This is a genomic window from Actinomadura keratinilytica, from assembly GCF_039539665.1.
In the GTDB taxonomy this organism is placed as follows: Bacteria; Actinomycetota; Actinomycetes; order Streptosporangiales; family Streptosporangiaceae; genus Spirillospora; species Spirillospora keratinilytica.
The window spans coordinates 1-43,162 of record NZ_BAABDO010000052.1 but is presented as its reverse complement, the minus strand read 5'-3'; the positions used below and the strand labels follow the sequence as shown (position 1 = coordinate 43,162).

Here is a 43,162-nt window from a genome sequence, read left to right as displayed (position 1 = left end):
TCCTAAGACCGCTTGGCCTCCGACTTCGACGCACCGGCCCGGCCGCGCGTCGCGCTGCTCCGCCACGTTCTGGTTCTGCGGGGGCCGCCCGCGCCCGTCGCGGCGCGCTGAGCGCCCGTCTCCGCACGCCCCGCGAGCGCGGGGCGTGCGAGCCGTCCCGCCGACCGCGCCGGGACGGCTCCCTCCGATCATCCGCGACCGGCACGGACGGCCGCGCCCTGAGCGCGGGCCGCCGGTGCCGCCGCGCGCCCAGAACCAGAAGGGTTTCGCCGTGCACGGCTTCCGTCATACGTTCCGTCACACGTTCCGTTCCGCGTTCCGTCCCACGACCGCCGCCGCGCCCCTGGCCGCGGCCTGCCTCGCGCTCGCCGGCTGCGGCGGCGGCGACTCCGCCGCCGACGCTCCGAGCAGCCCCGCCGCATCCTCCGCGTCCCCCGCGTCCTCCGGCCGCGCCGCCGCCCTGACGGTCCAGGACGCCTGGGTGAAGGCCGCCGACAAGGGCATGACCGCCGCGTTCGGCGTCCTGGTCAACACCACCGGCTCCGCCATCACCGTCGCCTCCGCCGTCACTCCCGCCTCGCCGAAGGTGGAACTGCACGAGGTCGCCGACTCCGGCGGCGAGGCGAAGATGCGGCCGGTCCAGGGGGGCTTCACCGTCCCCGCCGGCGGCCGGCTGGAGCTCAAGCCCGGCGGCTACCACATCATGCTGATGGACCTGGCGAAGCCGATCAGGCCCGGCGACCAGGTCGCCTTCACCCTCGCCCTCGCGGGCGGCGGCACGGTCGAGTTCACCGCGGTGGGCAAGTCCTTCCAGGGCGGCAACGAGAACTACGAGCCCGGGGCGGGCCACTGATGGACCGCCATCCCACCCGGCGGGCCCTGTTCGTCGGCGGGGCGGTGGCGGCGGTGGCCGCCACCGCGGCCTGCCGCGCCGACCGGCCCGCCGCCGCGCCGACGCCCGCGGCGACCCCGGCCGCCGAGCCGTTCTACGGGCCGCACCAGGCCGGCATCGCCACCCACCCGCAGATCCACGCGGTGTTCGTCGCGTTCGACCTGCGCCCCGGCACCGACCGGGCCGCGCTGGGCCGGCTCATGCGCCTGCTCACCGACGACGCCCGCCGTCTCACCGCCGGCCGCGCGGGGCTGGCCGACGCCCAGCCCGAGCTCGCCGACCTGCCCGCGCGGCTCACCGTCACCTTCGGGTTCGGGCCGGGCCTGTTCGCCCGGGCCGGGCTGCGCGACCGGCAGCCCCGCCTCGACCTCCCGCGCTTCGCCACCGACCGGCTGCAGGACCGGTGGAGCGGCGGCGACCTGCTCGTCCAGCTCTGCGCCGACGACGCCGTCACCGTCGCCCACGCGCTGCGCCTGATCGTCAAGGACGCCCGCGACTTCGCCACCGTGCGCTGGACCCAGCGCGGGTTCCGCCGCAACCAGCCGGCGGGGCAGACCCAGCGCAACCTCATGGGCCAGCTCGACGGCACCGTCCAGCCCACCGACCTGGACAGGGCCGTGTGGATCGGCGACGGGCCGGACTGGCTGCGCGGCGGCACCGTCATGGTGCTGCGGCGCATCAGCATGGACCTGGAGAAGTGGGACGCCGCCGACGAGGCGGCCAAGGCGTTCGCCGTGGGCCGCGACATCAAGACCGGAGCCCCGCTCACCGGCAAGGCCGAACACGACGAACCCGACTTCACCGCCAAGGACGAGCACGGCTTCCCGGTCATCTCCGACAACGCCCACATCCGCCTCGCCCGCGTCGGCGACCCGGCGCTGCGCATGCTGCGCCGCAGCTACAACTACGACGAGGGGATCAGCTCCGACGGGGTGGGCGACTCGGGGCTGCTGTTCGTCTCCTACCAGGCCGACCTGGACCGCCAGTTCGTCCCGGTCCAGCGGAGGCTGGCCGACTCCGACCTGCTCAACCTGTGGATCACTCCGGTGGGGTCGGCCGTGTTCGCGGTGCCGCCGGGCTGCGGCCCCGGCGGCTGGATCGGCGAGACCCTCCTGGCCTGACCGGGCGCGGCGTCCGGGCACCGCGTCGAGGCGGCCCGCCCGGGCGCCGCGCCCGGACGCCGGGTTCAGGGCCGGCCGTAGAACAGCCGGCGCCGGGTGACCGACCGCCGCACGAAGATCACCACGAGGCTCACCACGCCGGCGCCGGCCAGGGCCATGGCCGCCAGGGCGGCCAGGCCCAGCAGGCCGTGCACCGCGTCGTCCGGCGCGATCATGAGGCGGGAGGCGCCGCCCGCGCAGGTGAGCCGGGTCGGCCCGGACGCCGGGGCGCGGAACGAGCCGACGAAGCGGTAGCCGCGCCGGCGGGTGGCGCTGCGCGGGTCCGACCTGGTCAGCGCGAGCGGCACCGACCAGGCGCCGACGGTGGCCGCGCACGAGGCGGGCGCGGGCGCGCCGCTCGGGACGTACAGCAGGTAGCGGCGTCCGGCGGCCAGGTCGGGCCGCAGCGTGCCCTGCCCGTCGACGACGACCGGATCGGCCTGGGCGGCCTCGGAGGCGTCCCAGGTGGCGGCGATCACGGCCGTCAGCCCGGTGACCGCGGCCAGCAGCAGCGCCACGGGCAGGGCGTACCAGCCGGCGGCCGGGCGCACCGGCGGCGGGCCCGCGCTCCGCAGCGCACCGCGCGCACGCGGCCCCGTCGGCGAGTAGTGCCCGGCCCACATCGTCGGCCCTCCCCGTCCCCGTGATCGCCCCAAGCCGGCCGTCAGGCCCCTGCCCTCGTGGTGACCTGCCCGAAATCGCGGTCGCGTCACGTGAGTACATGATGGCGGAGCGTCCCGAGGCAGGGTCGGGCGGGGGCCTGACCTGCGGCGGCGGCCGTGGCGATACGCCGAATCAGCGGATACCGTGGTTACCAGGTAGTAGCCACGAGATGCGGAGTTCCCATGGCCCTCAGGGACCGCCTGGACCGACTGCCGCCGGCGCCGATCCGCCTGACCCGCTCCCTCCCCCGCTACACCGTCGAGCGCGACATCCCGGTCACCATGCCGGACGGGGTGACGCTGCTGGCCGACCGGTACGTCCCGCGCGGCGCGCGGTCCGCGCCCACCATCCTGGTGCGGACGCCGTACGGGCGGCGCGGCCCCGCCGCCGTGCTGAACGGCCTGCCGTTCGTGCCGTTCGGGTTCCAGCTGCTGGTGCAGAGCGTGCGCGGCACGTTCGGGTCGGGGGGCGAGTTCGACCCGCTCGGCAACGAGCGGGAGGACGGGCTGGCCACGGTCGCCTGGCTGCGCGAGCAGCCGTGGTTCGACGGGTCGTTCGCCGCCTACGGGGCCAGCTACCTGGGCTACTCGGCGTGGGCGCTGGCGGCCGAGGCCGGGCCCGGGCTGAAGGCGATGGCCCTGCAGATCACCGCGTCGTCGTTCCGGGAGGCCGCGTACGTGGGCGGCTCCTTCGCCCTGGAGTCCACGCTCGGCTGGACGGAGCTGACCCGCCGGCAGACCTCGACGCTCGGCCTGCTCACCGCGCCCCTGGTGTCCCGGCGCCGGGCCCTGCGCGCGGCCCGCTCGCTGCGCCCGCTGTCGGAGCTGGACGTGCTGGCGGGCGGCGAGCCGATGCGGTTCTACCGCGACCTGCTGGCCAACCACGAGTCCGGTGCCGAGTACTGGCGGCGCCGCGACTTCAGCGGCACGGTCGGGCAGGTGGCGGCGCCGGTCACGCTGCTGGGCGGCTGGTACGACGTGTTCCTGCCCTGGCAGGTCAAGGACTACCTGGCGCTGCGGGCCGCGGGGCACCGCCCCTACCTGACCATCGGGCCGTGGTGGCACGCCGACGCCCGGCACAGCCTGGTGGCGTTCCGCGAGGCGCTGGCCTGGTTCAAGGCGCACCTGCGCGGCGACCTTACGGCCGTGCGCGCCAGCCCCGTCCGCCTGTACGTGACGGGTGCGCGCGAGTGGCGCGACTACCGCGACTGGCCTCCGCCCGGGATGCGGCGGGAGCGCTGGCACCTGCACGGGGGCGGCGGGCTCGGCGAGGACGGGCCCCAGGACACCCGGCCCAGCACCTACCGGTTCGACCCGTCCGACCCCACACCCGCCCTGGGCGGCCCCTCGCTGCTGGGGTCGTCCAAGCCGGTCGACAACCGGCCCCTGGAGAAGCGGCGGGACGTGTTGGTGTTCACCTCGGCCGTGCTGAAGAAGGACCTGGACCTCATCGGGCCCGTCGTCGCGGACCTGTTCGTGCGGTCCAGCCGCGAGCACACCGACTTTCTGGTGCGGCTGTGCGACGTGGCGCCGGACGGCACGTCCCGCAACGTCTGCGAGGGCGGGCTGCGCCTGGATCCGCGGCACCCGGCCGCCGGCGGGCCGGTGGGGACGGACGGCGTGCGGCGGGTGGCGATCGACCTGTGGCCGGTCGGGCACCGCTTCTGCCGCGGCCACCGCATCCGGGTGCACGTCACCAGCGGCGCCTACCCGAAGGTGGCGGTCAACCCGGGCACGGGCGAGCCGCTGGCCACCGCGGCGTCCCCGGGTGTCCCCGCCGACCAGGAGGTCTTCCACGACCCCGACCACCCGTCGGCGTTCCTGCTGCCGGTCGTGGAGCGCTCGCCCGAGGCCGCCGTCTGCGACCCCGAAGCCGAGGACCCGCCCGTTTTCGGGGCGTGCTGACCCCTTTCCGGCCCCTCGCCTCCCGCCGCGTCAGCGGACGGGGTGGCCGGCGGCGCGCAGGGCGTCCTTGACGTCGGAGATTTTCAGGTCGCCGAAGTGGAAGACGCTGGCGGCCAGCACGGCGTCGGCGCCCGCCTCGACCGCCGGGGCGAAGTGCTCCAGCGCCCCCGCGCCGCCGCTGGCGATCACCGGCACCGAGACCGCCTCGCGGACCCGGCGCAGCATCTCCAGGTCGAACCCGGCCTTGGTGCCGTCGGCGTCCATGGAGTTGAGCAGGATCTCCCCCACGCCCAGCTCCTCGCCGCGCCGCGCCCACTCCAGCGCGTCGATGCCGGTGCCGCGGCGGCCGCCGTGCGTGGTCACCTCGAACCCCGACGGGGTGCCCGCGGCGCGGCGGGCGTCCACCGACAGCACCACGCACTGCGACCCGAAGCGGTGCGCGGCCTCGCGCAGGAACTCCGGGCGGGCGATCGCGGCGGTGTTCACCGACACCTTGTCGGCGCCGGCGCGCAGCAGCCGGTCCACGTCCTCGACGGTGCGCACGCCGCCGCCGACGGTCAGCGGGATGAACACCTGCTCGGCGGTGCGCCGCACCACGTCGTAGGTGGTGGACCGGTCGGCGCTGGACGCGGTGATGTCCAGGAAGGTCAGCTCGTCGGCGCCCTCGGCGTCGTAGCGGCGGGCCAGCTCGACCGGGTCGCCCGCGTCGCGCAGGTTCTGGAAGTTGACGCCCTTCACCACGCGCCCGGCGTCCACGTCCAGGCACGGGATGACGCGCACCGCGACCCCGCTGCTCGCCGCCGGGCTCATCGCACCGCCTCCAGGGCCTCCTCCAGCGTGAACGCCCCCGCGTACAGCGCCTTGCCCACGATCGCCCCCTCGACGCCCTCGGGGACCAGGGCGGCGATGTCGCGCAGGTCGTCCAGGGACGAGACGCCGCCGGAGGCGATGACGGGCTTGTCGGTGCGGGCGCACACGCGGCGCAGCAGGTCGACGTTGGGGCCGCGCAGGGTGCCGTCCTTGGTGACGTCGGTGACGACGTAGCGCGGGCAGCCGTCGTCCTCCAGCCGGTCGAGCACCTCCCACAGGTCGCCGCCCTCGCGGGTCCAGCCGCGCGCGGCCAGCACGTCGCCGCGCACGTCCAGCCCCACCGCGATCCTCTCGCCGTGCGAGGCGATGATCTTGCGGCACCATTCGGGGTTCTCCAGCGCGGCGGTGCCGATGTTGACGCGGGCGCAGCCGGTCGCCAGGGCGGCCTGCAGGGACGCGTCGTCGCGGATGCCGCCGGACAGCTCCACCTTCACGTCCAGCCGCCCGACCACCTCGGCCAGCAGCTCGCGGTTGGAGCCGCGGCCGAACGCGGCGTCCAGGTCGACCAGATGGATCCACTCCGCTCCCGCCTTCTGCCAGGCCAGGGCGGCCTCCAGCGGGGCGCCGTAGGAGGTCTCGGTGCCCGCCTCGCCCTGGACCAGGCGGACGGCCTGGCCGCCGGCGACGTCGACTGCGGGAAGGAGCGTGAGAGTCATGAACGAAACCCTATCGGTGCAGGTGGGGGGCGGTGTCGGAGGGGAAGGGGGGCGGGCCCGGCGCGTCAGCGCACCGTGGACAGCCAGTTGCGCAGCAGCTCGGCGCCCGCGTCGCCGGACTTCTCCGGGTGGAACTGGGTGGCGCACAGCGGCCCGTTCTCGACGGCGGCCACGAACCGGTCGCCGTGCTCGGACCAGGTCACCAGCGGCGGCGCGAGCCGTCCCGTCGGGTCGGGCGCCAGCTCCCAGCGGCGCACCGCGTAGGAGTGCACGAAGTAGAACCGGGTGCCGGGGTCCATGCCGCGGAACAGCACGGTGCCGGCGGGCGCCTCGACGGTGTTCCAGCCCATGTGCGGCACGACGGGGGCGTCCAGCCGCTCCACGGTGCCGGGCCACTCGCCGCACCCCTCGGTGGTGACGCCGTGCTCGATGCCCTTGGCGAACAGGATCTGCATGCCGACGCAGATGCCCAGCACGGGGCGGCCGCCGGCCAGCCGCCGCCCGATGATCTGCTCGCCGCGCACCGACCGCAGCCCGGCCATGCACGCGGCGAACGCGCCGACCCCGGGCACGATCAGCCCGTCGGCGGCCAGGGCGGCGTCCCAGTCGGCGGTGACCTCGACGTCCACGCCGTGCCGGGCCACCGCGCGCTCGGCCGAGCGCAGGTTGCCCGAGCCGTAGTCCAAGATGACGATCTTCGTGGTCACAGGTACAGCACCCCCGCGGTGGCGGCGAGCGCCATCAGCACGAACACCACCGCGGCGGCGGCCTTGAGGCCCTGCCGGAGGAAGCTGATGACGCCCATGAGCAGGAAAAGGGCCAGTCCGAAGAGCGCGACGTTGCCGTAGGTGAAGTTCAGGCCGCCGACCTCCACGGCTACAGGGCCCCCTTGGTGGACGGGATGCCGTGCACCTTCGGGTCGAACGCGACCGCGTCGCGCAGCGCCCGCGCCAGGGCCTTGAACTGGGCCTCGACGATGTGGTGGGCGTTGCGGCCGTACGGGACGTGCACGTGCAGGCAGATCTGGGCGTTGGCGACGAACGACTCCAGGATGTGCCGGGTCATCGTGGTGTCGTACTCCGGGCCGATCATCGGCGCCATGCCGTCCGGTTCGGTGTGCACCAGGTAGGGGCGGCCCGCGATGTCCACGGTGACCTGGGCGAGCGCCTCGTCCAGCGGGACGGAGGCGTCGGCGAAGCGGCGGATGCCGGACTTGTCGCCGAGCGCCTGCCGGAACGCCCGGCCCAGCGCGATCGCGGTGTCCTCGATCGTGTGGTGGCTGTCGATGTGCAGGTCGCCGCTGGTCTTGACGGTCAGGTCGAACGACCCGTGCTTGCCGAGCTGGGCCAGCATGTGGTCGAAGAACCCGACGCCGGTGGCCACCTCGACCCGGCCCGTGCCGTCCAGGTCGATCTCGACCAGGACCTCGGTCTCCTTGGTCGCGCGTTCGACACGTCCGATACGGGCAGTCACAGGATCTCCTTCAGTGCGGTGCGGAAGGCGGCCATCTCGTCGGGGGTGCCGACGGTGACCCGCAGCCATTCGGGCGGGCCGACCTCGCGGATCAGCACGCCCCGGTCGAGCAGGCCCTGCCAGATCCGCCGCCGGTCGGGGAAGGTGCCGAACAGCACGAAGTTGGCGTCGGAGTCGGCCGCGGCGAGGCCTTCGCGGCGCAGCCAGGCCACCAGGTCGTCGCGTTCGCGGCGCAGCAGGTCCACGGTGGCCAGCAGCTCGTCGCCGTGCGCGACGGCGGCGCGCGCCACCGCCTGCGTCACCGCCGACAGGTGGTACGGCAGCCGCACCAGCAGCAGGGCGTCGATCACGGCGGGGTCGGCGGCCAGGTAGCCCAGGCGGGTGCCGGCCATCGCGAACGCCTTGGACATGGTGCGGGTGACGATCAGCCGCGGGTTGCCGGGCAGCAGCGTCAGCGCCGACGGGGTGCCCTCGCGGCGGAACTCGGCGTACGCCTCGTCCACCACCACCATGCCCGGCGCCGCCGCCAGCACCGCCTCGATCACCTGCGGCGGCAGGGCGGTGCCGGTCGGGTTGTTGGGCGAGGTGAGGAACACCACGTCCGGCCGGTGCCGCTCGACCGCCGCGACGGCGGCCTCGGGGTCGATCCCGAAGTCGGCGTCGCGGTGCGCGTTCACCCAGGTGGTGGCGGTGACGCGGGTGATGATCGGGTGCATGGAGTACGACGGCTCGAAGCCCAGCGCGGTGCGGCCCGGCCCGCCGAACGCCTGCAGGATCTGCTGGATGATCTCGTTGGAGCCGTTGGCGGCCCACACGTTCGCCGCGGTCAGCCCGGCGCCGGGGGTGTCGGTGTCGAGGAAGGCCGCCAGGTCCTCGCGCAGCGCCGTCGCGTCGCGGTCGGGGTAGCGGTTCAGGCCGGCGGCGACCTCGGCGGCGGCCTCGCCGATCGCCTTCACCAGCCGCTCGGACGGCCCGTAGGGGTTCTCGTTGGTGTTGAGCGCGACGGGCACGTCGAGCTGCGGGGCGCCGTAGGGCTCGGTGCCGCGCAGGTCGTCGCGGATGGGCAGGTCGGACAGCGAGGTCACCGGCCCTCCCCCGGGATCGTCCAGCCGAAGCGGGCCTTGAGCGCGGCGCCGTGCGCGGGCAGGTCCTCGGCCTCGGCCAGCGCGACGACGCGGGCGGTGGCCTCGGCGAGGGCGTCGCGGTCGTATTCGACGACGTGGATGCCGCGCAGGAACGACTGCACCGACAGCCCCGAGGAGTGGCAGGCGCAGCCGCCGGTGGGCAGCACGTGGTTGGACCCGGCCAGGTAGTCGCCCAGCGACACCGGCGCGTGCGTCCCGATGAAGATCGCGCCGGCGTTGCGGACGCGCGCGGCGACCTGCCGGGCGTCCGCGGTGTGGATCTCCAGGTGCTCGGCGGCGTAGGCGTCGACCACGGCGAGGCCGGCGTCGATGTCGTCGACCAGGACGATGCCGGACTGCCGCCCGGCCAGCGCCTCGGTGATCCGCTGGACGTGGCGGGTGCGGGCGACCTGCGCCTTCAGCTCGCGCTCCACCGCGTCGGCCAGCTCGGGCGCGGTGGTGACCAGCACGGCGGCGGCGAGCGTGTCGTGCTCGGCCTGGCTGATCAGGTCGGCGGCCACGTGCACCGGGTCGGCGGTGTGGTCGGCGAGGATCGCGATCTCGGTCGGGCCCGCCTCGGAGTCGATGCCGATCACGCCCTTGAGCAGCCGCTTGGCCGCAGCGACGTACACGTTGCCGGGCCCGGTGACCAGGTCGGCGCGGGGGCACTCGTCGGTGCCGTAGGCGAACATCGCGATGGCCTGGGCGCCGCCGACCGCGTAGACCTCGTCCACGCCGAGCAGCGCGCAGGCCGCCAGGATCGCCGGGTGCGGGAGCCGGCCGTCGCCGTGGTCGGCCTGGGGCGGGGAGGTCACCGCCAGGGAGGGCACGCCGGCCTCCTGGGCGGGCACCACGTTCATCACCACGCTGGACGGGTAGACGGCCCGCCCGCCCGGCACGTACAGCCCGACGCGGCCCACCGGCACCCACCGCTCGGTGACGGTGCCGCCGGGCACGACCTGCGTGGTGACGTCGGTGCGGCGCTGGTCGCGGTGCACCAGGCGGGCGCGGCGGATCGACTCCTCCAGCGCGTCCCGCACGGCCGGGTCGAGCGCCTCCAGCGCCGCGCCGATCGCCTCGGCCGGGACGCGGGCGGACTCCAGATCGACCCCGTCGAAGGTCTTGGTGTACTCCCGTACCGCGGCCGAGCCCCTATGCCGCACGTCCTCGCAGATCGGCCGCACCTTCTCCAGGGCGGCCTCGACGTCGAGATCGGCACGGGGCAGCACGTCGCGCAGGTCTCCGGGCAGCGAGCCGCGCAGGTCGATACGGGATATCACCCGTCCAGTCTACGGAGTGCCGCGCGGCCGCCGCGCACCGTCTCGGCCAGCGAGACGCGCAGGTGGGAGGCTTCGCGGGGGTCGGGAGGGGGGTGCGGTGTCACGCCCGGAAGGCGCCGTCGAGGACGGTCACGGCGCGGCCGAGCAGCGTCACCCGGTCGCCGCGCAGGACGGTCCGCACGTCGCCGCCGCGCCGGGACGCCTGGTGGCCGAGCAGGGTGTCGCGGCCCAGTTCGGCGCTCCAGTAGGGGGCGAGCGCGCAGTGGGCCGAGCCGGTGACCGGGTCCTCGTCGACGCCGACGGCCGGGCCGAACACGCGGGACGCGAAGTCGTACGGGGCGCCCGGGTCCGCGGGGGCCGTGACGATGACGACCCGCGCGTCGAGGCGGGCGAGCGCGGGGATGTCGGGGGTGAGCTTGCGCACGGCGGTCTCGTCGGCCACCCGCACGAGCAGGTCGGGCTGGCAGGTGCGGCCGACCCAGGAGAACGGCGTGCCGAGCGCCTCGGCGAGCCCTTCGGGCGGGTCCACCGGTTCCGGCGGCGCGGCGGGGAAGTCCATGCCGAGTTCGCCGTCGCCGGTGCGGGTGACGGTGAGCACGCCGCTGTGCAGGGTGCGGAACCGGATGGGCCGGTCTTCGGGGACCGTGCCCGTCTCGTACAGGGCGTGCCCGCCGGCCAGGGTGGCGTGGCCGCACAGCGCCACCTCCACCTGCGGGGTGAACCACCGCAGTTCGAACTCCTCGCCGACGGGGCGGACGAACGCCGTCTCCGAGTGCCTCATCTCCGCCGCCACCCGCTGCATCCAGGCGGGGTCGGCCGCCTCGTCCAGCAGGCAGACCCCGGCGGGGTTGCCGGTGAACGGGCGATCGGTGAACGCGTCGACGACCAGCATCCTCATGCCGCGACGCTAACCGCCGCGCCCGGGGCGGCGGCAGGGCCAATCACGACCAGTGGCCCGGTTCGCGGGTTCGCGGACGGTGCGGCGCCGGGCTTCAGACTGTGACAATCCCGGCCTTTTTGATCACCGGTGCCGGACGTACCCTGGCCCCGTGGGCGCCGCGCGGCGGCAGGGGCGCGGACCGCGACGGCTCCAGGGGGCCGCAGGCGACCGGGAGGAACGGTGACCGAACGCCTTCCGCTGTTCCCGCTGGGCACGGTGCTGTTCCCCGGCCTGGTGCTGCCGCTGCACCTGTTCGAGGAGCGCTACCGCCGGCTCGTCCGCGACCTGCTGGAGCGCCCCGAGCCGCGCCGGTTCGGCGTGGTCGGCATCGAACTCGGCCACGAGGTGGGGGCCGAGTCGGCGCGCCGGCTGGCGGGCGTCGGCTGCGTCGCCGAGGTGCACGCCGTCACCCCGCACCCCGACGGGCGCTACGACATCGTCACCGTCGGCGGCCGCCGCTTCCGGCTCAAGCGGATCGACCGGTCGCTGCCCTACCTGTGCGGCGACGTGGAGTTCCTGCCCGAGGAGGCGGGCACGGGCGCCGAGCCGCTGGCGCACCGGGTGCGGCTGCTGTACCAGCTGTACCGGCACCGGCTGGCCGCCGCGGGCGCGGAGATCGCCGAGCCGGTGGACCTGCCCGAGGACCCGGTGCGGCTGTCGTACCTGATCGCCGCCGCCGTGGTGCTGGACGGCCCGGACAAGCAGCGGCTGCTGGAGGCCGAGGACGCGGCGCGGCGGCTGCGCGCCGAACGCGACCTGCTGGTGCGCGAGACGCGGCTGCTGGACATGCTGCCGACCGTGCCCGCCGGGCAGTTCCTGGACGGCGCGGTCAACCCGAACTGAACCCCCGGGCCGGGCCCGCGGGAACGCGCAGGGATTCGGTGTGCGCCGGGTGCCGTGCGGTCGGCAGACTGTCCGCATGAGCCCTGCCAAGTCCCCGTCCAGGAAGAAGGCCAAGTCCGGCGGCACGCCCGCGACCGTGGCGGCGGCGCAGGCCGGCATCGATTTCACCCTGCACTCCTATGAGGCCGACCCCGCGGCCGACGGCTACGGGCGGGCCGCGGCCGACGCGCTGGGCGTGCCGCACGAGCGGCTGTTCAAGACCCTGGTGGCGGAGGTGGACGGGCGGCCGACCGTGGCCGTGGTGCCGGTGTCGGCCACGCTCGACCTCAAGGCGCTGGCCGCCGCGGTCGGCGGCAAGAAGGCCCGCATGGCCGACCCCGCCGACGCCGAACGCGCCACCGGGTACGTCGTGGGCGGCATCAGCCCGCTGGGCCAGCGCCGCCGGCTGCCGACCGTGGTGGACGCCTCGGCGTCACAGTTCGCGACCGTCTACGTCTCGGCCGGCCGGCGCGGCCTGCAGATCGAGCTGTCCCCCGCCGACCTGCTCCGGCTCACCGGCGCCGAGGTCGCCTCCGTCGCGCGCGCCGGGTAGCCGGCGCACGACCAGCTCGGCCACGGCGTAGGCGGCCACGGCCAGCAGCGGCCAGAACACCAGCACGCCGGTGGCGCGCAGGTCGGCCACGCCGGTGACGGTGCGCCCGTCCCGGGCGGTGCGGACCGCGCGCTCGTACTCGGCCAGGCCCACCTGGTGGCCGACCCGCCAGGCCAGCAGCGAGGCGGCCAGTCCGCCCGCGGTCAGGCCGAGCAGCAGCGGGATGTCGTTGCCGCGCCCCCCGGCCAGGTAGGCCAGCGCCCCGCAGACCAGTCCGGCCACCACCGCGATGATCGCGAACGTCCCGTCGGCGGCGATGGGCCCCTGGCCTTCGGGGTCGAGCGGCAGCGCCCGGCCGCGGATGACGACGTAGGCCACATCGGGGGCGAGCCAGGCCCACAGCAGCCCGGCGGGTACGCCGAGCACCGCCACGAGGAGGGTGATGACCGCACAGGTCCGCAAGGCACTCCCCGTCGGTCGCCGCACCTCGTACGCTCCCTGGTATGGCCGTGCGTCCCCTTGCGAGACGTGATGTCTCCTGACAGCGAAAGCCTAGCCTGCCCAGGTCAGCCGATCGACTGCCGTGTGGTGTCCGATTCCCGCCCCAGAGCGGCCGTTTCCTTGGGATAATGTGCCCGACATGTCCGGATTCAGCCCTGCGTTCCAGCGCCTCGGCGCCGCCCTCGCCGCGGTCGTCCTCCAGCAGCAGGAGACGCTCGCCGAGTTCCTCCCCCGGGAGGACTGGAGCGCCGACCTGACCGCCCGCACCTACACCAGCGGCGGCGTCACGGTCCGGGTCTCGCTGCTCGGCAGCTACGCCGCCCGCGAACGCACCTGGCTGTGGGGCTGGGCCAACCCGCAGTTCGGCGACGACCACCCGTCGGTCGAGCCGACCCTGGTCATCCGCGGCCTGGGCGAGCGGCTCGGCATCCCCGAGTTCACCACGCCCGAGATCGACCTGTCCTGGTACACCGGCCCGGCCGGGCACGGCGGCGAGCTGATCGCCATGGCCGCCGGGGGCGTGCTCGGCGGAGGCGGCTACATCGGCGCGGGCTACGACGGCGGTTCGGCCTACCTGCACGTCGACGACCCGCAGGCGCCGCCCGCCGCCTGGGACCCGGTGCCGGTGCCGCGGCTGCTGACCAACGCGGTCAGCCTGTTCCCGCACCACCCGCAGCTCACCCTCGCGCGGCTGCTCAGCCACCACCGCGTGCCGTTCCGCGAGACGGCCGGCCTGACCGAGGCCCGGCTGCCCGGCGGCGGCGTGGCCCGCGCCCGCTTCGACGACCTGGGCCGCTTCATGGACTGGCACGCCGAGCACCCGGCCCCCGCCGCGCCCAGGACACCGGTCACCCCGTAAGGCCGCCCTCGGGCGGCGCACGCGGAAAGGCCGCCGTCCGCGGGCTCGGGGCCCGGCGGACGGCGGCCTTTCCGCCGCGTATGCGCCGTCAGCCCAGGCAGGACGGGCCGAGCAGCTGCTTGAGGTCGCCCATCAGCGCCGGGGACGGGGCGACGCGCAGCCGGTCGTCCAGGCGGACCACCGTGGTGCGCGGGCCGTTCTGCACGTGCAGGTGCACCTCGGACGTGCCCGGGTGGTCGGTGAGGACCTCCTTCAGGCGCGCCACCACCGGCGGCGTGCACCGGGTGATCGGCATGGTGACGGCCAGCGGGCCCGCCCCCTCGGTGACGGTCAGGTCCGGCTGGGTCACCTCCATGGCGATGAGCTTGGCGACGTCCTCGCGCTTGTCCACGCGGCCCTTGACCACCAGGATGGCGTCCTCGGTCAGCAGCGTGGAGCACAGCTGGTAGGTGGACGGGAAGCACATCACCTCGATGGACCCGCCCAGGTCCTCCAGCTGGAACATGGCCCACGAGTTGCCCTGCTTGGTGACCTTGCGCTGCAGGCCCGACAGCAGGCCCGCCACGATCACCACCTGGCCGTCGGGCCGCTCGCCCTCGCTCAGCGCGGCGATCGTGCAGTCGGCCTCGCGCTCCAGGATGTGCTCGACGCCCAGCAGCGGGTGGTCGGAGACGTACAGGCCGAGCATCTCCCGCTCGAACGACAGCAGCGTGGTCTTGTCCCACTCGTCGACGTCGGGGATGGCCACGGCGAACGCGCCGCCGCCGGCGTCCTCCTCCAGGGCGCCGAACAGCGAGTCCTGGCCGATGGCCTCCTTGCGCTTGATGTCGATGACCGAGTCGATGGCCTGCTCGTGCACCATCAGCAGCGCCCGGCGCCGGTGCCCCAGCTCGTCGAACGCGCCCGCCTTGATCAGCGACTCGACCACCCGCTTGTTGCACACGTGCGGCGGGACCTTGTTGAGGAAGTCGTTGAAGTCGGTGTAGGCGCCCTTCTCCCGGCGCGCCGCGATGATGCCCTCGACGACGTTGGCGCCGACGTTGCGGACCGCCGACAGGCCGAAGCGGATCTCCTTGTCGCCCATCGGGGTGAAGTCGGCGTCGGAGGTGTTGACGTCGGGCGGCAGCACGGTCAGGCCCATGCGGCGGCACTCGTTGAGGTACAGGGCGCTCTTGTCCTTGTCATCGCCGACGGAGGTCAGCAGCGCCGCCATGTACTCGGCCGGGTAGTTGGCCTTCAGGTACGCCGTCCAGTACGACACCAGGCCGTAGGCGGCGCTGTGCGCCTTGTTGAAGGCGTAGTCGGAGAACGGGACCAGGATGTCCCACAGCGTCTTGATCGCCTCGTCGGAGTAGCCGCGCTGGCGCATGCCCTCGGAGAACGGCTTGAACTCCTTGTCCAGGACCTCCTTCTTCTTCTTGCCCATGGCCCGGCGCAGCAGGTCCGCCTGTCCCAGCGTGTACCCGGCGACCTTCTGGGCGATGGACATGACCTGCTCCTGATAGACGATCAGGCCGTAGGTCGTGCCGAGGATGTCCTTGAGCGGCTCCTCCAGCTCGGGGTGGATCGGGGTGATCTCCTGCTGGCCGTTCTTGCGCAGCGCGTAGTTGATGTGCGAGTTGGCGCCCATCGGGCCCGGCCGGTACAGCGCGCCCACCGCGGAGATGTCCTCGAAGTTGTCGGGCTTCATCAGCCGCAGCAGCGCCCGCATCGGCCCGCCGTCGAACTGGAACACCCCGAGGGTGTCGCCGCGGCCGAGCAGCTCGTAGGTCTTGGGGTCGTCCAGCGGCAGCTCGAGCAGGTTGACGTCGATGCCCTTGTTGACCTTGATCCCCTTGAGCGCGTCGTCGATGATCGTCAGGTTGCGCAGGCCCAGGAAGTCCATCTTCAGCAGGCCCAGCGTCTCGCAGGTCGGGTAGTCGAACTGCGTGATGATCGCGCCGTCGGAGTCGCGCCGCATGATCGGGATGTGGTCGGTGATCGTCTCACCGCTCATGATGATCCCGGCGGCGTGCACGCCGGTCTGGCGGATCAGGCCCTCCAGGCCCTGCGCCAGGTCCATGATCTGCTTGACGTCGGGCTCCTCCTCGTAGAGCTTGCGCAGCTCGCCCGCCTCGTTGTAGCGGGGGTGCTTCTCGTCGAAGATGCCCGACAGCGGGATGTCCTTGCCCATGACGGCGGGCGGGAACGCCTTGGAGATGCGGTCGCCCAGCGCGTACGGGAAGCCCAGGACGCGCCCGGCGTCCTTGATGGCGGCCTTCGCCTTGATGGTGCCGAACGTGGCGATGAAGGCGACCTTGTCCTCGCCCCACTTCTCGGTGGTGTACCGGATGACCTCGGCGCGCCGGTCTTCAGGGAAGTCGATGTCGATGTCGGGCATCGACGCGCGCTCGGGGTTGAGGAACCGCTCGAAGATCAGCCCGTGCGGCAGGGGGTCCAGGTCGGTGATGCCCATCGCGTAGGCCACCAGCGAGCCCGCCGCGCTGCCCCGGCCCGGCCCCACCAGGATGCCGTTGTTCTTCGCCCACATGATGAAGTCGGCGACGACCAGGAAGTACGACGGGTACCCCTTGGCGAGGATGACGTCCATCTCGTACTCGGCCTGCTTGCGGTACCGCTCGGGGACGCCGTCGGGGAAGCGCCGCTCCAGGCCCTTCCAGACCTCCTTGCGGAACCAGCTCTCCTCGGTCTCGCCCTCGGGCACCGGGAAGCGCGGCATCAGGTCGTGGTGCTCGAACATCCCCGTCGTGTCGACCCGCTCGGCGATGAGCAGCGTGTTGCGGCAGCCCTCGGCCCAGATGTCGGAGCCGTCCAGGGCGCGCATCTCCTCCGGCGACTTGATGTAGTAGCCGGTGCCGTCGAACCGGAACCGGTCGGGGTCGGCCAGCTGCTTGCCGACCTGCACGCACAGCAGCGCGTCGTGCGCGGTCGCCTCGCTCTCGTGGGTGTAGTGCGAGTCGTTGGTGACCACCGGCGGGATGTTCAGCTTCCTGCCGATCTCGATCAGGCCGTCGCGGACCCGGCGCTCGATCTCCAGGCCGTGGTCCATCAGCTCCAGGAAGTAGTTCTCCTTGCCGAAGATGTCCTGGAAGGTGGCGGCCGCCTTGAGCGCCTCGTCGAACTGCCCCAGCCGCAGCCGCGTCTGGATCTTGCCCGACGGGCAGCCGGTGGTCGCCATCAGCCCGTCGGCGTGCTCGGCCAGCAGCTCCTCGTCCATGCGGGCGTACTTGAAGACGAAGCCCTCGGTGTAGGAGCGGCTGGACAGCTTGAACAGGTTGTGCAGGCCGGTGTTGTTGCGGGCCCAGATGGTCTTGTGGTTGATCAGACCGCCGCCGGACACGTCGTCGCGCTTCTGGCTGGGCTCGCCCCACTGCACCTTCTTCTTGTGGAAGCGCGACTCGGGCGCCATGTACGCCTCGATGCCGATCACGGGGGTCACGCCGGCGTCCTTGGCGTGCTTCCAGAAGTCGTAGGCGCCGTGCATGTTGCCGTGGTCGGTCATCGCGATCGCGGGCATCTTCTGCCGCTGGACCTCGTCGAACAACTGCTTCAACCGGGCGGCCCCGTCCAGCATGGAGTACTCGGTATGAACATGAAGATGGACGAACGAGTCCGCCATGCCCGCTGCGCCTCCTGAATGCACGCGACCGCGCACGCACCGCCGGTGCGTGGCTGGGTTTATCCGTTCCGGGGGAAGATCGCCGCCCGGGTGGACGCCCCGGACGACGCGGCTCTGAGAGCCTAACCCGCCCCTCGGACACCTCGCGCCCCGACACTCCGGGATGCCCGCTCACCCCACGTTCGCCCCGCCACGTCCCCAACCTGCCCTTTTGCCGCCGATCAACCGGATGTCGGCCCCGTGTCCCGCACGGGGCGGTCAGGAGGGGACGACGCCCCGGGCGTGCTGGTAGGCGCCGGGCGGCACGCCGACGACGCGCTTGAAATGGCGGGTGAGATGGGCCTGGTCGGCGAAGCCCGTACGGGCGGCCACCTCCGCCGGGCGCAGCCCCCCGTCGAGCAGCCGCCGCGCGCGCTGCACGCGCACCTGGTTCAGGTAGGCGTGCGGCGGCAGGCCCGTCGCGGCCCGGAACGCCCGGATGAGGCGGAACGGGCGCGTCCCCACGGCCTCGGCCAGCTCCTCCAGCGTGGGCGGGTCCACCAGGCGGTCGTGCAGGATGTCGCGGGCGGCGCGCACGGACGGGGACCATGCCGCCCCGTGCTCGGCGGGCATGTCGCGGGCGTGGTGGCGCAGCAGCGCCCCCAGGGCGGTGCGCAGCAGCGAGGAGGCCGCCAGGGCGTCGCCGCCCTCGCCGGCGCGGTGGGCGGCGCGGACCAGGGCGGCCACGGGCGTCCGTTCGATGACGGTCTCGGGGAAGTAGGGCGTGCCCGCCCGGGCCCCCAGCTCGGCGGCGACATCGGCGACGACGCCCACCGCCGGGTACAGGACCCGGTAGGCCCACCCGCCCGGCGCCCCCGCGTACCCGGTGTGCACCACCTCGGGGTTGAGCACGGCGAGGGAGCCCTTGGGGGCGCGCTCGGTGCTGCCCGCGTGCTCGAACGCCTCCACCCCGGCCTCGATGAGCGCGATGACGTACCCGTCATGGGTGTGCCGGCCGAAGCGGTGGGTGACGTAGCGGGCCTGCAGCAGGTCCACATCGGGCAGAACCGGATGCCGCCAGTAATGAGCGACCTCCTGTGACACGACTGAAATCATATGAGGATGCAGATATCGCTGGTCACCGGCCCGCAGGAGCGGGCCGCCGCCGAGGAGATCCGGCTGCGGGTCTTCGTCGACGAGCAGGGCGTGCCGCCGGAGCTGGAACTGGACGAACACGACGCGGTCGCCGACCACTTCCTGGCCCGCGTGGACGGCCGCCCCGTCGGCACGGCGCGGATGCTGCGCCGCGACGGATGCGGCGTGCTGGGGCGGCTGGCGGTGCTGCCGGAGACCCGGGGCACCGGCCTGGGCGCCGCGCTGGTGCGCGCGGTCGAGCAGCGCGCCAGGGAGCAGGGGGCTGCGGTCGGTGGAGCTGCACGCGCAGACGGCGGTGCGCGCGTTCTACGAGCGGCTCGGATACGAGGCGTACGGCGAGGAGGACATCGAGGCGGGCATCCCGCACATCTGGATGCGCAAGGCCCTCTGAGCCGCCCGGGCCGCCCCGGGCCGTCCCGACCGGCGCCCCGTCTCAACAGGCGAGATGTTCGTCCCGTGGGATGGCGTGTCGGGGACGGCGGAGCCTACGATGACGAGCGTGAACCGTCGCTATCCCGTGTTTATGCAGCCGGCTCCGGGTGAGCCGGTCAGCACGGGCTGACCTGGCGACGACCCCGGAGCCGGCGAAGGCAGAGCCCCACAGGGCTCTGCCTTTTCTCGTTCAGAGCGCGGCCCGGGCACGGACGGCATCCCCTTCCCTGACGCGGGCCGCCACCGCAGAAGGGAACCGGACATGCCAGACCAGACGCTCCAGACCGCGGCGCGCCGCGACGAGGCGCCGGGGGACCGGACGCCCCGGAACGAGGAGTTGCGCGTCGCGATCCCGCGCCTCGAAACGCTCTCCACGGTGGAGGAGGCGCGCGCGGCCATCGACGGGATCGACGCGGCGCTGGCCGCGCTGCTCGAACGGCGCGCCGCCGTCGCCGGCGTCGTGCAGCGCCTCAAACCGGTCGGGGGCTTCGCGGGCCGCTGCCCCGACCGCGAGCGGCAGATCGTCGCGGCGATGGCCGAGCACGCGCCGACGCTGGGGCCCGAGCGGCTGGCCCGCATCATGAACGCCGTCATCGAGGCGGGCCTGGAGGTCTCCGAACTCGACCGCAAGAACGTTCAAGACGGGCCGCGGGCCCGCTGACTAGCGTCCGCGGCCATGACGGTGACGAATTCGGATGCCGGAGCGGATACCGGGACCGCTCGGCGGCGTTCCGCGGCCCTGCGGGACGGGCTGGGCGTGGGCCTGGGAGTGGGGGTGTCCGGGCTGGCCTTCGGGGCGGCCGCGGTCACGGCGGGACTGTCGGTGGCGCAGGCGTGCGCGCTGAGCCTGATGGCCTTCACCGGGGCGTCGCAGTTCGCCCTCGTGGGCGTGGTCGGCAGCGGCGGCGCGCTGGCGACCGGGACGCTGGGCGCGGTGCTGCTGGGCGGCCGCAACGCGCTGTACGGGCTGCGCCTGGCCGACCTGCTGCGGGTGCGGGGCTGGCGCCGCCTGGCCGCCGCCCAGGTCGTCATCGACGAGACCACGGCCGTGGCGACCGCCCAGCCGGACCGGGCCTCGGCCCGTACCGGCTTCTGCGTGACCGCGGTCAGCCTCTACCTGGCCTGGAACCTGACGACGCTGCTGGGGGCGCTCGGCGCCGCCCGGGTGGGCGACCCCACCGCGTTCGGCCTGGACACGCTGGGGCCCGCGGTGTTCCTGGCGCTGCTGTGGCCCCGGCTGACCGCGGGCGGCACGGAACGCCGGGTGGCGGCGGCCGCCGCCGTCATCGCGGTCGGGGCGACGCCGCTGCTGCCGTCCGGCGTGCCCGTGATGCTGGCCGCCGCCGCGGCCCTGCCCGCGCTGCTGCGGCCCGGGCGCGGCGCCCGTACGGACGCGGAGGAGCGGCCGTGAACGTGTGGATCGCCGTGATCGCCACCGGTGTCGGCTGCTACGCGCTCAAGCTGGGCGGGCTGGTCACGCCCCAGCGGGTGCTGGCGGACCCCCGGGTGCGCCGGTTCGCCGACCTGGTCCCGGTCGCGCTGCTCACCGCGCTGATCGCGGTGCAGGCCCTGGCCCAGAACGGGTCGCTGGAGCTGGACGGGCCGCGCCTGGCCGGGCTCGGCGCCGCCGTGGCCGCGCTGCTGCTGCGCGCCCCGTTCCTGGTGGTGCTGGTCGTGGCCGCCGGGGTGACCGCCGTCCTGCGCCTGCTGCTGTAGGGCGCCCGTCGCAGGCGGTCACGCCGGCGGCGCGGCCGGTTGGTCAGGACTCGTCGCTGACGATCTGAAGGGCGCGCTCGAGGTCGTCGGGGTACGGGCTTTCGAACTCCACCCAGTCCCCCCGGGTGGGGTGCTCGAACCCCAGGCGCACCGCGTGCAGCCACTGCCGGTTGACGCCGAGCCGGGCGGCGAGCGTCGGGTCGGCGCCGTAGGCCAGGTCGCCGACGCACGGGTGCCGGATCGCCGACATGTGCACGCGGATCTGGTGGGTGCGGCCCGTCTCCAGGTTGATGTCGAGCAGGGTGGCCGCGCGGAACGCCTCCACCGTGTCGTAGTGGGTGACCGACGGCTTGCCCCCGGCGACCACCGCGAAGCGGCCGTCGCCGGACGGGTGCCGGTCGATGGGCGCGTCGACGGTGCCGCGGAACGGGTCCGGGTGGCCCTGCACCAGGGCGTGGTAGCGCTTGTCGACGCGGCGCTCCTTGAAGGCGCGCTTCAGGCGCGAGTAGGCGACCTCGCTCTTGGCCACGACCATCGCCCCGGTGGTGTTGGCGTCCAGCCGGTGCACGATGCCCTGCCGTTCGGCGGCGCCGCTGGTGGCCACGGTGTGCCCGGCGCCCAGCAGCCCGCCGAGGACGGTCGGGCCGGTCCACCCCGTGGTGGGGTGGGCGGCGACCCCGACGGGCTTGTCGACGACGACGATGTCGGCGTCCTCGTACAGGATGCCCATCCCGGGCACGGGTTCGGCGACCGGGGCGGGGGCCGTGGGCGGGGGCGGCAGGGTCACCTCCAGCCAGGCGCCGGCGCGCAGCCGCTCGGACTTGGCGACCTCGCGGCCGTCCAGCAGCACGTCGCCGGCGGCGATGATGTCGGCGGCCCGGCCGCGCGACAGCCCGAACAGCCGCGCCAGGGCGGCGTCCACGCGCTCGCCCTCCAGGCCGTCGGGAACGGGGAGACTGCGTACGTCGGCCATCAGGACTTCTCCTCCGGAGCCGCGGACCCGCGGGCGCCCGGCCCGGCGGGCGTCCCGTCCTCTTCGGCCTGCCCGCCCTCGGCCGCCGCGGCGGGCGCGTCGCCGCGACCGCCAGAGCCGCCGTCGGGGGCGCTCGCGGCCCCCTCGGACGCGGGAGCCGCGTCGGCGGGCCCGCGGCCCGCAGGCGCCTCCTCACGCGCTCCGGCGGCCCCTTCTCCCTCGTCCGGCTCCTCGTCGCCGAGGCGGGTGCCGTCGAGCTGGAGACCGCGCGCGGCCAGCACGACCGCGAGCACGCCGCCGCACACGATCGCCGAGTCGGCCAGGTTGAACACCGGCCAGTACGGCAGCTCGATCCAGTCGACCACGTGCCCCTTCAGCGGCGCGGGCGCGCGCAGCATCCGGTCGGCCAGGTTGCCCACCGCGCCGCCCAGCAGCAGGCCCAGGCACACCGCCCAGGGCAGGCTGCGCAGGTTGCGGGCGGTGCGCAGGATCGCCACGACCACCCCGCAGGCGATCAGCGTGAAGACGATCGTGTAGCCGGTGCCGATGGAGAACGCGGCCCCGCTGTTGCGCGTCTCGCGCAGCGTCAGCAGCCCGCCCAGCAGCCGGATCGGCTCGCGGTCGGACAGGGTGGCCACCACGATGATCTTGGTGCCCGCGTCCAGGGCCAGCGCGGCCAGCGCGACCGCGACCAGGGTGCCCACACGGCGTGGCCGAGGCGATCCGGACGATGCCTCGGCCCCGCTCGTCGACGACTTGTTCGTATCGCTCAGCGACGTTCCTCGCGTTGTTTGCATCTCACACATAGGGTCGCACGCGGGAACGCCTGGAGGCGCGCCTTGCCGATCGGCCTGCCGCACGACTCGCAGATGCCGTAGGTGCCCGCGTCCATCCGCTGGACGGCCCGCTCGTTCTGGGCGAGCAGGTCACGCGCATTGTAGGTCAGCGCCAGCTCGTGTTCGCGCGCGTACGTCTTGGCCCCCGCGTCGGCCTGGTCGTCGCCCGCCGAGGCGGTGGAGTCGCCGTCGGCGATGTGCGTGGCGGTGGCCGCGATCTCCGCCTCCAGCGCGCTGCACTCCTCGCGCAGCCGCGAGCGGACCTCGGCCAGCTCCTCCTCCGTCCAGCGCTCCTCGTCCTCGCGGACCGGCAGCTCGGCCGCCTTGGCCGCGGCGCCCCGGCCCGGCGCCGCACCGGCCGGGGGCTTGGCGGCGTTCTTGGACTTCGGCACCGCCCCGCGCTCGGCCGCGGCCCTCGGCTGGGCCTTGGTGGCCGTACCCGTCGCGCCGCCCGGGTCCGCGGCGCCCGCCGACGCCTGGGACGGGGCGTCCGCCCGGCGGGCGGCGTCGGCCGTTCGGTCCTTGGGGCTTCTGGCGCCCGCGGGCTTCCTCCCAGGGGCGCGCGCGTCCGTCCCGGAGGAGGACGAGGCCGCGCCGGTGGCGTTCCCCGAGGCCGCGTGTCCGCCGCGGGCGCGCCCACCCGGAGGCTTGTCCCCCTTCGCCGCGCCGGCCATTTCGGCCCCCCTCGCGCTGATGTCCTCCACACGCAGTGCGGGCAGCATAGGTCCCCTTTCGCGGGACGGCAAACAACGTGCGCCGACGCCCCGGAGACGCCAGCGGAGATTACTGACCGCATATGCCCCGTCACGGCCGCGCGGGAACCTCCGGCCGCCCAGATCACAAGAGTGACCTACGCCACATTCTCGTAACGGCAGGTGCGGCCGGTGGCGCGGAGGGAAGAGATTCGGGCCGGGGTGCGTTACGGTCACAGCAAGCGGCCTCATCGGCACGGCCTTGATGGGGACACCTGCCGCCGAATGCAGCCATGAGCGACCCGGGGACGGTGCGAGCCCGGGGGCGTGCCCGGCGGCCAGATCACCCCGGAGCCGCCGGAAGAACCGCCCGCCCGCGCCCTTCGGGACGCACGCGTCCCGCACGGCGACCGGACGGGCCCAGTAGACCCGGCAGCCGAGAGGTGAACGAAGCGGGTCGCGCCCGGGGGGCGCGGCCAAGGAGGGTGGTACCGCGGGGCCCTTGCGGCGCCTCGTCCCTCCGGTCCACGTGCCGTCACATGTGAGCATCCGGAGGTCCGCCCGTGAGTCGTCGGTTCCGCCCGCTGCCCGCGCAGGTCGACCTGCCCGCCCTGGAGCGGGAGATGCTGCGCCGCTGGCGGGAGAACAGGGTCTTCCAACGGTCCCTGGAGCGCACCGCGTCCGGGCCGCGCTGGACGTTCTACGAGGGCCCGCCCACCGCCAACGGCATGCCGGGCGTGCACCACGTGGAGGCCCGCGTCTTCAAGGACGTCTTCCCCCGGTACAAGACGATGAAGGGCTTCCACGTCCCCCGCAGGGCCGGATGGGACTGCCACGGCCTGCCCGTCGAGGTGGCGGTGGAGCGGGAGCTCGGCCTGTCCGGCAAGAAGGACATCGAGGCCTACGGCGTCGCGGAGTTCAACCGGCGGTGCCGCGAGTCCGTGCTGCGCCATGTGGACGCCTTCGAGGAGATGTCCGACCGGCTGGGCTTCTGGGTGGACAACGCCCGGGCCTACCGCACCATGGACCCCGAGTACGTGGAGTCGGTGTGGTGGTCGCTGAAGGTGGTGTTCGACAAGGGGCTGCTGTTCCGCGACTTCCGCATCACCCCCTACTGTCCCCGCTGCGGCACCGGCCTGTCCGACCACGAGCTCGGGCAGCCCGGCGGGTACGAGACCGTCACCAGCCCGTCGGTGTACGTGCGCATGCCCGTCACGTCCGGCCCCCTGGCCGACATGGGCGCGTCCCTGCTCATCTGGACCACCACCCCGTGGACGCTGGTGTCCAACACCGCGGTCGCCGTGCACCCGGACGTCGTCTACGTCGCCGCCCGCCCCGCCGGCTCCAACGAGGTGCTCGTCGTCGCCGAGCCGCTCCTGGAGCAGGTGCTGGGCGAGGGGCCGGACCGGGTCGCCACCTTCCGGGGCGCCGACCTGGAGCACACCTCCTACCGGCGCCCGTTCGACCTGGTCGACATCCCCGACGCCCACTACGTGGTGCTGGGCGACTACGTCACCGTGGAGGACGGCACCGGCCTCGTCCACCAGGCCCCCGCGTTCGGCGCCGACGACATGGCCGTCTGCCGCGCCTACGGCATGCCCGTGGTCAACCCGATCGGCCCGGACGGGCGCTTCCAGCGCGAGGTCCCCCTGGTGGGCGGCAGGTTCTTCAAGAGCGCCGACGAGTTCCTCACCGCCGACCTGGAGGAGCGCGGCCTGCTCTACCGCAGCGGGCAGCTGGAGCACAGCTACCCGCACTGCTGGCGCTGCCACACCCCGCTGCTCTACTACGCGCTGCCCGCGTGGTACATCCGCACCACCAGCATCAAGCAGCGGCTGCTGGAGGAGAACGAGCGGACCAACTGGTTCCCCGAGACCGTCAAGCACGGCCGCTACGGCGAATGGCTGCGCAACAACGTCGACTGGGCGCTGTCCCGCAGCCGCTACTGGGGCACGCCCCTGCCGCTGTGGGTGTGCGAAGCCGACGACGACCACGTCACCTGCGTGGGGTCCCTGGCCGAGCTGGGCGACCTGGCCGGCCGCGACCTGTCCGGTCTGGACCCGCACCGCCCCTACGTGGACGAGGTCACCTTCCCCTGCCCGCGGTGCGGTGCGCCGGCGCGCCGCGTGCCCGACGTCATCGACGCCTGGTACGACTCCGGCTCCATGCCGTTCGCGCAGTGGGGCGCCCCCCACCGCAACAAAGAGCTCTTCGAGTCCTCCTACCCCGCCCAGTACATCTGCGAGGCGCAGGACCAGACGCGCGGCTGGTTCTACTCCCTGATGGCCGTCGGCACGCTGGTGTTCGACCGCTCGTCCTACGAGAACGTGCTGTGCCTGGGGCTCATCCTGGCCGAGGACGGCCGCAAGATGAGCAAGCACCTGGGCAACATGCTGGAGCCCATCCCGCTGATGGAGCGGCACGGCGCCGACGCGCTGCGCTGGTTCATGCTCGCCAGCGGCATGCCGTGGGCCTCGCGCCGGGTCGGCCACAGCGCGCTGGAGGAGATCGTCCGCAAGGTGCTCCTCACCTACTGGAACACCGCGTCGTTCCTGGTGCTGTACGCGGGCGCCGCCGCCTCCCAGGGCGGCCGCCCGTGGACGCCGGAGCGGCTGGCCGAGGCCCCCGCCCCCGCCGACCGGCCCCTGCTGGACCGCTGGGCCCTGGCCGAGCTGCACCGCACCGTCGGCGAGGTGGACACCGCCCTGGAGCGGTTCGACTCGGCCGCGGCGGGACGCCGTCTCGCCGAGTTCGTCGACGACCTGTCCAACTGGTACGTGCGGCGCTCCCGGCGGCGCTTCTGGGAGGGCCCGGACACCCCCGCCGGGGCCGCCGCGTTCGCCACCCTGTACGAGTGCGTGGAGACCCTCACCCGGCTCATGGCGCCGATGGTGCCGTTCGTCACCGACTACGTCTGGGACGTGATCCGCCCCGAAGGCGCCCCCGACTCGGTGCACCTGGCCGACTGGCCCGCCGTCCGCGCGGAGCTGCTCGACCCGGAGCTGACCGCGCGGATGGGCCTGGTCCGGCGGCTGGTGGAGCTGGGCCGGTCCGCGCGAGCCGCCAGCGGCGTGCGCACCCGCCAGCCCCTCGGCCGCGCCCTGGTCGGCGCGCCCGGCTGGCCGGACCTGCCCGAGGAGCTGCGCACCCAGATCGCCGAGGAGCTGAACGTCGCGGCGCTGCAGGACCTGTCGTCGATCGGCGGCGACCTCGTCCACTACCAGGTCAAGCCCAACTTCCGCGAGCTGGGCCGCCGGTTCGCCAAGGACACCCCCAAGGTCGCCGGGGCGGTCGCCGCCGCCGACCCCGCCGCGCTGGTCGCCGCGCTGCGCGCCGACGGCGCCGCCACCGTCGAGGTGCCCGGCATCGGCGCCGTGGCCCTGTCGCCCGCCGAGGTCGTCGTCACCGAGCGGCCGCGCACCGGCTGGGCCGTGGAGAGCGCCGGCGGCGAGACCGTCGCGCTCGACCTGACCGTCACGCCCGAGCTGCGGCGCGCCGGGCAGGTCCGCGAGGTCGTCCGGCTGCTGCAGGACGCCCGCAAGGCCGCGGGCCTGGAGGTCACCGACCGGGTCGCGCTGTGGTGGCGGGCCGCCGGGGACGACCTCGCCGAGGCGCTGCGCGAGCACGGCCCGCAGATCGCCGCCGAGGTGCTGGCCGTCGAGTTCCGCGAGGGGCGCCCGGAGGGGGACCTGCCCGCCCGCCGCGACGACGAGCTGGGCCTGACGTTCTGGCTGCGCCGTGCCGCCGGCTGACGGGTCCGGTCCGCGAAAGGGGTTCTTCGCGACACATCGCGTTTGCGATGATGGCGGGGTGAAGTTGCCCGAACCTCCCTCTTCCTCCGATCCGGCCCCGTCCGGGCCCGCTCCGTCCGCCCCGGCCCCCGCCGACCCAGTGGAGGCCGGCCCCGCGGAGACCGGCCCCGCGGCGGAGCCGGCGCTCATGCGGGCCTCGGACGCCGACCGGGACCGGATCGCCGACCTCCTGCGCGAGGCCCTCGCCGAGGGCCGCATCACCGCCGAGGAGCACGCCGAGCGGATCGACGCGGCGTACCGGGCCAAGACCTACGCCGAACTGGCGCCCCTGGTGGCGGACATCCCCGGGGCCGCCGACAAGGCCCCCGTCCCGCCGGACGCCGCGCGGCCCCGCGTCAGCCTGCGCAAGGAGACCGCCGCGCCGCAGCTGCCGCCGCCCGAGCGGCACTCCTCGGCCATCGTGGCGATCTTCGCCGGGGCGGAGCGGCGGGGCCGCTGGCTGGTCGAGCCCGCCACCCACGTCCACTGCGTGTTCGGCGGGGCCCAGCTGGACTTCCGGCAGGCCGTGCTGGCGCAGGCCGAGGTGACCGTCAACGTGAGCTGCATCTTCGGCGGCGTGGAGATCACGGTGCCGCCGGGCGTGCGAGTGGTCAACTCCACCGCGGCGGTCTTCGGCGGGGTGGAGTTGCCGGATGACGAACCGCTGGAGCCGGATGCGCCCGTCATCCGCCTCACCGGGTTCACGCTGTTCGGCGGCGTCAGCGTCAAGCGCCGGGAGCTGCACGGACGGCGAGGCAAGCTCGGCGGGCGGCGGGCCCGCCCGGACGGTCCCCGCCACCTGGAGCCCTGACCTCGGGCGCCGCGGGCGTCCCGAGGCGGCGGCACGGCGGCGGGCGGCTACCGGGCGGTCACGCGGAAAACTCGATCACGAGGGGGCCTGGTCGCGGTCGGGCTGGCAGACCAGGCAGGGCGTGCAGCCCCGCGCCGCGGCCTCCGCCCGGGGCAGGGTCTCCAGGTCCTCGGCCTCGTCGCCGATGTCCTCGATCAGCGCGCAGTCGACGCGGTGGTAGCGCTTGGTGCCGCTGAGGATGCGCACCTGCGGGCCGTCGCCGTCGCCCGCCGCGTGCGCGTCCGCACTCCGCTCGCCGCTGGACGGGGCGCCGGTGCGCGCCTCGTCGCGCGCGGGCCGCTCCCCCCGGGATGCCGCGGGGGCGTCGGCCGCGCCGGCCTCGGCGGTGGGCGCCGGAACGTCCGCGGCGGCCCCGCTCTTCGCCGGCGCGCTCTGGGCGGCGTCCTGCGCGGAGGCCGGCCCCGGAACGGGCCACGCCGACGGCGGCGCACCCGCACCGGCCGCGGGCCCGCCGGTCGCGGGCTTGTGCAGGGTCGGCTTGACGGGTGGGGCGGTCTCGGCGGAGGCGGGCGCCGACTGAGCCGGTGAAGACGCGGCCGGTGAAGACGCGGCCGACGACGACGGGGAAGGCGCTGCCGAAGACGACGGGGACGCCGGGGTGGAGCGGCCGGATCCGGCCACGCCCCCGGTCGGCGCGGTCGGCGAGGCCGACGACGAGGAGCGGCCCTGCGCACCGGACCGTGCGGGCACCGACACCGCGGCGCGCGCCGCCAGAGCGGTGTCGGGCATGCAGGCCGTGCAGGGGCTGAACCCCTCCTCCGTGGCCTCGATGTAGGTCAGCTCGTCCTTGTCGCGTCCCGCGAGCTGGCGGCAGGTGTCCAGGTGGTAGCGGCGACGGCCGCGCACCACGTACACCAGGGCGTCGTCGGGGACCTTCACCGGCTGGACGGGAACGTCCAGGGGCTCGCCGGCGGGCGGAGCGCCGGCCTCCTTGCCGGGGGCCGCCGTGCCGGCGGAGGCGGCGGGCGCCGGATCGGTCGCGGACCGGCCGGACGTGGCGCCCTTCTTCTTCTCCTTCTTGTCCTTGCTGTCCTTGCGGCCGGACCTGGCGGACCTGGCCTTGCGCGACGGGGCCGCGGCGGGGGCGGGGACCGCGCCGAACAGCTCCTTGCGCCGCAGGAAGACCCCGATGGCCAGGCACAGGAACGACACCAGGCTGACGGCGATCGACGTGTAGATCACCACCAGCGCGTCCACGCCGAGCACCTGTGCGCTGTCTCCGCTGCCCGCGACGATGCCCGCGACCAGCAGGGCGATCGCCACCACCACGAGGACGCCACTGAGGATGATCAAGGGTCTCTCCCCTTCCAGGGCCGGGCGCTCTCCGGAGCAGGTCGCTCCGGACGGCCTTCACCGACGTACCGGAACACCGCCGGAGCGGCGTGGCCCGCGCGGTATCCGCGGCGGACCGGCCGCGCGACGCGGCGGTCGGGAAGACACTATCGCCAAAGGGCCGGGGCTCAGCGCCTCTCGTGCGGCGGGTTGTCAGCCGCGTGGAAGGCGCCGGTCGCCGAGTGCTGGACCTGCTGGGCGTGCTGGGCCGGCTCGGCGGGCGGCGGGAAGGGGGTGGGTCCGGTGGGGGAGCCGCCGGGGGCGCCGGTGCGGCCGTCGTGGGCGAGGGTGCTCTGCGGGCCGGTGGCGGTCGGGGCGGTCTGCGCGGGGGCGCCGGGCTGGAACGCGCCGGTCTCGGTGCTGCCGGCCTCCAGGTCGCGCAGCTGCCCCTCCAGGTAGACCTTCAGGCGGCTGCGGTACTCGCGTTCGAAGGCGCGCAGGTTGTCGACCTCGCGTTCGAGCTCCTCGCGCTGCTGCACCAGCGAACCCATGACCTGGCGGTGCCGCTCCTGGGCGTCCCGGTCGAGGGCCTCGGCGCGGGAGCGGGCCTCGCTGACGATCTGGTCGGCCTGGCGGCGGGCCTTGCCGAGGATCTCCTCGGCCTCGCGGCGGGCCCGGCCGAGCGTCTCGTCGGCCTCCCGGCGGGCGTCGGCGATCGCCTGGTCGGCGGTCTGCTGCGCCAGCGCCAGCACGCGCGCCGCAGTGTCCATGTTGTCCTCGCCGGAGGGGGCGGGGGGCATGCCGCCGAGACCGCCGCCGAGCGGGGCGGGCTCCGGCTCGGGCTGGGGCTGCGGCTCGGGCCGGGGCGGCTCGGGGATCTGCGGCACGTCCGGCTTGGGCTCGACGATCGGCGCCGCCATGGCCGGGACCTTGCCGCGCAGGCACTCGGCCAGCTTCGCCCGCAGCTCCTCGTTCTCCTGGATGAGGCGGTCCAGCTCGGCCTCGACCTCGTCGAGGAAGGCGTCCACCTCCTCCTCGTCGTATCCCGGCCTCAGCCTGGTGGTACTGAACTGCTTGTTCCGCACGTCGGCGGGTGTCAGTGGCATGTCGTCTCCTTGGCGCGCTTGGAGTCTGTCCGCTAGGACGGTATCCGATCAGAGCCTCTGCACGAAGATGATCATGACCCAGACCACAAGGATGAGGACCGTGAAGCTGAGGTCCAGGGCCACGTTACCCAGCCGTATCGGCGGAATGAACCGCCTCAGCAGTTTCAGTGGCGGATCGGTGACGGTGTAGGTGGTCTCGGCGATCACCAGCACCAGTCCCGTGGGGCGCCATGACCGGGCGAACGACTGCAGCACCTCCAGGATGAGTCTCCCGATGAGGAACAGCAGGAAGATGTACAGCACCGCGCTGAGCACGGATCCTACGATGGTCACGAAGTATCAGTCTCTCGCATGGTCGCCGTTCAGCTCTGGTTGAAGAACCCTCGTTCTGCCATCCGGGCCTTGTCCTCGGCCGTCACCTCCACGTTGGCGGGCGACAGCAGGAACACCTTGTTCGTAACACGCTCGATGCTCCCGTGCAGGCCGAATACCAGACCCGCCGCGAAGTCGACGAGGCGCTTTGCGTCACTGTCGACCATCTCGGTCAGATTCATGATCACTGGTGTGCCCTCACGGAAGTGCTCCCCGATGGTCCTCGCCTCGTTGTAGGTCCTGGGATGCAGCGTAGTGATGCGCGCAAGGTCGGTGGAACCGCTCTCGTACAGCGCCACGGAGCGTCGGTCGCTCGGTGACGCAGCGTGATGATCGCGTTCCCGCTCCGCGGCGTCGTCGGCCCGTGTAAGCTGGCCGCCGGACTCCTCGTCGCGTCCGGAACGGCGGCCGGCGAGGGTGTCGGCGTCGTCGTCGTAGACCTCGTAGTCGTCGTACTCGTCATACTTGCCGTACTTGTCGTCGTAGCGGTCGTCCTCCACAAGGCCGAGGTAGACCGCCATCTTGCGCATCGCGCTGGCCATATGCCCCTCCGTCGTCCTGTGGCCGCGGCATCGGCGCCTCGACGCCGCCTCGGACCGCCCGTCCGTACGCCCCGCCGTTTCGGCAGGTACCCCTGGGGGGACATTACCTGACGATTGCCCGCCTGCCGCCGAGCAACGCCGTACCGACACGCACATGTGTCGCGCCGCACGCGACGGCCTGCTCCAGATCTCCGCTCATCCCGGCCGAGATCACCGCGGCCCCGGGACGCTCCCGCCGCAGGTCGGCGGCTATTTGGGCCAACCGGGCGAATGCGACGGAAGGGTCGCCGCCCAGCGGAGCGACCGCCATCACGCCGTCCAGCTCCAGTCCGTCCGCCGTGTCGATCGCGTCGGCCAGCGCGGGCACCTCGGCGGGGTCGGCGCCGCCGCGGGCCCCGGTGGCGGCGGGGCCGCGCCCGGGGTCCGGCTCGTCCAGCGACACCTGGATCAGGCAGCGCAGCGTCCGCCCCGCGCGGGCGGCGGCGTCCGACAGCGCCCGCACCAGCCGCAGCCGGTCGACCGACTGCACCACGTCGGCGTAGGAGGCCACCGAGCGGGCCTTGTTGGTCTGCAGCTGCCCGACGAAGTGCCAGCGCAGCGGCAGCCCGGCGCACTCCTGCGCCTTGCGGCGGGCCTCCTGGTCGCGGTTCTCCGCGACGTCGGTCACGCCCAGCTCGGCCAGCAGCCGGACGTCGGAGGCGGGGAAGGTCTTGGTCACCGCGACCAGCGTCACCTCTCCGGGGTCGCGGCCGGCCGCCGCGCAGGCGGCCGCGATGCGCTTGCGGACCTCGGCGAGGTTGGCGGCCAGCTCCTCCCGGCGCGCCTCGCCCCCGGCCACCGCGTCACCCATGGGCGGCCTCCGCCGCGTCGTCGGTGAGCCAGACGAATCCGGCGAAGCGGCCGGTGCGCCCCTCGCGGCGGTAGGAGAACAGCTCGGGCGTCTCGATCGTGCAGCGCGGATCGACGCGGATGTCGGCGACGCCGACGGCCTTGAGCTGCCCGGCGATCCCGGCGCGGATGTCCAGGCCCGGCGTGCCCGCCCGGGTCGTCGCGTACGCCTCGGGCACCCGCGCGGCGACCTCCTCGCGCATCTCGGCGGGCACCTCGTAGCAGCCGCCGCACGCCGCCGGGCCGATCGCCGCGGCGATCCGCGCCGGGTCGGCGCCGTGCTCGCGCATCCGCGCCACCAGCGCGGGGACGACGCCCAGGGCCGTTCCGGGGCGGCCGGAGTGCGCGGCGCCCACCACGCGGGCGACCGGGTCGGCCAGCAGGACGGGCGCGCAGTCGGCGACCAGCACCGCCAGCGCCAGCCCGGGTTCGGTCGTCACGACCGCGTCCACGCCCGGCGCCGCCTCGCCGGTGAACGGGCGGGTGACGAACGCCACGTCGGCGCCGTGCACCTGGCGCATCCAGACGGTGCGGTCGGGGTCGACGCCCAGCGCCGCGGCGACGCGGCGGCGGTTGTCGCGGACGGCGGCGGGGTCGTCGCCGACGGCGCCGCCGAGGTTGAGGGTGTCGAACGGGGCGGCGCTGCGGCCGCCGGCGCGGTCGGTGAACGCGGCGCCCACGCCCGCGCCCAGGGGGACGGTCGTGACCACTGCCGCGATCACTTCAGGAAGTCGGGCACGTCGAGGTCGTCGTCCTCGTCGAACACCACGGGGCGGCGGCGCTGCCCCGCCGGACCGGAGGGCTCGCCGTCGCCGCCCGGCCCGCGGCCGGAGGACGAGTCGGGGGCGGGACGCGGCGCGGGCGGGCGGATCGGGGACTCCTCGTCCCGCCCGCCGTCGCGGTCGGCCGAGCCGCCGGCCTGGCCCGACGGGCCGTCGTCGGCGTGTTCGCCGCCGGACGCGGAACGGCCGCCGGACCGTTCTCCCTCGTCGGAGGACGGGCCGCCGGCCTGCGGGCGCTCCTGCTCGGACCGCGGTGGCGCCGCGGGCGGCCCGGCGGGCTGCGCGGACGGCGCCGCGGCGGCCTGCGCCACGGTGGTGTGCGACGGGTCGGAGCGGCCGACCCGGCTGGGGATCGGGTTGCCGCCCGCGGCGCCGGGCGGCGGCGGGACCGGACGCGGCGGCGGAGGCAGCCGGCGGGTGTCCGGCTCGGGCGCGGGCTTGCTCGGCCGGCCCTCGTCGAACCCGGCCGCGATCACCGTGACCCGCACCTCGTCGCCGAGGGCGTCGTCGATGACCGCGCCGAAGATGATGTTGGCGTCGGGCGCGGCGGCGTTGGACACCAGCTGGGCCGCCTCGTTGATCTCGAACAGGCCCAGGTCGGAGCCGCCGGAGATGGACAGCAGCACCCCGTGCGCGCCGTCGATGCTGGCCTCCAGCAGCGGGCTGGAGATCGCCATCTCGGCCGCGGCCACCGAGCGGTCGTCGCCGCGCGCCGAGCCGATGCCCATCAGCGCCGACCCGGCGCCGGACATGACCGACTTGACGTCGGCGAAGTCCAGGTTGATCAGACCCGGCGTGGTGATCAGGTCGGTGATGCCCTGCACACCGGACAGCAGCACCTGGTCGGCGGCCTTGAACGCGTCCAGCACGCTGACCTGCCGGTCGGAGATGGACAGCAGCCGGTCGTTGGGGATGACGATGAGGGTGTCGACCTCGTCGCGCAGCGTCTCGATGCCCGCCTCGGCCTGCATGGCGCGCCGCTTGCCCTCGAAGCTGAACGGCCGGGTGACCACGCCGATGGTCAGCGCGCCCAGGGAGCGGGCGATGTTGGCCACCACGGGGGCGCCGCCGGTGCCGGTGCCGCCGCCCTCGCCGGCCGTGACGAAGACCATGTCGGCGCCCTTGAGCACCTCCTCGATCTCCTCGCGGTGGTCCTCGGCGGCCTTGCGGCCCACGTCGGGGTTGGCGCCCGCGCCGAGCCCCCGGGTGAGCTCGCGGCCCACGTCCAGTTTGACGTCGGCGTCACTCATCAGCAGCGCCTGGGCGTCGGTGTTGATCGCGATGAACTCGACGCCCTTGAGTCCCTCTTCGATCATCCGGTTGACGGCGTTGACACCGCCGCCGCCGATGCCGACGACCTTGATGACCGCGAGGTAGTTCTGCGGTGCTGCCACGACGAGGGGCCTTTCCGCTCGCTCTATCGGACCGGACGACCCGGTTCGGCGAACCGGGCCGCTGCGGTGCTCTGGACCTTGTGATGTCTGTTGTGGTGTCTGTGCGGTTGCCGCCTGCCGCCCTAAGTCGCGGGTGCGGCCTGCGCCGCGGGCCGCGGACGGCGGCGGTGCCGTCCGAGCAAACCCTCACCCTAAACTTGAGGCTTACAGTTATGTCAACCTGCTGACTGATACGGACAGTAGGGCGGCCCAACCGCCAGGGTCAACTAACCCCCGGCCAACCGATCCGGCGTGTCGCGGTGAGTCCCGCTTGCCCCGGTTGGCGAAGCACGCCGGGCCGTCCATGCTCCCAGCGTGCCCCATCGGGCGCCCGGTTTCGCCGCGACACACGCACCGCCGCGGTTTCACCGGGTGGTGACGACCTCGGGCGAACTGACGTCGATGATCCGCGCCGATCGCCCGGCGGCCGTGCGCCGCAGCGCGTCCAGCAGACGCGCCTTCTCCTCGGTGCGCTCGGCCGACCCCCACACGACCAGGGGGCCGCCCGAGAGCCGCAGCGTGACCGACTCGGCGCTCGTCGCCCGCACCTCGGCGACCCGCGGGGCGAGGCGGCCGGGCAGCTCCCCGAGCACGCGCAGCGCCGCCAGCGTAGCCGGATCCGACGGCCCCGGCGAACCGGTGACCAGCTCGGGCAGCCCGGACGGCCGGGTCGCGCCGTCGGCGACGGTCACCCCGTGCCGGTCGAGCCGGTAGAACCGGCCGCCGCGCTCCACCACCGCGACCGGGACGCGTTCGCGCACCACGATCCGCACGGTGGTGGGCCAGCGCCGCTCCACCGTGGCCGACTCGACCTCGCGCAGCCGCTCCAGCCGCGCCCGCGCCTCCTCGGTGCCCAGCCGCACCATCGGCACGCCGAGGCGCACCCCGGCGGCGGCCACGATCCGGTCGCGCGGGGCGAGCTCGGTGCCGGTGACCTCGACGGTGCGCACCACCAGCAGCCGCGAGCCGAGCAGCACCCAGCCCACCGCGCCGAGCACCCCGAACACCAGCAGCGTGACGAACGCCACCTTCCAGCGGCCCGGGTGGCCGCGCCGCGCTCCCGTCTGCCCGCCCACGTTGGTCATGCGGTAAGGATGGCGGCGCCGGTCGGCGATTGCGGGGAGCCCACGCCCGGCGACGACGAAACTCCCCAAAGATCACATTTTGCGGCGTCCGTCCCCGGCACCGCGGGCGGCCCCGGTCAGGACGCGCGGGCGGCGAGCCCCTCCAGGATGCGCGGGCCCAGCTCGGTGACGTTGCCCGCGCCCAGGGTGATCACCACGTCGCCGGGCCGCGCCAGGTCGGTCACGAGGGCGGGGACCTCGTCGAACACCGGCGCGTACACCGTGCGCGTCGCCTCGGGCACGGCGTCGGCCACCAGGGCGCCGGTGACGCCGGGCTCGGGGTCCTCCCGGGCGCCGTACACGTCCAGCACCACCGCCACCTCGGCCAGGCCCAGCGCGGCGCCGAACTCGGCGGCGAAGAAGCGGGTGCGGCTGTACAGGTGCGGCTGGAACACCGCGACGATCCGGCCGCCGCCCTTCTGCTCCACGTAGTCGCGGGTGGCGCTCAGGTCGGCGGTCAGCTCGGTCGGATGGTGGGCGTAGCTGTCGAACACCTCGACGCCGGCCGCCTCGCCCTTGGGCTCCAGGCGGCGCATCGCCCCGCCGAACGAGGCCAGCCCGTCCAGCACCCCGGCCAGGTCGGCGCCCAGCGCCTGCGCCACGGCGACCACGGCGGCGGCGTTGAGCGCGTTGTGCCGGCCGGGCACGTTCAGCGCCACGTCCAGCGCGGCATCGCCGACGCCCTCGACGCGGAACCGGGAGCCCAGGCCGCGCGGGGCGAACCCGGTGACGCGCAGGTCGGCGCCGGGCGCCTCGCCGTAGGTGCGCACCGCCAGGCCGCGTTCGCGGGCCCGCTCGGCCAGCTCCGCCGCCACCGGGTCGTCGGCCCCGGCCACCAGCGTCCCGCCGGGCTCGATCCGGTCGACGAACCGGGCGAAGTTCTCCTTGACCTTCTCGAACCCGCCGTAGTTGTCCAGGTGGTCGGCCTCGACGTTGGTGACCACCGCCACCCGCGGGCTGTAGGCCAGGAACGAGCCGTCGCTCTCGTCGGCCTCGGCGACGAACACGTCCCCCGAGCCCTCGTCGGCGCCCAGCCCCGTGGTGACCAGCTGCCCGCCGATGCAGTAGGACGGGTCGGCGCCGACCCGCTGCAGCGCGACCGTGAGCATCGAGGTGGTGGTGGTCTTGCCGTGGGTGCCCGCCACCGCCACCGCGCGCCGCCCCGCCATCAGCGACGCCAGCGCCGCCGACCGGTGCAGCACCCGCAGCCCGCGCCGGCGGGCCGCCACCAGCTCGGGGTTGGTGTCGCGGATCGCCGTGGACACCACCACGGTGTCGGCGTCGCCCAGGTGCGCGGCGTCGTGGCCGACGAACACCTTGGCCCCCAGCTCGCCGAGCTGCGCCAGCAGCTCGGAGTCCCGGGCGTCGCTGCCGGAGACGGGTATGCCGCGCCGCAACATGATCCGCGCGACGCCGGACATGCCGGCGCCGCCGATCGCGATGAAGTGGACCTTGCCCAGCTCCCCCGCCGGCACGACCTCACCAGGACTGATCAGACTCATCGGGCGGTGCCCGTCCCCTCGTTGCCCGTCACGCCACCTGTCACGCCGCACACCCCGCTGCACACGACGCCGCCCGCCGCCGCGGCGGCCGCCAGCCCGGCGGCGGCCGGTGCGCCCGCGGCCCGCCCCGTCACCGGCGGCCCGCCGAGCGGACGACCTCGTACACCATCTGCGCCAGCGCCTGGTCGGCGTCGCGGCGGCCCAGCCGCCCGGCGGCCTCGGACATGGCCGCGACCCGGCCCGGGTCGGCCAGCACGGGCAGCAGGTTGTGCACGATCCACTCGGGGGACAGCTCGGCGTCGTCGACCAGCAGGCCGCCGCCGCCCGCCACCACCGGCTCGGCGTTCAGCCGCTGCTCGCCGTTGCCGTGCGGCAGCGGCACGTACACCGCGGGCAGCCCCACGGCGGTCAGCTCGGCGCAGGTCATCGCGCCGGCCCGGCACATGGCCATGTCGGCGGCGGCGTAGGCCAGGTCCATCCGGTCGCAGTAGGGGATGGTGACGTACTGCGGGCCGCCGGAGGCGGGTTCGGGCTCCTCGGTGTTCTTGGGCCCGACGATGTGCAGCACCTGGATGCCCGCCTGCCGGAAGGCCGGGGCGGCGGCCACCGCGGCGCGGTTGAGCGAGCGGGCCCCCTGCGACCCGCCGAAGATCAGCAGGGTGGGCAGGTCGGGCAGCAGCCCGAAGTAGGAGCGGGCCTTGTCCCCCATGGCCAGCCGGTCCAGGTTGGCGATGTCGCGGCGCAGCGGGATGCCGACGAACTTGGCGTTCGGCAGCGGCGAGTCGGCGTGCGAGACGGCCACGTGCTCGGTGAACCGGGCGCCCAGCTTGTTGGCCAGGCCCGGCTTGGGGTTGGCCTCGTGCACGATGATCGGGATCTTGCGCTTGCGGGCGGCCAGGTAGCCGGGGGTGGCCACGTACCCGCCGAACCCGACCAGCACGTCGGCCTGCGCCTGGTCCAGGACGCTCGCGGCCGCGTTGATGGCGCCGCGCAGCCGGCCCGGGACGGTCAGCAGCTGCGGCGTCAGGGTGCGGGGCAGCGGCACCGGCGGGATCAGCGCGAGCTGGTAGCCCCGCTGCGGGACCAGCCGGGTCTCCAGGCCCCGCTCGGTACCGAGGCAGGTGATCCCGGTGTTGGGATCGATGCGCCGCAGCGCGTCGGCGAGGGCCAGCGCGGGCTCGATGTGTCCGGCGGTGCCGCCGCCGGCCAGGACAACCCTCATGCTCGCTTACATCTCCTCAGCGTGTTCGTGACGGGGGGACTCACTGACGCCGTGCCAGGCCAAGCCAGCTTAGGGCGCGGGCGACCGGGCCGGGGCCCCGGGCGGCCAGCGCCTGGCGGGCGCCGGGTTCGCGTTTGGCGAAGGCCAGCAGCATGCCGAGCGCGATCAGGGTCGGGATCAGCGCCGACCCCCCGTAGGAGACCAGCGGCAACGGGATCCCGGTGATGGGAAGCACACCGATCACGGCTCCGATGTTGACGATCGCCTGCACCACCACCCAGGCCGTGGCCCCGGCCGCGGCCAGGCGGGTGAAGGGATCGCGGACCCGGCGGGCGATGCGCAGCCCGGCGTAGGCCAGCAGCCCGAACAGGCTCAGCACCACGAGGGTACCCACCAGCCCGAGCTCCTCTCCGATGATCGCGAAGATGAAGTCGGTCTCGGCGTGCGGCAGGAAGTCCCATTTGGCGCGGCCCTCGCCCAGGCCGGTGCCCAGCCAGCCGCCGGAGGCGATCGCCAGCTGCCCCTGGGTGCCCTGGTAGTTGGTGGTGTACTGGTTCTGGGACGGGTCCAGGTAGCCGGTGAGCCGCTGCAGCCGGTACGGCTCGACGATGATCAGGATCGCCACCAGCAGGCACACCAGCCCGGCCATGCCGACGAACAGCCGGCCCGGCGCCCCGACCACCCACAGCAGCGCCAGGAAGATCGTCAGCAGCACGAGGGTGGTGCCGAGGTCGCTGCCGAGCATGACCATCAGCACCAGCAGTCCGGCGCCGGGCAGCAGCGGCACCAGCAGCGGCCGCCACTCGTTGAGCTGGCCGAGCCGCTCCTTGCGGGCCAGCAGGTCGGCGCCCCACAGCACCAGCGCCAGCTTGGCGGGTTCGGACGGCTGCACCAGCACCGGCCCGAGGCCGATCCAGCGGGTCGCGCCGCCCGCCGAGTGGCCGAGGCCGGGCACCAGCACCAGGCCCAGCGCCACGATCGACAGCAGCAGCAGCGGGTAGGCGAACGCGCGGAACGTGCGCACCGGCAGCCGCGAGGCCAGCCACATCAGCGGCAGCCCGATCGCCATCCACATGGCCTGCTTCTGGAACAGCGTGTACGCCGACCCGGTCGCCTGGATCTGCTTGACCAGCGACGCCGACAGCACCATGGTCAGCCCCAGCGCCAGCAGCATGATCGAGCAGCCGAGCACCAGGTAGTAGGAGGTCAGCGGGCGGTCCAGCAGGCCGACGGCGGCGACGACGTGCTCGCGCGGCCCGGCCCGGCGCGGGCGCTCCCGGCGGCCGTCGTCCGCCGGCGCCGACGGCACGGCGGCGTTCATGCTCGCGGCCCCCCTTCTTCGTCGCGCTGCCGGACCCGCGCCTGCCGCGCCTACCGGGACTCGGCGAGTCTCCGCACGGCCGCGGCGAACGCGTCGCCGCGCGCCCCGTAGCTTGCGAACATGTCGAACGACGCGCCCGCGGGGGCCAGCAGCACCGTGTCGCCCGGCCGGGCCAGCCCGGCGGCGGCGGACACGACGCGGTCCATCGCCCCAGTGTCGGTGTCGGGGACGTCCACAACCGGGACTTCGGGCGCGTGTCGCGCAAGTGACCGCGCGATCCGCGCCCGGTCGGCGCCCAGCAGCACCACGCCGCGCAGCCGGTCGGCGCAGGCGCGCACCAGGTCGTCGACGTCGGCGCCCTTGAGCAGGCCGCCGGCGATCCACACCGCCGACCGGCAGGCCGACAGCGACGCGGCGGCGGCGTGCGGGTTGGTGGCCTTGGAGTCGTCGACGTAGTCGACGCCGTCCACGGTCGCCACGTGGGCGATGCGGTGCGGGTCGGGGGCGAACGCGCGCAGCCCGTCCCGCACGGCCTCCGGCGGGACGCCGTAGGCGCGGGCCAGGGCGGCGGCGGCCAGGGCGTTGGCGACGTTGTGCGGGGCGAAGGGCCGCACATCCGCCAGTTCGGCCAGCTCCACGGCCTCGCGCCGCGGGTCGGGCGTGAACGCGCGGTCGACGAGCAGGTCCTCGACCACGCCGAGCTGCCCGGGGGCGGGCGTGCCGAGGGTGAAGCCCTTGGCGTCCGGCCCGCCGAGCCGCGTGGACACCGGGTCGTCGGCGTTGACGACCGCGATCGTTCCGGGTGCGTAGATCTTGCCCTTGTCGGCCGCGTAGGCGTCGAACGAGCCGTGCCAGTCGATGTGGTCGGGCGCCACGTTCAGCACCGCCGCCGCGCGGGGCGCCACCGTGCTGGACCAGTGCAGCTGGTAGCTGGACAGCTCGACGGCGAGCACGTCGTACCTGTCCAGCACCGCCTCGACGATGGGCGCGCCCACGTTGCCGACGGCGACGGCGCGGTGCCCGGCGGCGGTGAGCATGCACGCCAGCATCCGCACCACCGTGGTCTTGCCGTTGGTGCCGGTCAGCGCCAGCCACGGCGCCGCCTCCCGCCCGCCGCGCCCGCCGTGCGCGAGCCGCCACGCCAGTTCGACCTCGCCGATGATCTCGATGCCGGCGGCCGCGGCGGCCGCCAGCAGCGGCACGTCCGGGCGCCAGCCGGGCGAGGTGACCACCAGGTCGGTGCCGGCGGGCAGGGTGTCGCCGTCGCCGAGGCGGACGGTCACGCGCGCGTCGGCGCGCAGCCGCTCGGACCGCTCGCGCAGCGCGTCGTCGTCGCGGGCCTCCACGACGGTGACGCGGGCGCCGCGCTCGGCCAGGACCCGCGCCGCGGCCTGCCCCGACACGCCCAGGCCCGCCACGCACACCGCGCGGCCCCGCCAGTCCCCCGAGCCCCCTGTCGAACCGCTCACCGCTTGGGCATCCATTCCAGGTAGAACAGGCCGAGGCCGATCGCGGTGAACAGCGCCGACATCAGCCAGAACCGGACGACGATGGTGGTCTCGGCCCAGCCGGACAGCTCGAAGTGGTGCTGCAGCGGGGCCATCTTGAACACCCGTTTCTTGGTCAGCTTGAACCAGCTGACCTGGATCATCACCGACAGGGTGATCATCACGATCAGGCCGCACAGGATGGCCAGCAGGAACTGGGTGCGGGTGAGGATGGCCAGGCCCACCAGGACGCCGCCGAGGGCCAGCGACCCGGTGTCGCCCATGAAGATCTTGGCGGGCGGGGCGTTCCACCACAGGAACCCGAACACGCCGCCGAGCACCGCGGCGGCGACCACCGCCAGGTCCAGCGGGTCGCGCACGCTGTAGCAGTTGGGCGCCAGCGCGAAGTCGTAGCAGCTGTTGCGCAGCTGCCAGTTGCCGATGATGACGTAGGCGCCCAGCACCATCGCGGCCGGGCCGGCGGCCAGGCCGTCCAGCCCGTCGGTCAGGTTCACGCCGTTGGACGTCGCGGCGATCAGCAGCAGCGCCCACACCACGAACAGGTAGGGGCCGATGGACGGCCCGAAGTCGCGCAGGAACGACAGGTGCGGGGAGGCGGGGGTGAGGTCGTAGCCGTTGGGGAAGTTCAGCGAGGCGATCGCGAACACCACACCGACGATCACGATGCCGATCATCTTGGCGCCGCTGCGCAGGCCCAGGCTGCGCTGCTTGAACACCTTGATGAAGTCGTCGACGAAGCCGACCAGGCCCAGGCCGGCCATCAGGAACAGCACCAGCACGCCGGAGATCGTCGGGGCGGTCCCGGTGAACAGGTGGGCCGCGCCGTACCCGATCAGCGAGCCGACGATGAACACCGCGCCGCCCATGGTGGGCGTGCCGCGCTTGGTCAGGTGCGCCTCGGGGCCCTCGTCGCGGATCATCTGCCCGTAGCCGAGCCGCCGCACGATCCGGATCCACACCGGGGTGCCGACCATGCCGAACACCAGGGCCACCCCGGCGGCGATGATGATATTGGTCACGCCCGGCCACCCTCCGGACCGGCCGCGCCGCCCGGGAGGGGACGGCCCCCCGCACCCTCCGGGTCACCGGACAGCAGGGCCTCGGCGCCCCGCTCCAGCCCGGCGACGCGAGAGCCCTTCACCAGCACGACGTCCCGCGGCCGCAGCCGCTCGCGGAGCGCGGTCACCGCCGCGCCGACGTCATCCACCTGTACGCACTCTCCCGTCCATGACCCCACTCGCTCGGCCCCCTCGGCCATCGCCGCCGCGTTCGCGCCGACCACGACGAGCCCGGCGAACCCCCGTTCGGCGACGTGCTGTCCGATCTTGGCATGTTCCGCCGCGGAAGATGGCCCAAGCTCGGCCATTTCCCCCAGAACCGCCCATGCCCGGCGGCCCCGCGCCATGTGCGCGGCGGTGTCGATCGCGGCCCGCATCGACTCGGGGTTGGCGTTGTAGGCGTCGTTGACGACGGTCACCCCGTCGGGCCGCTCGGCCACCTCCATCCGCCAGCGGCTGACCGGGGCGGCCTCCGACAGCGCCGCGGCGACCTCGGCGACGCCCATGCCCGCCTCCCGGGCCGCGGCGGCGGCCGCCAGCGCGTTCAGCACGGCGTGGGCGCCGTGCAGGCGCAGCTCCACCGGCGCCGCCCCCTCCGGGGTGACCAGGGTGAACCGCGGGCGCCCGGCGTCGTCCAGGCGCTCGTCGGCGGCCCGCACGTCGGCGCCGGCGGACCGGCCGAACGTCACGACGCGGGCGCGGGTGCGGGCGGCCATGGCGCGCACCAGCGGGTCGTCGGCGTTCAGCACCGCCGCGCCGTCCGCGGGCAGCGCCTCCACCAGCTCGCCCTTCGCCTCGGCGATCTTCTCCCGGCCGCCGAACTCGCCGACGTGCGCGGTGCCGACGTTCAGCACCACCCCGACGCGCGGTCGGGCGATGCCGGTCAGGTAGGCGATGTGCCCGGCGCCGCGGGCGCCCATCTCCAGCACCAGGTGGCGGGTGGACTCCTCGGCGCGCAGCACGGTCAGCGGCAGGCCGATCTCGTTGTTGAACGAGCCCGGCGGCCACACCGTCGGCCCGGCCCGCCCGACGAGCTGGGCGATCAGGTCCTTGGTGGAGGTCTTGCCGGCCGAGCCGGTGACCGCGATGACGGCGGTGCCGGGCAGCCGCGCCAGCACCCCGGCCGCCAGCCGCCCCACCGCGGCCCGCACGTCGTCGACCACGACGGCGGGCCCGCCGACCGGCGGCTCGGCGAGCACCTCGGCGGCCGA

41 protein-coding genes and 1 pseudogene are annotated in these 43,162 nt (G+C 74.4%); 13 read left to right on the top strand and 29 right to left on the bottom strand.

What is annotated here, in order from left to right; all coding sequences use genetic code 11:
* Positions 1-271 precede the first annotated feature (271 nt).
* Together ABD879_RS17770 and ABD879_RS17765 are read left to right on the top strand one after the other, a co-directional pair.
* Positions 272-853: a copper chaperone PCu(A)C gene (locus tag ABD879_RS17770; RefSeq protein ID WP_345022560.1), complete on the top strand. Its 582-nt coding sequence runs from the start codon at positions 272-274 to the stop codon at positions 851-853.
* Positions 853-2,013 (top strand): Dyp-type peroxidase, encoded by a 1,161-nt coding sequence (locus ABD879_RS17765; RefSeq protein ID WP_345022559.1) that lies wholly within the window; start codon positions 853-855, stop codon positions 2,011-2,013. The genes ABD879_RS17770 and ABD879_RS17765 overlap by 1 nt, the downstream gene beginning before the upstream one ends.
* A 65-nt stretch (positions 2,014-2,078) precedes the next feature.
* Here the strand turns inward: ABD879_RS17765 and ABD879_RS17760 are convergent, their stop codons facing one another.
* Positions 2,079-2,675 carry a hypothetical protein gene (locus ABD879_RS17760; protein ID WP_345022558.1) on the bottom strand — a complete coding sequence of 199 codons (597 nt, stop codon included), beginning with the start codon at positions 2,673-2,675 and terminating at the stop codon, positions 2,079-2,081.
* 222 nt (positions 2,676-2,897) lie between these two features.
* On the opposite strand from ABD879_RS17760, the gene ABD879_RS17755 reads away from it, so the two are divergent.
* On the top strand, positions 2,898-4,619 hold the full coding sequence (locus ABD879_RS17755; protein WP_345022557.1) for a CocE/NonD family hydrolase: 1,722 nt from the start codon (positions 2,898-2,900) through the stop codon (positions 4,617-4,619).
* Between the two features lie 30 nt (positions 4,620-4,649).
* On the opposite strand, the gene hisF is transcribed toward ABD879_RS17755, so the two are convergent.
* From hisF to ABD879_RS17715, 8 genes are all read right to left on the bottom strand, one after another.
* The gene (gene hisF, locus ABD879_RS17750) at positions 4,650-5,429 is read right to left on the bottom strand and encodes an imidazole glycerol phosphate synthase subunit HisF (protein WP_345022556.1); all 780 of its coding nucleotides are present in this window, start codon (positions 5,427-5,429) and stop codon (positions 4,650-4,652) included.
* Positions 5,426-6,145 carry a bifunctional 1-(5-phosphoribosyl)-5-((5-phosphoribosylamino)methylideneamino)imidazole-4-carboxamide isomerase/phosphoribosylanthranilate isomerase PriA gene (gene priA, locus ABD879_RS17745; RefSeq protein WP_345022555.1) on the bottom strand — a complete coding sequence of 240 codons (720 nt, stop codon included), beginning with the start codon at positions 6,143-6,145 and terminating at the stop codon, positions 5,426-5,428. Before priA ends, hisF begins: the two co-directional genes overlap by 4 nt.
* 65 nt (positions 6,146-6,210) lie before the next feature.
* On the bottom strand, positions 6,211-6,852 hold the full coding sequence (hisH, locus tag ABD879_RS17740) for an imidazole glycerol phosphate synthase subunit HisH (RefSeq protein WP_345022554.1): 642 nt from the start codon (positions 6,850-6,852) through the stop codon (positions 6,211-6,213).
* Positions 6,849-7,019, bottom strand: a complete 171-nt coding sequence (locus tag ABD879_RS17735) for a hypothetical protein (protein WP_345022553.1) — start codon at positions 7,017-7,019, stop codon at positions 6,849-6,851. Before ABD879_RS17735 ends, hisH begins: the two co-directional genes overlap by 4 nt.
* A gap of 2 nt (positions 7,020-7,021) precedes the next feature.
* A complete protein-coding gene (hisB, locus tag ABD879_RS17730; RefSeq protein ID WP_345022552.1) occupies positions 7,022-7,687 on the bottom strand; it encodes an imidazoleglycerol-phosphate dehydratase HisB in 666 nt (221 codons plus the stop codon).
* Positions 7,615-8,703: a histidinol-phosphate transaminase gene (locus ABD879_RS17725; protein WP_345022551.1), complete on the bottom strand. Its 1,089-nt coding sequence runs from the start codon at positions 8,701-8,703 to the stop codon at positions 7,615-7,617. The genes hisB and ABD879_RS17725 overlap by 73 nt, the downstream gene beginning before the upstream one ends.
* The gene (hisD, locus tag ABD879_RS17720; RefSeq protein WP_345022550.1) at positions 8,700-10,022 is read right to left on the bottom strand and encodes a histidinol dehydrogenase; all 1,323 of its coding nucleotides are present in this window, start codon (positions 10,020-10,022) and stop codon (positions 8,700-8,702) included. Before hisD ends, ABD879_RS17725 begins: the two co-directional genes overlap by 4 nt.
* A gap of 100 nt (positions 10,023-10,122) precedes the next feature.
* Positions 10,123-10,920 (bottom strand): PhzF family phenazine biosynthesis protein, encoded by a 798-nt coding sequence (locus ABD879_RS17715; protein ID WP_345022549.1) that lies wholly within the window; start codon positions 10,918-10,920, stop codon positions 10,123-10,125.
* A gap of 222 nt (positions 10,921-11,142) precedes the next feature.
* On the opposite strand from ABD879_RS17715, the gene ABD879_RS17710 reads away from it, so the two are divergent.
* Positions 11,143-11,805 carry an LON peptidase substrate-binding domain-containing protein gene (locus tag ABD879_RS17710; protein ID WP_345022548.1) on the top strand — a complete coding sequence of 221 codons (663 nt, stop codon included), beginning with the start codon at positions 11,143-11,145 and terminating at the stop codon, positions 11,803-11,805.
* Between the two features lie 76 nt (positions 11,806-11,881).
* Positions 11,882-12,397, top strand: a complete 516-nt coding sequence (ybaK, locus tag ABD879_RS17705) for a Cys-tRNA(Pro) deacylase (protein WP_345022547.1) — start codon at positions 11,882-11,884, stop codon at positions 12,395-12,397.
* On the opposite strand, the gene ABD879_RS17700 is transcribed toward ybaK, so the two are convergent.
* Entirely contained in the window at positions 12,278-12,859 is a 582-nt protein-coding gene (locus ABD879_RS17700; protein ID WP_345022546.1) for a hypothetical protein, read from the bottom strand. The two genes, ybaK and ABD879_RS17700, sit on opposite strands and share 120 nt — an antisense overlap.
* Positions 12,860-13,037: 178 nt before the next feature.
* Between ABD879_RS17700 and ABD879_RS17695 the strand changes: the two genes are divergently transcribed.
* The gene (locus ABD879_RS17695; protein ID WP_345022545.1) at positions 13,038-13,757 is read left to right on the top strand and encodes a DUF6882 domain-containing protein; all 720 of its coding nucleotides are present in this window, start codon (positions 13,038-13,040) and stop codon (positions 13,755-13,757) included.
* An 88-nt stretch (positions 13,758-13,845) separates the two neighbouring features.
* Here the strand turns inward: ABD879_RS17695 and dnaE are convergent, their stop codons facing one another.
* Both dnaE and ABD879_RS17685 read right to left on the bottom strand, forming a co-directional pair.
* The gene (gene dnaE / locus ABD879_RS17690; RefSeq protein ID WP_345022544.1) at positions 13,846-17,376 is read right to left on the bottom strand and encodes a DNA polymerase III subunit alpha; all 3,531 of its coding nucleotides are present in this window, start codon (positions 17,374-17,376) and stop codon (positions 13,846-13,848) included.
* Between the two features lie 258 nt (positions 17,377-17,634).
* Positions 17,635-18,459 (bottom strand): AraC family transcriptional regulator, encoded by an 825-nt coding sequence (locus ABD879_RS17685; protein ID WP_345022543.1) that lies wholly within the window; start codon positions 18,457-18,459, stop codon positions 17,635-17,637.
* Positions 18,460-18,471: 12 nt separating this feature from the next.
* On the opposite strand from ABD879_RS17685, the pseudogene ABD879_RS33155 reads away from it, so the two are divergent.
* From ABD879_RS33155 to ABD879_RS17665, 5 genes and pseudogenes are all read left to right on the top strand, one after another.
* A pseudogene (locus tag ABD879_RS33155) lies at positions 18,472-18,720 on the top strand (GNAT family N-acetyltransferase); the annotation flags it as partial.
* A gap of 61 nt (positions 18,721-18,781) precedes the next feature.
* Complete coding sequence (locus ABD879_RS33150) at positions 18,782-18,901, top strand: GNAT family N-acetyltransferase (protein ID WP_486303742.1); 120 nt, start codon at positions 18,782-18,784, stop codon at positions 18,899-18,901.
* 303 nt (positions 18,902-19,204) lie between these two features.
* On the top strand, positions 19,205-19,603 hold the full coding sequence (locus ABD879_RS17675; RefSeq protein WP_345022542.1) for a chorismate mutase: 399 nt from the start codon (positions 19,205-19,207) through the stop codon (positions 19,601-19,603).
* Positions 19,604-19,618: 15 nt separating this feature from the next.
* Positions 19,619-20,353 (top strand): AzlC family ABC transporter permease, encoded by a 735-nt coding sequence (locus ABD879_RS17670; protein WP_345022541.1) that lies wholly within the window; start codon positions 19,619-19,621, stop codon positions 20,351-20,353.
* Positions 20,350-20,658 (top strand): AzlD domain-containing protein, encoded by a 309-nt coding sequence (locus ABD879_RS17665; protein WP_345022540.1) that lies wholly within the window; start codon positions 20,350-20,352, stop codon positions 20,656-20,658. Before ABD879_RS17670 ends, ABD879_RS17665 begins: the two co-directional genes overlap by 4 nt.
* Positions 20,659-20,701: 43 nt before the next feature.
* Here the strand turns inward: ABD879_RS17665 and ABD879_RS17660 are convergent, their stop codons facing one another.
* The 3 genes from ABD879_RS17660 to ABD879_RS17650 form a co-directional block, all read right to left on the bottom strand.
* Positions 20,702-21,631: an RluA family pseudouridine synthase gene (locus tag ABD879_RS17660; RefSeq protein ID WP_345022539.1), complete on the bottom strand. Its 930-nt coding sequence runs from the start codon at positions 21,629-21,631 to the stop codon at positions 20,702-20,704.
* Positions 21,631-22,335, bottom strand: a complete 705-nt coding sequence (locus ABD879_RS17655; RefSeq protein WP_345022537.1) for a signal peptidase II — start codon at positions 22,333-22,335, stop codon at positions 21,631-21,633. Before ABD879_RS17655 ends, ABD879_RS17660 begins: the two co-directional genes overlap by 1 nt.
* 65 nt (positions 22,336-22,400) lie before the next feature.
* The gene (locus ABD879_RS17650; RefSeq protein WP_285492914.1) at positions 22,401-22,781 is read right to left on the bottom strand and encodes a TraR/DksA family transcriptional regulator; all 381 of its coding nucleotides are present in this window, start codon (positions 22,779-22,781) and stop codon (positions 22,401-22,403) included.
* A 941-nt stretch (positions 22,782-23,722) separates the two neighbouring features.
* Between ABD879_RS17650 and ileS the strand changes: the two genes are divergently transcribed.
* Both ileS and ABD879_RS17640 read left to right on the top strand, forming a co-directional pair.
* Positions 23,723-26,911 carry an isoleucine--tRNA ligase gene (gene ileS, locus ABD879_RS17645; protein WP_345022536.1) on the top strand — a complete coding sequence of 1,063 codons (3,189 nt, stop codon included), beginning with the start codon at positions 23,723-23,725 and terminating at the stop codon, positions 26,909-26,911.
* A 187-nt stretch (positions 26,912-27,098) separates the two neighbouring features.
* Positions 27,099-27,761, top strand: a complete 663-nt coding sequence (locus tag ABD879_RS17640; RefSeq protein ID WP_345022535.1) for a DUF1707 SHOCT-like domain-containing protein — start codon at positions 27,099-27,101, stop codon at positions 27,759-27,761.
* Between the two features lie 75 nt (positions 27,762-27,836).
* On the opposite strand, the gene ABD879_RS17635 is transcribed toward ABD879_RS17640, so the two are convergent.
* The 14 genes from ABD879_RS17635 to ABD879_RS17570 form a co-directional block, all read right to left on the bottom strand.
* Entirely contained in the window at positions 27,837-29,114 is a 1,278-nt protein-coding gene (locus ABD879_RS17635) for a hypothetical protein (protein WP_345022534.1), read from the bottom strand.
* A gap of 167 nt (positions 29,115-29,281) precedes the next feature.
* Entirely contained in the window at positions 29,282-30,199 is a 918-nt protein-coding gene (locus ABD879_RS17630; RefSeq protein ID WP_345022533.1) for a DivIVA domain-containing protein, read from the bottom strand.
* Between the two features lie 48 nt (positions 30,200-30,247).
* The gene (locus ABD879_RS17625; RefSeq protein WP_285492597.1) at positions 30,248-30,532 is read right to left on the bottom strand and encodes a YggT family protein; all 285 of its coding nucleotides are present in this window, start codon (positions 30,530-30,532) and stop codon (positions 30,248-30,250) included.
* A 29-nt stretch (positions 30,533-30,561) separates the two neighbouring features.
* Positions 30,562-31,113, bottom strand: coding sequence for a cell division protein SepF (locus ABD879_RS17620; protein ID WP_345022532.1), 552 nt, complete (start codon positions 31,111-31,113; stop codon positions 30,562-30,564).
* 103 nt (positions 31,114-31,216) lie between these two features.
* The gene (locus tag ABD879_RS17615) at positions 31,217-31,963 is read right to left on the bottom strand and encodes a YggS family pyridoxal phosphate-dependent enzyme (RefSeq protein ID WP_345022531.1); all 747 of its coding nucleotides are present in this window, start codon (positions 31,961-31,963) and stop codon (positions 31,217-31,219) included.
* On the bottom strand, positions 31,956-32,723 hold the full coding sequence (pgeF, locus tag ABD879_RS17610; RefSeq protein WP_345022529.1) for a peptidoglycan editing factor PgeF: 768 nt from the start codon (positions 32,721-32,723) through the stop codon (positions 31,956-31,958). Before pgeF ends, ABD879_RS17615 begins: the two co-directional genes overlap by 8 nt.
* Positions 32,720-34,177: a cell division protein FtsZ gene (ftsZ, locus tag ABD879_RS17605; protein ID WP_345022528.1), complete on the bottom strand. Its 1,458-nt coding sequence runs from the start codon at positions 34,175-34,177 to the stop codon at positions 32,720-32,722. Before ftsZ ends, pgeF begins: the two co-directional genes overlap by 4 nt.
* 404 nt (positions 34,178-34,581) lie before the next feature.
* Positions 34,582-35,301: a cell division protein FtsQ/DivIB gene (locus ABD879_RS17600; protein ID WP_345022527.1), complete on the bottom strand. Its 720-nt coding sequence runs from the start codon at positions 35,299-35,301 to the stop codon at positions 34,582-34,584.
* A 116-nt stretch (positions 35,302-35,417) separates the two neighbouring features.
* Positions 35,418-36,842 (bottom strand): UDP-N-acetylmuramate--L-alanine ligase, encoded by a 1,425-nt coding sequence (gene murC / locus ABD879_RS17595; RefSeq protein WP_345022526.1) that lies wholly within the window; start codon positions 36,840-36,842, stop codon positions 35,418-35,420.
* A 130-nt stretch (positions 36,843-36,972) separates the two neighbouring features.
* Positions 36,973-38,064: an undecaprenyldiphospho-muramoylpentapeptide beta-N-acetylglucosaminyltransferase gene (gene murG / locus ABD879_RS17590; RefSeq protein ID WP_345022525.1), complete on the bottom strand. Its 1,092-nt coding sequence runs from the start codon at positions 38,062-38,064 to the stop codon at positions 36,973-36,975.
* Positions 38,065-38,104: 40 nt separating this feature from the next.
* Positions 38,105-39,385, bottom strand: a complete 1,281-nt coding sequence (gene ftsW / locus ABD879_RS17585; RefSeq protein ID WP_345022524.1) for a putative lipid II flippase FtsW — start codon at positions 39,383-39,385, stop codon at positions 38,105-38,107.
* Between the two features lie 50 nt (positions 39,386-39,435).
* The gene (gene murD / locus ABD879_RS17580; RefSeq protein WP_425549642.1) at positions 39,436-40,869 is read right to left on the bottom strand and encodes a UDP-N-acetylmuramoyl-L-alanine--D-glutamate ligase; all 1,434 of its coding nucleotides are present in this window, start codon (positions 40,867-40,869) and stop codon (positions 39,436-39,438) included.
* Positions 40,851-41,912, bottom strand: a complete 1,062-nt coding sequence (gene mraY / locus ABD879_RS17575) for a phospho-N-acetylmuramoyl-pentapeptide-transferase (protein WP_285492587.1) — start codon at positions 41,910-41,912, stop codon at positions 40,851-40,853. The genes murD and mraY overlap by 19 nt, the downstream gene beginning before the upstream one ends.
* Positions 41,909-43,162, bottom strand: a 1,254-nt coding sequence (locus ABD879_RS17570) for a UDP-N-acetylmuramoyl-tripeptide--D-alanyl-D-alanine ligase (RefSeq protein WP_345022522.1), incomplete at its 5' end; no start/stop codon positions are given. The genes ABD879_RS17570 and mraY, both read right to left, overlap by 4 nt.

Bases quoted from the DNA above. Each gene is read 5' to 3' on its own strand.
- murD (WP_425549642.1), bottom strand. From the start codon at position 40,869: ATGGATGCCCAAGCGGTGAGCGGTTCGACAGGGGGCTCGGGGGACTGG.
- ABD879_RS17765 (WP_345022559.1), top strand. From the start codon at position 853: ATGGACCGCCATCCCACCCGGCGGGCCCTGTTCGTCGGCGGGGCGGTG.
- ABD879_RS17675 (WP_345022542.1), top strand. From the start codon at position 19,205: ATGCCAGACCAGACGCTCCAGACCGCGGCGCGCCGCGACGAGGCGCCG.
- ABD879_RS17620 (WP_345022532.1), bottom strand. From the start codon at position 31,113: ATGGCCAGCGCGATGCGCAAGATGGCGGTCTACCTCGGCCTTGTGGAG.
- murC (WP_345022526.1), bottom strand. From the start codon at position 36,842: ATGAGTCTGATCAGTCCTGGTGAGGTCGTGCCGGCGGGGGAGCTGGGC.
- ybaK (WP_345022547.1), top strand. From the start codon at position 11,882: ATGAGCCCTGCCAAGTCCCCGTCCAGGAAGAAGGCCAAGTCCGGCGGC.
- hisF (WP_345022556.1), bottom strand. From the start codon at position 5,429: ATGAGCCCGGCGGCGAGCAGCGGGGTCGCGGTGCGCGTCATCCCGTGC.
- murG (WP_345022525.1), bottom strand. From the start codon at position 38,064: ATGAGGGTTGTCCTGGCCGGCGGCGGCACCGCCGGACACATCGAGCCC.
- ABD879_RS17615 (WP_345022531.1), bottom strand. From the start codon at position 31,963: ATGGGTGACGCGGTGGCCGGGGGCGAGGCGCGCCGGGAGGAGCTGGCC.
- dnaE (WP_345022544.1), bottom strand. From the start codon at position 17,376: ATGGCGGACTCGTTCGTCCATCTTCATGTTCATACCGAGTACTCCATG.
- ABD879_RS17660 (WP_345022539.1), bottom strand. From the start codon at position 21,631: ATGGCCGACGTACGCAGTCTCCCCGTTCCCGACGGCCTGGAGGGCGAG.
- ABD879_RS17755 (WP_345022557.1), top strand. From the start codon at position 2,898: ATGGCCCTCAGGGACCGCCTGGACCGACTGCCGCCGGCGCCGATCCGC.
- hisB (WP_345022552.1), bottom strand. From the start codon at position 7,687: ATGGCTGCGGGTCACCGTCGGCACCCCCGACGAGATGGCCGCCTTCCG.
- priA (WP_345022555.1), bottom strand. From the start codon at position 6,145: ATGACTCTCACGCTCCTTCCCGCAGTCGACGTCGCCGGCGGCCAGGCC.
- ABD879_RS17600 (WP_345022527.1), bottom strand. From the start codon at position 35,301: ATGACCAACGTGGGCGGGCAGACGGGAGCGCGGCGCGGCCACCCGGGC.
- ABD879_RS17760 (WP_345022558.1), bottom strand. From the start codon at position 2,675: ATGTGGGCCGGGCACTACTCGCCGACGGGGCCGCGTGCGCGCGGTGCG.
- ftsW (WP_345022524.1), bottom strand. From the start codon at position 39,385: ATGAACGCCGCCGTGCCGTCGGCGCCGGCGGACGACGGCCGCCGGGAG.
- ABD879_RS17695 (WP_345022545.1), top strand. From the start codon at position 13,038: ATGTCCGGATTCAGCCCTGCGTTCCAGCGCCTCGGCGCCGCCCTCGCC.
- ABD879_RS17715 (WP_345022549.1), bottom strand. From the start codon at position 10,920: ATGAGGATGCTGGTCGTCGACGCGTTCACCGATCGCCCGTTCACCGGC.
- ABD879_RS17630 (WP_345022533.1), bottom strand. From the start codon at position 30,199: ATGCCACTGACACCCGCCGACGTGCGGAACAAGCAGTTCAGTACCACC.
- ABD879_RS17670 (WP_345022541.1), top strand. From the start codon at position 19,619: ATGACGGTGACGAATTCGGATGCCGGAGCGGATACCGGGACCGCTCGG.
- ABD879_RS17640 (WP_345022535.1), top strand. From the start codon at position 27,099: ATGCGGGCCTCGGACGCCGACCGGGACCGGATCGCCGACCTCCTGCGC.